This is a genomic window from Shewanella sp. Isolate13 (assembly GCF_022398325.1).
Taxonomy (GTDB): Bacteria; Pseudomonadota; Gammaproteobacteria; order Enterobacterales; family Shewanellaceae; genus Shewanella.
On sequence record NZ_JAKEVD010000015.1, the window covers coordinates 1 to 57,671 of the forward strand.

Annotated in this window: 39 protein-coding genes and 1 pseudogene (1 of these 40 running past the window's edge); 22 read left to right on the forward strand and 18 right to left on the reverse strand. The window is 46.6% G+C overall.

Annotated features, from left to right (window positions below):
* Positions 1-574: 574 nt before the first annotated feature.
* The gene (locus L1D44_RS11240) at positions 575-913 is read left to right on the forward strand and encodes a cytosolic protein (protein WP_239890675.1); all 339 of its coding nucleotides are present in this window, start codon (positions 575-577) and stop codon (positions 911-913) included.
* Between the two features lie 491 nt (positions 914-1,404).
* Here the strand turns inward: L1D44_RS11240 and L1D44_RS11245 are convergent, their stop codons facing one another.
* On the reverse strand, positions 1,405-1,656 hold the full coding sequence (locus L1D44_RS11245) for a hypothetical protein (RefSeq protein WP_239890677.1): 252 nt from the start codon (positions 1,654-1,656) through the stop codon (positions 1,405-1,407).
* Positions 1,657-1,882: 226 nt separating this feature from the next.
* Between L1D44_RS11245 and L1D44_RS11250 the strand changes: the two genes are divergently transcribed.
* Positions 1,883-4,186 (forward strand): penicillin acylase family protein, encoded by a 2,304-nt coding sequence (locus L1D44_RS11250; protein WP_239890678.1) that lies wholly within the window; start codon positions 1,883-1,885, stop codon positions 4,184-4,186.
* A 46-nt stretch (positions 4,187-4,232) separates the two neighbouring features.
* Here L1D44_RS11250 and L1D44_RS11255 read toward each other — a convergent pair whose 3' ends face one another.
* The gene (locus L1D44_RS11255; RefSeq protein WP_239890679.1) at positions 4,233-5,819 is read right to left on the reverse strand and encodes a diguanylate cyclase; all 1,587 of its coding nucleotides are present in this window, start codon (positions 5,817-5,819) and stop codon (positions 4,233-4,235) included.
* 693 nt (positions 5,820-6,512) lie between these two features.
* On the opposite strand from L1D44_RS11255, the gene L1D44_RS11260 reads away from it, so the two are divergent.
* On the forward strand, positions 6,513-7,316 hold the full coding sequence (locus L1D44_RS11260) for a hypothetical protein (protein ID WP_239890681.1): 804 nt from the start codon (positions 6,513-6,515) through the stop codon (positions 7,314-7,316).
* Positions 7,317-7,480: 164 nt separating this feature from the next.
* Here the strand turns inward: L1D44_RS11260 and pfaD are convergent, their stop codons facing one another.
* The 5 genes from pfaD to L1D44_RS11285 all read right to left on the reverse strand — a co-directional run bounded on the left by pfaD (position 7,481) and on the right by L1D44_RS11285 (position 26,693).
* Positions 7,481-9,109 carry an eicosapentaenoate synthase subunit PfaD gene (gene pfaD, locus L1D44_RS11265; RefSeq protein ID WP_239890683.1) on the reverse strand — a complete coding sequence of 543 codons (1,629 nt, stop codon included), beginning with the start codon at positions 9,107-9,109 and terminating at the stop codon, positions 7,481-7,483.
* A 208-nt stretch (positions 9,110-9,317) separates the two neighbouring features.
* The gene (locus L1D44_RS11270; RefSeq protein WP_239890685.1) at positions 9,318-15,215 is read right to left on the reverse strand and encodes a beta-ketoacyl synthase N-terminal-like domain-containing protein; all 5,898 of its coding nucleotides are present in this window, start codon (positions 15,213-15,215) and stop codon (positions 9,318-9,320) included.
* Positions 15,215-17,566, reverse strand: coding sequence for a PfaB family protein (locus L1D44_RS11275; protein WP_239890686.1), 2,352 nt, complete (start codon positions 17,564-17,566; stop codon positions 15,215-15,217). The genes L1D44_RS11270 and L1D44_RS11275 overlap by 1 nt, the downstream gene beginning before the upstream one ends.
* Positions 17,566-25,827, reverse strand: a complete 8,262-nt coding sequence (pfaA, locus tag L1D44_RS11280) for an eicosapentaenoate synthase subunit PfaA (RefSeq protein ID WP_239890688.1) — start codon at positions 25,825-25,827, stop codon at positions 17,566-17,568. Before pfaA ends, L1D44_RS11275 begins: the two co-directional genes overlap by 1 nt.
* A complete protein-coding gene (locus tag L1D44_RS11285; RefSeq protein WP_239890690.1) occupies positions 25,827-26,693 on the reverse strand; it encodes a transcriptional regulator in 867 nt (288 codons plus the stop codon). The genes pfaA and L1D44_RS11285 overlap by 1 nt, the downstream gene beginning before the upstream one ends.
* A gap of 365 nt (positions 26,694-27,058) precedes the next feature.
* On the opposite strand from L1D44_RS11285, the gene fusA reads away from it, so the two are divergent.
* Both fusA and L1D44_RS11295 read left to right on the forward strand, forming a co-directional pair.
* A complete protein-coding gene (fusA, locus tag L1D44_RS11290; RefSeq protein ID WP_239890692.1) occupies positions 27,059-29,086 on the forward strand; it encodes an elongation factor G in 2,028 nt (675 codons plus the stop codon).
* Between the two features lie 112 nt (positions 29,087-29,198).
* Positions 29,199-30,116 (forward strand): 4'-phosphopantetheinyl transferase superfamily protein, encoded by a 918-nt coding sequence (locus L1D44_RS11295; protein WP_275660460.1) that lies wholly within the window; start codon positions 29,199-29,201, stop codon positions 30,114-30,116.
* 79 nt (positions 30,117-30,195) lie between these two features.
* Here the strand turns inward: L1D44_RS11295 and L1D44_RS11300 are convergent, their stop codons facing one another.
* Complete coding sequence (locus tag L1D44_RS11300) at positions 30,196-32,181, reverse strand: alkyl sulfatase dimerization domain-containing protein (RefSeq protein ID WP_239890694.1); 1,986 nt, start codon at positions 32,179-32,181, stop codon at positions 30,196-30,198.
* 214 nt (positions 32,182-32,395) lie between these two features.
* Here L1D44_RS11300 and L1D44_RS11305 point away from each other — a divergent pair, with 214 nt between their 5' ends.
* Entirely contained in the window at positions 32,396-33,319 is a 924-nt protein-coding gene (locus L1D44_RS11305) for a LysR family transcriptional regulator (protein ID WP_239890696.1), read from the forward strand.
* A gap of 63 nt (positions 33,320-33,382) precedes the next feature.
* Here L1D44_RS11305 and queF read toward each other — a convergent pair whose 3' ends face one another.
* Complete coding sequence (gene queF / locus L1D44_RS11310) at positions 33,383-34,240, reverse strand: NADPH-dependent 7-cyano-7-deazaguanine reductase QueF (RefSeq protein ID WP_239890698.1); 858 nt, start codon at positions 34,238-34,240, stop codon at positions 33,383-33,385.
* Between the two features lie 58 nt (positions 34,241-34,298).
* Here queF and syd point away from each other — a divergent pair, with 58 nt between their 5' ends.
* Positions 34,299-34,940 carry a SecY-interacting protein gene (syd, locus tag L1D44_RS11315; protein WP_239890700.1) on the forward strand — a complete coding sequence of 214 codons (642 nt, stop codon included), beginning with the start codon at positions 34,299-34,301 and terminating at the stop codon, positions 34,938-34,940.
* Between the two features lie 104 nt (positions 34,941-35,044).
* Here syd and L1D44_RS11320 read toward each other — a convergent pair whose 3' ends face one another.
* Positions 35,045-35,818 (reverse strand): Zn-ribbon-containing protein, encoded by a 774-nt coding sequence (locus L1D44_RS11320; protein WP_239890702.1) that lies wholly within the window; start codon positions 35,816-35,818, stop codon positions 35,045-35,047.
* A 1-nt stretch (position 35,819) separates the two neighbouring features.
* On the reverse strand, positions 35,820-36,173 hold the full coding sequence (locus tag L1D44_RS11325; RefSeq protein ID WP_239890704.1) for a hypothetical protein: 354 nt from the start codon (positions 36,171-36,173) through the stop codon (positions 35,820-35,822).
* A 138-nt stretch (positions 36,174-36,311) separates the two neighbouring features.
* Between L1D44_RS11325 and L1D44_RS11330 the strand changes: the two genes are divergently transcribed.
* Complete coding sequence (locus tag L1D44_RS11330; RefSeq protein WP_220767336.1) at positions 36,312-36,704, forward strand: DUF3192 domain-containing protein; 393 nt, start codon at positions 36,312-36,314, stop codon at positions 36,702-36,704.
* A 7-nt stretch (positions 36,705-36,711) separates the two neighbouring features.
* On the opposite strand, the gene L1D44_RS11335 is transcribed toward L1D44_RS11330, so the two are convergent.
* The gene (locus L1D44_RS11335; RefSeq protein WP_239890705.1) at positions 36,712-36,945 is read right to left on the reverse strand and encodes a DUF2789 domain-containing protein; all 234 of its coding nucleotides are present in this window, start codon (positions 36,943-36,945) and stop codon (positions 36,712-36,714) included.
* Positions 36,946-37,132: 187 nt separating this feature from the next.
* Here L1D44_RS11335 and L1D44_RS11340 point away from each other — a divergent pair, with 187 nt between their 5' ends.
* Entirely contained in the window at positions 37,133-37,771 is a 639-nt protein-coding gene (locus L1D44_RS11340) for a GNAT family N-acetyltransferase (RefSeq protein WP_239890707.1), read from the forward strand.
* Entirely contained in the window at positions 37,764-38,069 is a 306-nt protein-coding gene (locus L1D44_RS11345; RefSeq protein ID WP_239890709.1) for a DUF962 domain-containing protein, read from the forward strand. The genes L1D44_RS11340 and L1D44_RS11345 overlap by 8 nt, the downstream gene beginning before the upstream one ends.
* A 1,140-nt stretch (positions 38,070-39,209) precedes the next feature.
* Here the strand turns inward: L1D44_RS11345 and L1D44_RS11350 are convergent.
* Both L1D44_RS11350 and L1D44_RS11355 read right to left on the reverse strand, forming a co-directional pair.
* Complete coding sequence (locus L1D44_RS11350; protein ID WP_239890711.1) at positions 39,210-39,605, reverse strand: DUF3301 domain-containing protein; 396 nt, start codon at positions 39,603-39,605, stop codon at positions 39,210-39,212.
* Positions 39,602-40,609, reverse strand: coding sequence for a DUF3549 family protein (locus L1D44_RS11355; protein ID WP_239890713.1), 1,008 nt, complete (start codon positions 40,607-40,609; stop codon positions 39,602-39,604). The genes L1D44_RS11350 and L1D44_RS11355 overlap by 4 nt, the downstream gene beginning before the upstream one ends.
* 133 nt (positions 40,610-40,742) lie before the next feature.
* Here L1D44_RS11355 and L1D44_RS11360 point away from each other — a divergent pair.
* From L1D44_RS11360 to L1D44_RS11370, 3 genes and pseudogenes are all read left to right on the forward strand, one after another.
* Positions 40,743-41,038: pseudogene (locus tag L1D44_RS11360) on the forward strand (YqcC family protein).
* Positions 41,039-41,059: 21 nt separating this feature from the next.
* Positions 41,060-41,887, forward strand: a complete 828-nt coding sequence (gene truC / locus L1D44_RS11365) for a tRNA pseudouridine(65) synthase TruC (RefSeq protein ID WP_239890715.1) — start codon at positions 41,060-41,062, stop codon at positions 41,885-41,887.
* A 343-nt stretch (positions 41,888-42,230) separates the two neighbouring features.
* Positions 42,231-42,695 carry a flavodoxin gene (locus tag L1D44_RS11370; RefSeq protein ID WP_239890717.1) on the forward strand — a complete coding sequence of 155 codons (465 nt, stop codon included), beginning with the start codon at positions 42,231-42,233 and terminating at the stop codon, positions 42,693-42,695.
* 116 nt (positions 42,696-42,811) lie between these two features.
* On the opposite strand, the gene L1D44_RS11375 is transcribed toward L1D44_RS11370, so the two are convergent.
* The 4 genes from L1D44_RS11375 to map all read right to left on the reverse strand — a co-directional run bounded on the left by L1D44_RS11375 (position 42,812) and on the right by map (position 47,788).
* A complete protein-coding gene (locus L1D44_RS11375) occupies positions 42,812-43,162 on the reverse strand; it encodes a DUF3718 domain-containing protein (RefSeq protein ID WP_239890718.1) in 351 nt (116 codons plus the stop codon).
* 207 nt (positions 43,163-43,369) lie between these two features.
* Positions 43,370-44,194 carry a 2,3,4,5-tetrahydropyridine-2,6-dicarboxylate N-succinyltransferase gene (gene dapD / locus L1D44_RS11380; protein WP_220767327.1) on the reverse strand — a complete coding sequence of 275 codons (825 nt, stop codon included), beginning with the start codon at positions 44,192-44,194 and terminating at the stop codon, positions 43,370-43,372.
* Positions 44,195-44,225: 31 nt separating this feature from the next.
* Positions 44,226-46,781, reverse strand: coding sequence for a bifunctional uridylyltransferase/uridylyl-removing protein GlnD (gene glnD, locus L1D44_RS11385; RefSeq protein WP_239890720.1), 2,556 nt, complete (start codon positions 46,779-46,781; stop codon positions 44,226-44,228).
* 206 nt (positions 46,782-46,987) lie between these two features.
* Positions 46,988-47,788 carry a type I methionyl aminopeptidase gene (gene map / locus L1D44_RS11390; protein WP_239890722.1) on the reverse strand — a complete coding sequence of 267 codons (801 nt, stop codon included), beginning with the start codon at positions 47,786-47,788 and terminating at the stop codon, positions 46,988-46,990.
* A gap of 307 nt (positions 47,789-48,095) precedes the next feature.
* On the opposite strand from map, the gene rpsB reads away from it, so the two are divergent.
* The 9 genes from rpsB to bamA form a co-directional block, all read left to right on the forward strand.
* Positions 48,096-48,824: a 30S ribosomal protein S2 gene (gene rpsB / locus L1D44_RS11395; RefSeq protein ID WP_028768063.1), complete on the forward strand. Its 729-nt coding sequence runs from the start codon at positions 48,096-48,098 to the stop codon at positions 48,822-48,824.
* Positions 48,825-48,958: 134 nt separating this feature from the next.
* Entirely contained in the window at positions 48,959-49,810 is an 852-nt protein-coding gene (gene tsf / locus L1D44_RS11400) for a translation elongation factor Ts (protein WP_239890724.1), read from the forward strand.
* Positions 49,811-49,959: 149 nt separating this feature from the next.
* The gene (pyrH, locus tag L1D44_RS11405; protein ID WP_239890726.1) at positions 49,960-50,688 is read left to right on the forward strand and encodes a UMP kinase; all 729 of its coding nucleotides are present in this window, start codon (positions 49,960-49,962) and stop codon (positions 50,686-50,688) included.
* Between the two features lie 175 nt (positions 50,689-50,863).
* Complete coding sequence (gene frr, locus L1D44_RS11410) at positions 50,864-51,421, forward strand: ribosome recycling factor (protein WP_239890728.1); 558 nt, start codon at positions 50,864-50,866, stop codon at positions 51,419-51,421.
* A 252-nt stretch (positions 51,422-51,673) separates the two neighbouring features.
* Positions 51,674-52,474, forward strand: coding sequence for a polyprenyl diphosphate synthase (gene uppS, locus L1D44_RS11415; protein WP_220767320.1), 801 nt, complete (start codon positions 51,674-51,676; stop codon positions 52,472-52,474).
* A gap of 20 nt (positions 52,475-52,494) precedes the next feature.
* Positions 52,495-53,352 carry a phosphatidate cytidylyltransferase gene (locus L1D44_RS11420; protein WP_239890730.1) on the forward strand — a complete coding sequence of 286 codons (858 nt, stop codon included), beginning with the start codon at positions 52,495-52,497 and terminating at the stop codon, positions 53,350-53,352.
* Between the two features lie 4 nt (positions 53,353-53,356).
* Positions 53,357-54,547, forward strand: coding sequence for a 1-deoxy-D-xylulose-5-phosphate reductoisomerase (gene ispC / locus L1D44_RS11425; protein ID WP_239890731.1), 1,191 nt, complete (start codon positions 53,357-53,359; stop codon positions 54,545-54,547).
* A 14-nt stretch (positions 54,548-54,561) separates the two neighbouring features.
* Positions 54,562-55,932, forward strand: coding sequence for a sigma E protease regulator RseP (gene rseP, locus L1D44_RS11430; RefSeq protein ID WP_239890733.1), 1,371 nt, complete (start codon positions 54,562-54,564; stop codon positions 55,930-55,932).
* A gap of 31 nt (positions 55,933-55,963) precedes the next feature.
* Positions 55,964-57,671 carry the 5' portion of an outer membrane protein assembly factor BamA gene (gene bamA / locus L1D44_RS11435; protein ID WP_239890735.1) on the forward strand. 776 nt of this gene lie beyond the right edge of the window, so only the first 1,708 of its 2,484 coding nucleotides appear in the window; it begins with the start codon at positions 55,964-55,966; the stop codon falls past the right edge of the window.

Below are 57,671 nucleotides of genomic sequence, written 5' to 3' on the forward strand. Positions count from 1 at the left end.
TTTATAAGCACTCTACCAGAGTGTTGCTGGATAAACGCGCACAACAATGAGCAAAGTGAGCATTGATATTGAGGTTGAATCGAAAGTGACCAATGACTGCTATTTATTGATTAGTAAAAGTAGGTCAATAGGCTCACACGCATTCAATTTTGCATATCGACTGTAACCAATAAAGGGGCATTTCCGCGTTATACATCAAACAACACCAACCTAAATGTGTACACCAATTATTCGGTGTAGATACGGCTGCGGGCTTCGGTTTCAGGGATGAAACCGCAGAGCGTATAGGGATATATTTACAGCGTCTCGCAGCAGTGTCTGCACATACGCCCGCTGCAGGCGATTGATAACTCTAAAGTGTCAATTGAGAATTAGCAGGTGAGCTGTCACAGATCAGAAAATGTAACCCGCCTTCATTCGAAGGCTAACTCACTTTGGGGCAAAAGTGTGTTTCAAGTTGGCCTAATTAATGCCCGGAAGTGGCACCGAATTACCACGTTTAGTAACTAAATCTCTACTACGTTCAGCCGCTGATAGTGATAGAATCTCCGCATCAGAATTACCGAGAAACACTATGCATATCCATCATGTTAACGGCATCGACTGGCTGGTGATTACAGCTTTTGAAGAACTGAAAACTTTATTTATTGAAGAAGCTGGTGCGATCCCACTTTGCTTCTCTACCGCCAGTGAATTGAGCCTGATTGATCAAGCCAAGCGCAGTTATGAATATTTGCCTACACTCAGCGGCGTAATCACCGATACAGGCACTTTTCAAAGTCAGGATAACGAAGAAGATTTGAACCCACAGCTTGCCTGTCTAGTTGAGGAGCGTGGCCGGGTATTTATCTATCACGGCGGCTTTGTGGCTTTTGTGGATGATGAGCAAACCTTTATTACCCAAATGGGTTGAAAATTATTCAGTGCATAAAAGCATCGAAGTGACTTAGAGACAGATAATTAGCTAGCCTTACAGCCATTACTCCTAATCATCAGAAGAGTGCTTGTCTAACCTAGTGCAGATACGGCTGCGGGCTTCGATGACATGGTGAGAGGTAACAAAGTTATCAAGATTTCGAATGAGAAGCAGGATGCTGAACTGGCCTTTAAACATGGATGTTGTTTGTCATCGCAGAGCTTACAGGGATCCTTCCTTTATAAAGCAGTGCAGCGTCTTGCAGCAGTGTCTGCACATAAGGTCGTTCTTTCACATCTGACCCATAGGGATATGGGAAATGTCATTATGATGTAGGGAACATCATTGACCATGTGATCACGACATTCGGACATCCTGTCCAGCACCCGCTGCAAGCGATTGATAGCGACTAAGTACCAAATCCAAACTCGCTACTCGGTAGCACCAACCCCAAAGAACAATGTAATCAGCCGTCATTCGAAGGTTAGCTACTTCATTGTGACCTTACCACCAATCATCTTAAACGCTGGAGCACCGCGAATAAGTGTGTCGCGGGCGAAGATTTGCTCGCAGTTTGGGCATTGGCAAGGCGTTTGAGTATAGTCATCGACAATACGTTCCTTAAAACACTTAACCAGTGCGCCTTTGCCACCTTTTCGATACTTAAACAGCTGGCTTTTACATTTAGCGCAGGAGATCTCGACCGTTTGTGTTGGCCCTTTCTTATTGGGTTTAGCCATATTACTCCCTAATTCATAGGCCTATCTTGCCATAATAAAATAGCTCGAAAACAGTAGCTATTTTTTACTGAACAGCAGAAAAGTGCTGTTCACTGTCGTTGAGGCAATATCTAGCAGGATGAGCTGTATTTGATAGATATGAGAATAAAACTCGAATGACAGTTTAACATTTTTGTAACCCAGTTTATGATGCATTAGAGTTTTTAGCGCAGGGACTGCAGAAGCGATGCATAAAATAATAAAAATAGCACTGGTTGGGACTTCGTCAGTAGCCACAGCCGTTGCTGGTGGTTTGTACTTATCTTTATCTTTGAGCTTGCCAGCACTGGATCAAGACGTCACAAGTGATAGCGTTAAACAGCAAGTGAGTCTTGAGCGCGATAGGTTAGGTACAGCCATCATTCACGCCAGTGATCGTCAAGATGCCGCATATGGTTTAGGTTACGCCCATGGGCAGGATAGGTTCTTTCAGATGGATCTACTAAGACGAAATTCTGCTGGGGAATTGGCTGAGATCTTCGGCGAAAAAGCATTAGATTTAGACAAGCGTCGCCGTTTTCATCAACTGCGTAAACGTGCAGAACTGATAGTTGCAAAGCTGAATGCCGAGCATTTAGCCGTGCTAACCACCTATGCTCGCGGGGTGAATGATGCACTTGCAGCACAAACACTCTCTTCATTCGAGTATATAGTGACTGGCGCGGAGCCTAAGCCTTGGCAGCCTGCCGATAGTTTACTGGTGATCTACAGCATGTATCTCGATCTGCAAGGCAACACCATCAAGCGTGACTTAACCTTGACTCAAATTCAGACACTATTTGGCAGCGAGATGGTTAATTTTTTAATCCAGCCAAGCCAATATCAGGCGCCGCTCGATGGCAGTCAGCTTGCGTTAACGCCTTTGCCAATCCCTGCGCTGTCAAATAATTTGCTGGCACAGGCTCAACCCTTAGAGATTGCTGAGCCGTTGGATATTGGCAGTAATAACTGGGCGGTTACCGGTGAGTTGACCGAGAACGGTAATGCCATGTTATCCGATGATATGCATCTCTCTTTTGCCGTGCCAATCATCTGGTACCGGGCGCAGCTCAACTATCAAAAAGATGGGGCTGAACGTCAAGTGACCGGGGTGTCGTTACCCGGTGCACCAGCGATTGTGGTGGGCAGTAATGGCGAGGTGGCATGGGGTTTTACTAACGCTTATGTCGACACTGCAGATTGGGTGGCCATTGATGAGAAAACTCCAATCTATTTTGAAAATGAAACCATCGCCTTGCCTGACTCCGAGGTCGTTTATGCGATAGAGATGTCGCCCTATGGCCCGGTAAAGGAGGTTGGCGAACAGAGGTACGCCTTGTCTTGGGTCGCTCACACAGATTATGCAGTGGATATGCAACTGATTGAGCTCGATAGCATCGCCAGTGTTGAGCAAGGCATTGAGATTGCAGAAACCATGGGGATCCCCGTGCAGAACATGTTGCTGGTTGACAGCATGGGCAGCGCGGCATGGAAACCTGCCGGCGCTTATCCATCGAGAACCAACCCAAGCAACGTTGCGATGGCAACTCAGGATTATCAGAGTGTTAATTGGCTGCAAGATCAAGCTAAGCTACCGCAGGTTATTGATCCCGAAAGCAACCGACTGTGGACGGGTAACTCTCGTGTGGTGTCGGTTGACGCGCATAAGGCGTTAGGCGATGGCGGCTATGCGCTAGGGGCACGTAGCATGCAAATAAGAGACAGACTACTCGAGGCAGAGCGTTTCTCTGTAAAGGATTTTTATCAGCTACAGCTGGATAATGAGGCGCGTTTTTTAGTGCCTTGGCAGCAGCTGCTACTCAATCAATTGAGTGCTCAGCCTGAGCGTTTTGCTGAAGATATTGATTATATAAAGTCATGGCAAGCTTGTGCCTGTAGTGACTCTGTGGGCTACACCTTAGTGCGCCACTTTAGGACTCAAGTTATCGATACCACCTTCGCTCCTATCGAAACAGAGCTGGCTAAATACCAGCTTAGTCTCTCTTCGATAAAGCGTTATTTAGAGCCGGGGATCTGGCAGCTTATTAATACGCAAGAGCCAAGTTGGTTGCCTAGAGATGAGCAAAGTTGGTCTAGCCATCTGCTGCAGATGTACCTTAGCGCTAAAGAGGCGAGTTTAGCTAAATACAGTGACAGTAATGAGATGGCCGATCTCGCGTGGGGCAAAGTCAATCAGCTTAAGATCCAGCATCCATTTTCTAAGCAATTACCCATACTCAGTACCTTGCTGGATATGCCTGTCGTTGAGGGCTTTGGCGATAGCTTTATGCCGGCAGTACAGGGAGCGTCATTTGGCGCATCACAGCGTTTTATTGTGCAGCCTGGTGATGAGGCAAATGGAATTATGACTATTCCAGGTGGTCAGTCTGGGCATCCGTTATCAGATTTTTATCGAGCGGGCTTCGATGAGTATGTGAGTCAGCAGAGTACCCCTTTATTGCCGGGAGAGGCTATTCATCGGCTGGCAATCTTGCCTAGCCCTAAAGGTTAGGTTATCAGTAGAGGTATGTTGAGGCTAGACTGTCAGCCCTAAGTTATTAGGGGTGATTACTGGGTGACTCATACTCTAATTGCTCTATTTCATCCACTGAGATGCTTGTTTTAACGTAACGGTTTCGGCCAGCTTTTTTAGCCTGATAAAGGGCTCTATCGGCAGCGAGTGTTGCTTGGCGGCCTATGATGCTAGCAGCGCTTTTAAATTCAAAACCTTCTACAGCCAAGACTTTGCACACGCCTAAGCTGACGGTTACATGTGTCGCGGTAGCCGCACAGGGGTGGGGCAGCGCCAAGTCTTCAAATGCCTGAAGCATGGCATCGAGTTTGTGTTGCAGTGGCGCGTCCGGAATATCACGGTAGAGCATGATAAACTCCTCGCCACCAAAACGAGCACAGAGATCTTCTGCCCGGAAAAATTGCTGGTTTAGGACCTGCGCGATTTTTGTCAGTGTCTTATCACCAGCTAAGTGACCTAGGGTGTCGTTATACTCTTTGAAGTGATCCACATCGGCAATGATTAGGGTAAAACCTATCTGCTGCCGAGCGAGAAGTTGGCAATAGGTCTCAAGCCTTTGCTCAAAGGCGCGGCGATTGGGGATATTGGTCAGCTTATCGATATAAACCTGCTCATTGAGCTGTTTGGTCTGCTCTTGAATCGTGCCCATTAGTGCGTTGAAGTGGGTGGCGACATTTACCAACTCTGAAATGGGGTAGCGGTATCTGAGCTTTTTGATCTCCCGACTCTTATCCATCTCTTCGATATCGATAGCAAGCTTTCTTACTGGTTGTACTAAAAAGTACGAGTATAGGAAGTAGGCTAATAACAGTAGAATCCACATTTCAGCCAGTAGGATATAGATATCGCTACCGAGTACGGAAGGAGACTCTGAATTGGTATGATACAGGGTAAATTTTATTAATGGTCGACCATCAATATTGCGAACCAAGCGTTGAGACGTTGGTGCTAGCTTAGTTAGATCGAAGCCAGAACCTAGATAGGGGATGTGACTGACATCGTCAGAGGCTTTGACTTCGCTAAGTTCAACTCCCGCAGAAGTGAATCTTGAAAGCTCAGTCATAAACTCTTCGTCAATCAGTCGAATAAACACAATATACCCCATTATCGGTCCAGTGCGATTGGACTGTAAAATACTGCTGGAGCTGTAGAGGGCTGGGCCATATTTAGTGGCGATAACCCCTGTTTTACTCGGTACGTTGCTCGGGTTATTAAAAGACAGCTTTTGCGGCGGCAGCGTGTTTTTTTTCAGGGGAGATAGCAGTATATATTCTGGGTGTTTTAAAAAGTCCATCAGCTCAAATTGAAGTTTTTGGTTATCGCTACTATGGCGAAAGCCTTTACTAAAAACCGCATTGTTATTGTTATCGAAGATAAAGATGCCATCGACTTTTAAACTTTTAAAGGTGTCATCAGGGTACTCGTGTTGCTCATAGTAGTGCTTAGCGGCAACACTATTTGACTTCATGTAATTGTAGGTTTGATCCCAAACCGCATAGTCGTAGTTGATGGTATGCAGTGGCATACTCATCTGCTCGAAGGCAAAGTTTAAAGAGACTAGCTCCTGCTCAGAGACTTTTAAGAGTGAGCGCTCTATAGCGGGAACCTGCACCCAGATTCGGTAGGCAAACGCGGCGCTAGCGAATAGGACAAAGATAGCAATAGAAATCTTAAGTTGTAGCTGATTAAAGGTTTGAGGTTTTAATGGAATGATAGTTAGAAACCTTTTAAAACAGAGTATTATTCTAGTAAAGCCTAATAGTTGACGAGTATCCAGATTTTTACAACAGGTCTGCTTACTTTACGGTTAATCATATGGTTTATATCTTTATAGTATGCGCTGTTTGTGTGGTGGGCTTCCGTGATCTGATAACCGATCCTGTAAAGAGATAAGCAATAAAAACCCACTAATGAAGATGAGTAACTATTAGGTTGGTTTGTCTTTTTATCAAAGCCGCTCAAGGCTGACTCTCTACTTTCTACGAGCCGCTCAAGACTGACCTTAAGCCATTCTTTGAGTAGGCTTCCAGCGCAGTAGCAGTGCTGGCAGTTTAACGCCCTGAGCCTTATGTTGTGAAAGGTAGAGTTAATACGGCTTAGATATGCTGCGCCGTACATCAAGTGCTTCTGGGCTTTTCCCTGTTATGAGTTGGCTGGTGAACTTATACTAAATCAATATGGCTATCTTATTTTTCAGTCACTATGCTTTTAATGTTACTCATGGACGAGTAGTTTTGGGTTTTAGGCCGGTATTCCAAAATCCAATAATTATTAACTTATATCATTAAATAAAAAGGAATTTATAATGATTAAGATAACCGCTTTATTACTAACTTTCCCCTGCATTGTTTTTGCTCTAGATTATGCCGAGTACCCCAAGTTTGATAGTGATCAATACTATAAAAGAGGTGACATAGTCTCGTATCAAAACTACATCTGGGTATCCAGACTCCTTAGTGTTAATCAGGTACCTACTAAAAACTCATGGAGGTGGAGTCAAGTTGCTTTATCCAACATAGATGAATGGCATTTCGGCCAATTTTATCCCTTAGGTAATGCCGTAAGTTACCAAGATAAATTCTATTTCGTAAAAAAGCTTGGCTTTGGTAGGCCTGATACGAATAGAAGTAGTTATCAATGGGAAGAGTTTTCCCATCCAGCAATTGGCTATGCACTGCCAGATATTGATTACGATAATGCTAATTTAACCGTAGATGGAATTGACTCAAATTTTAACGGTATCAGGGATGATTATGAAATTTTTGTTGTAATGGAGCACACAGATCCCATGTTACGCCATTTAGGCCTGCAAGCTGCACAACTGTATCGAAAACTATTTGATATTGCGCAGATTGATATCAGTGAAATATCTATTCAGGAGGTGGCACTGCTTACTGACCAGCTTGTTTCTTTACGTGTTTGCAACCGCCAGAACATTAGAAGTTGGCAGGGATTTAATGGATATCAGCATAAATATGTAAATACACAGGAGCGTTTTCAAGAGTTTTTAATGGCTCAAAAGTTGTTATATGAGGTACTTGGCGATAACTATGAGCCCCAAGTACCGAGAGAACCTTGCAAGTTTATTGCAAACATTGGAGGTGAGTGAAATACATCCTGTCTTGATAATAAAAGGGAGTTATCTAAGTTTCAGGAAAATATCACAATAAAAAGCCACTAATGGAGATTAGTGGCTATTTAGGTTGGTTTGCCTTTTTATCAAAGCCGCTCAAGGCTGACTCTCTACTTTCTACGAGCCGCTCAAGGCTGAGCTTAAGCCATTCTTTGAGTAGGCTTCCAGCGCAGCAGCTGTGCTGGCAGTTTAACGCCTTGAGCTGTCAGTGAGTTAATACGGCTTAGATATGCTGCGCCGTACATCAGGTGCTTGGCCACATCGACCGCATTACGGTCTTGGTAGTTATCCAAGTAACTGCCCTTGGCCCACTGGTTAAAGGCGCCTAGTGCCGGACCCGCCCAAATTTGATAATCCATCTCGCGGCCTACTTCACCAGAATTAGACCAGCGGCTAGAAAGGCCCAGATACCAGCGGAAAATCAGTGCCATCTTACGCTTAGGGTTACCTTCGGCGCGCTCAATCTGCTTTGGATCGCGCTCATTAAAGTGGGCGACCGTGCCCGCCCAAATGTCCTCAAGGCTTGAGCGAAATACTTGCTTCTCTAACTTTTCACGCTCATCCGCCGGGATCGCTTCGATTGAATCGTAACGGGTATAGATCTCATATAGCTTGTTAGCACGCATAGGGAAGAGTGTACCGCGCTTAACTACCTGTAACTTAACCCCCATCTCGAACATGTCCGCCGCAGGTGCCATGGTCACATCGGCCATCTCGGTCGTGGCGAGCAGTTTACGGGTATGGTCACTGGCACCAGCTTCGACACAAGCTTGGTTAACCGAGCCGGTTACGATATACGCCGCGCCCATGTTAAAGGTGGCAAGGGCCGCATCCGGCGTACCGACACCACCGCCACAACCCACACGGATAGGCGTCTCATACTGGTACTTGGCCTGGATCTCTTCTTTTAGTGCCAAAATAGTCGGCAGTAGTGTCACCAATGGACGGTTATCTGTGTGCCCCCCTGAGTCAGCCTCTGCGGTAATGTCATCGGCCATAGGTACAAGTAGAGCAAGCTCCATCTGCTCCGGCGTGATAGAGCCGTCATCGACCAGTTTTTGCAGCATCTTGGCGGGTGCTGGCATCATAAACTTCTCGGCGACTTCTGTGCGGCTGACCTTGGCAATAACCTTGTTACCGACAACAACCTTGCCGTTAGCATCGCGGCTTAAGCCCGCTGCGCGGTAGTAGACGATTTGTGGGGTTAGGCCTAAGAATGCCGATGCTTCAACGGTGCGCACTTTATGTTTTAAAAATAGCTCAACGCTACCACGCTCTAAGGCAGGCTCACTTGGGCTATGGATAAGGTTAAACATGTAAGGGCCATTTGGCAGCGCCGCTTGAATGCGGTTGATCGCCTGTTCGACACGGCTCGGAATAAGACCCGCTGCGCCAAACGAGCACAGAACTCCGGCTTTACCTAGGGCGATAACCAGCTCTTCAGATGAAATGCCGTTAGCCATTGCGCCTGCGTAGTAGGCATACTTGACGCCATGTACACGGCGGAAGTTACTGTCGCCTAAGCTTTCGGTGCCAAGTGCTGGTGCGAAGGCACTGACTGGTAAGCCAGTATTGTTGGCCGCCTGCTCTGAAACGATTTCTGCCGATTGAGCGATACCAAATCCTTGCTCGCTGTGATTTACCACGTAACAGCCACGGCTAAAATCTTTTAACTGCTGCTCCATCACTTGCACATCAAAGCTAATGTTTGACTCAGTCACAGCCCATGGCCACGGTGAAAGCATTTCGTTGGTTGTAGTAGGATTCATTATTTGTAGACCCTTAATTATTGAGCTATCAGCTCTTATCTATTTTTTAACTGTTTTTTCTATCTAATTCGTATCATTTCTTTAATGGTTTAGAGCGCAGCTAGTTCGTCTCGAGTCAAGTTGAAGGCGCGCAGCCTATGCTAATAGGTGAGCACCTTCAATGCTGAAGCGTGGCGACAATAGCCAGCTAATCAACCATTAAACAGATTTAAAGAGATTCTTCGATGCAAATGGCGATATCGAAAACCTCGTAAATGCGCAGACCATCTTTACTCAGGCTGGCATTACCGGTGATCACTTTCTTACCGTTCTCATCTTTGACCGAAGTAATGCTGACATCCATCGACATCTGCTTGTTCAGTGGGTTGATCTGACCGCGATACTTCCACTTGATGTTCGATAAAATCTGGCCGAACTTCGGGTTCTTAAATCCTGCGCCTAAGTCTTTGCTGATGGCGTAAGTCTGCATGGTTTCGATAATCGCTTCAACACCTAAGGAGCCCGGCATCACTGGGTCTTGGTGGAAGTGGAACTGGAAGAACCAGTCACTTGGATCGATAGTGCGCTCGGCATACAAATAACCTAAACCTTCGGTGCCGCCATTATCAACAATCTCAACGCTGTCGATAAAGTTCAGCTGACCACCGGCTAAGCGGTAGTGTGGCTTACCCGCTGGCGCATTAAAGTGACGGCAGCTCTTATCGAGTAGGTTCACCTTAGTGGTCGCTGCAACGCCATTAGCCACATGCCAAGGCTGAGTCACCTTACCGTTATCTAGTCCGAGTTGATCTTTAAGTGCTTCGCCCTTGAAGTAACCAAATACTGCGGTGCCACGATAGAAAGGCTCACCATCCGTGCTCAGCTCGAAGCTAAAGCTTTGGATGATGTTGGTACCCGCCATTACAGTCGATAGTAGACGCGAGTCGTTACGAATCGTCTTGCCACGAAGATCCACATCACGCAGCAGTTCACCGCTACCGTCTAAGTTACGGAAGAACAGCTCAAGGCCTGGGAAGCCAAGCGTGGTGCCCATGTAACCCGAGATAAAGCCGTTAGGCTGCAATGAGATCTCCATCAGAATCGAGTAAGGCATTACGGCTTGATGACTGTTTTTGTCGAAATACCAAGCATCAACAGGCACTTCATACTCGGCGATACAGGATGATGGCTTCTTAAAGTCGCCACGTTGACCGTTTACTTCGATAACACGGGTCGTCACCTGCAAGTCACCACAGGGAGTGCGTGGTGGGATCATGCCGCGATAGATTGCGAACTCTGGGCCGAAACATTTTTCGATATCGCCGGTAGCAAACTCAAACATGTGATACGGCGTAAACGGCACGGTATCAGGCACGCGGTTTGGATAATCTGGCGTGATAGGCGCTTCAACGTGTGAGATTGGAATCACCCCCTTGTTTGGTGCTTTCGTCAGATCTGGAATTTGCGCCATTAACGGTGCATTGACCGATGCGGGTTGGTACTGTTTATTACGAGACGCCGCAGGCGCTTTATTAAGTGCTGCTGACGGCTCTTTATTCAGAGACGCTGCAGGCGCTTGAACGTTGGCTATAGAATTGACGTTAGCAAGACTTGGGTAGCGAGTACACTCATCTTCCTCTTTGATCATCACCCCAAGGTTTTGGAAATCCACCACGGCTTTACCGTTAAGTAAGATATCGATATTCGCCTTAGCGTATGGGCGAGGGCTGAAACCAATCTCAGTCACTTCCATGCGGTAGGTTAAGGTGCCTGACTGTGGCAACACCTGGCCGCGACAACGTACCTTCTGTGAGGCATGTTCAAGTGGCTGGAAACGGCCATTCTTGGTTTGGGTATGCATACCAAGATGTAACATAAAGAACTGCAGTAGCTGACCACAGCCTTCCGCCATCAAGGAGCCCGCCATTACTTGGTCGCCCTTAAAGTGACAAGGGAAGTACCAGTGGTTCGGCTCAAGCTGTTTATGGCCTTCGATAAGGCCTAAGCCCCAGGCGCCGCCATTGCGCTCAACTTTACTCACCTGTTCGATCATCAGGAATTTCTCCGACGCGAAACAAAGCGATGGTTGCGCAGGGCCGCTGTGACTCGGGCCAAAGCAGCCTTCAATATCGGCGCTGAGTAGCTTATGGATCTCGCCATAGTTGAAGCTGGTTTTCGGGCAGTCTAGCAGTGGGTTGAAGGTCTTCTTCACTGCTAAGTTACGCGCCTTGATCTCATCTTCGGTGCGGATAACGCCTTTACCATCGGCAAGCTCTTCATCGGTGAAGAAGCCAGCACAGCCACCATCCATCTTAAGGATCATGGTGTCGCCAACGAAGCACTCGTATGAGAAGAAGAACAACAAGGTGTCGCCGTTACGGGCATAGTTGTTGATCTTAATGTCATAGCGCAGAGTATCGCCGCCACGTGGCAGATCGCCCAAGAAGGTGAGGGTACAATCGAGTAGGCGATAGACACGCTCACCCTTGTTCTCAAAGTCGATACCTAAGTAGCTGATCAGCATCAAGTCGCACTGACCAGATTCTACCGCAACAGCCCAAGGGATCTGACCATCGACAAGGTAAGGTGCATCAACGGGAATGTCATACTCAGTGGTCATCGAGCATGGCTTAAACTCATTCATGGTGGCATCGAGCTTAGTGACGCGTGACACCAATAGGTAGTCTGTGGTTGGAAGACGTACGCGGCGAGAGTAGCTGTCGATAACGGCGTAATCGCTGCCAAATACCTTGGCGATATCGCCTTCTGCATACTCGACTAGGTCGGCATAGTTCCAGATACATGGCTTAAGCGCTGGTGTCGGCGCAGTGTAGGGCGGCACGTTAGCGTGATCTGGCTTGAGTACGGTATTGACTGCTGGCGAGGCCATTGCAGGAGCATGAACCGGATTAACAGTCTGGGCTGCTGCGCTTTGGTTTAGGGCAACGGTTTGGCCTTTTGCTTGGGCGATCTCCTGAGCGAGTTGCTGCTTTAATAGGGCATCGGCGACCTTTATACCGGCTGAGCGGCTCTCTAAGAATGCTTGGTGAGCCGCTTGAGTCAGTTGTTGGTTCTGTTGAAATGCGCTCAAGTTGCGTGCAGAAACATCGATAGCAGCGGTTTTAGTCGGCGGCGCTTCAGTTGTAATAGTTTTAGCTTGATTGGTCATAGGGTTACCTAATACTGGTGTAGGGCTAACAGGTGCAGCAGTGCGGGTAATAAGTGGCTTATCTAGCTTGATAACAGAGGACGCCGCGCCTTGAGCGAGCTTGCTCTGAATTGAGGTTAAGCTGGCTAGTGGTGCATCGACGATATGCTGATAGATATCGCGACCGCCTAAGGTGACCTGCTTTAATAGTTGATGCTTAGCATCAGACTTAAGCTCACTGCTTAAGCGTGATGTTAGCGCACGCTGTTGGCTTGCACTTTGGCTAATTAATAGCTGAGAGACTTGGTTTTCACTGCTGTTGACGATCAATGCGCTTTGTGGCGCTGTTCCCTGTTGTTTCTGCAAAGAAAGGTTGAGTAGACCGTGTAGCAGACTCGCCATTCCTGCAGCGGCAAAGCTATGGCCCACACGTTCTTCAGCGCAACTGCTGCTGGCTTGAGGGAACAGATTGCTTAGCGGTGACTTTACAGCGCTTCCTGGTGCAACACTGGTTTCAACAAGTTTGATACAGTTAAAATCTGCGCCAGCTTGAGTCAATAGGTTATCAGTGACGCGCTTCGCCTCTGTCGCCTTACCAAAAGCAAGGGCGCAGACCTGCCCATAAGAGCCTTGGCCATCAGCACCGCTGGAATTGGCATGACTCGGTACCAGAACGATAGCGCCTGCACCTTCACCCACATTCCAACCATTGCCGTTTTGTGTGGCTGTGGCATCGATTGATACCGGCTCGACACTGTTTTTCAATATGATCTGCTCGAAACTACCCGAGAGATCCACGGCAGCGATAACCACAGCGTCCAGCGCTTCGCTCGCCATCATATTCTGGGCAACATCGATACAGCGGCTCACCGATTGCTCGGCGGCAGAGATGGTGAATGCTGGGCCGTTAAAGTCCCATAGCGAGGCGATGCGCGAGGCCATGATATTGCCAATAAAACTGGTGTACTGATTCAGCTTAGCTGCATCGAGTACACTGTCCATGGTGATCGCTTCTAGGGCTTGATACTCATCATCGCTTAAGGTTACGCCCATAGCTGATAGGCTCTCTTGCAGCTGAGTATGCAGGTTCACGCGGCCACGGAACTGATGTAGCTCAAGTTCGGTTTCCATTGCGACTAACACGGCGACTTTCTGCCCGGGGTTTAGCTTGGCATCACGAATAGCCTCATCGGTGACCTTCATCAACATTAGCTGTTGTGAGATCAGGCGATCATCTTCATTTGGCGGCAGCTTAAAGCGCAGGAAATCGAGCTCGAAGCTATCGACATAGGCGCCTTTTGGCGCAGCATTTAGGCCAAACTTCGCCAGCAGTTCGTTATGCTTCTCTAGACCCTTCCAGCGCTGTTTAGGTAGCGGAATGAAACCGTTACTCTTGCTCGATATGGCGTCATTAAGCTGATTGATGCTGCTTAGCGGACCAAAGTGCGAGGCAAGACCTGTGATCTTCATCGACTCAGGTGTAGTTGTTTGCATAGCTTGCTTACTTACAGATTGTAAGCCAGCGCCTGCGGCCTGATCAGCTGAGTAGGACTCCAGTAACAGGTGTGCATTACAGCCACCAAAACCAAATACCGACACGCCAGCATGACGATGTTTTATGCCATCGACATTGTTAGAGCTTTTATCCGGCCAGCCTTGAACCATATTTGGCAGGGTCGGCTTACCAAAAAGCTTTTTGGGTGAAGATATCGCATCGCTGATATTGATACTCGGTGGCAAGAAGCCCTCTTTCATGGCGAAGATCATCTTCATGATCCCCGGCATGCCAGCCGCTGTCAGTAGGTGACCTAGGTTAGACTTTGCCGAGCCAATTAGCGGGGCATCACTGCCGCCAAGCTTATCCTCAAAGAAGGTTTCCATCGAGGTTAGCTCAATCTTGTCGCCCAGCGGAGTACCCGTCGCGTGACATTCAATCACTTCGATATCTTTAGGCTCGATATCACTGGCAGCGTAGGCGCGCTCGAAGGCTTTTACCTGACCTTTAGGGTTCGGGCTAAGGACAAATTGCCCCTTACCATCGTTAGATAGGCCAACACCACTGACGACTGCATAGATTTTATCGCCGTCACGTTCGGCATCTTCAAGACGCTTTAACACTAAAACGCCTGCGCCTTCTCCGGCGAACAGGCCTTTACTGTTGGCATCGAAGGGGACCGATACACCGTGATCTGGGTAGGCGTGAAAGATTGAGAAGCCCATGTTGATAAAGAATGGGTCTGCACCAGAAACCGCGCCCGCTAGCATCACATCGCTTTTGCCTGCGCTTAGGTAATCACAGGCAAGTTTGAGTGAGTAAACCGAGCTTGCACAGGCGGCATCTAGACTTAGCTGCGCGCCGCCTAGGCCTAATGCATCCGCCACAACTTTAGAGGCGTTATGGGCTATCGCACCGTTGGCCGTATCGAGTGTGTTCTCACTTCGGGCTCTTTCACTGCTTGCATTGGTTGGGCTTAGCTTAAATCCTTGATTGCCTAATTTATCTTGCAGCGCTTTCTCAACGGCGCTGTGATAGATAGGCAGAAACAGATCGTTTGAGCGAGTCGTTGGGAACGACAGTGCACCCATGACGATGCCTGTTCGAGATAATGCATCACTGGTTAATGGGATCCCTGCATCATCGAGAGCTTTACGGCTAGTGTCTAGCGCCCATAGAAAGCTGTCATCGAGTCCGGTTAGGCTGTCAGCCGGTAGCTGATAGCCGCTTGGGTCGAAACTGAAGTTCTCAATATAGCCGCCTTTATCGCAATAAAAGCGGTCTGACTGGCCTTGAACGCCTTGATAATCGCTGCTGTTTGCCCCCAATTTTTCATTAGTGAGGGTTGTGCGCGAGTCGCGTTTATCGAGTAAATTCTGCCAAAACTCCTGTGGCGATTTCGCATCAGGATAGAGGGTGGCAAGACCGACAATGGCGATCTTGCGCTGTTTAGCAGCGGGTAATTTTTTATCTGAAGAAGACATTAGGCTTCTCCTTGTAATGTTAGGGTTGTCATCTGCTTAACTTTGACCTGCTTAGTGGTCTCGGCTTGCAGCTGGGTCAGTGCTATCTCACGATTTAATCCATCGATAAGTGGCTTGGCTGTGAGTGGCACTCGATGACTAATGAGTTGGCCTAATGCCTTGAGTAGGGTAGTGATATCATCACCGCCTTTAGCATTGACGGGGACAGTGCAAGCGCCTGCGGCGTCTTTTAGTGGTAAAGAGCTGCTTGTCGCTTTTGCTTGAGACTCCTCAGCCTTCTTAGAAGTTAAGGAGTCATCAGCTGCATCACTATTGGTATTTCTATCTAGTTTCACTATCTTGTCGATAAGGGTGCAGTTTTGTCTGTCAGCCCCTAACTCGACAAATAGCTTAGCACCTTGCTTTTGTGCGCTATGGATAAGCGCGGTAAAGTCTAAGGTGTTGCAGAAAGTATCGGCAATGGAGTTTGCGATAACTTGACTATCGAGACCGCCATGGCTGTTTACAACCTGATTATCACCCGAGGCAGCACTGATAAATTTAATCTCAGTGGGTAATGATTCTTCTAGCGGCTGCTGATAAAACAGGGCGACGTTGCTATGCTCTTCCATCGCTGGAGCTGTGTGCATCGCTGTCACGCGGTTCGCAGCAATGCCTCGCTTGCCTAACTGAGTAAGTAGCTCACGGCATTGAGTCTCACAGCCTGCTATTACGCAGGTATCACCCTGAACAATCGCAAGATAGGTGTGGGGGAACTCAGGTAATAACGCCTTAATCGGCGCTGCGGCTGAACGAACCACAAAGCTGTTCCATACGATATCCGCATCGGCTTCATCCAGCTGCCATGCTTTGCGAACAGCGGTCAGCTTGCCTGAAATTGCGCGAGTAAATAGCGGATCAGTCTTGGTTTTTTCAATCAAGGCGTGTGGGTCTTTCCATACGCCTAGACTTGCCCACATCGAGGCTTCCCCCATGGAGTAACCTAGGGCAAAGTTAGGCGTGATGCCAAAGTTTTTAACCAGTAACTGAGTCAATAGGTAGCTGCTACCCACACCGGCAATCGCCAGTTCGCCAAGTGGCATGGCTGGCGTCACTTTAGGATCTAAATGATAGATAGCCTCGGCTTGGAACATGGATTTTAAGTCGCCTTCACGCTCTAACTGGGAGTAGAGCGATGGGAAGTATCCATGCAGTTCACTGAACATATCGCTATAGACTGTGCCCACGCCAGGATAGACAAAGGCAAGGCCGCCTTGCTCTGTCGTGCCCAGAGGCTGAGCTGTGAAATAACTTCCAGCGGGAGTGCGATACTGACCATTTTCACTCATCACCTTAGGCAGGGCTAGGGTGATTGCATCAAGCTCTTGCAGCATGGCTTCAATCGAGCTAGCTTGCAGTGTGATGGCGTATTGACGCTTAATACTGGCTTCGAAGGCTTGTAAGTTATCACGCATCAAGGTCAGCAGAGAGTCGCTCTGGCTAGGCTCTGATGTCAGCGCATTCAGTTTGACTTGCAGCGCCCCTAGCTCGGCGACAAGCTCCGCTTGGTTATCAGCACAAACAACAAACTGTAATCGCTGCTCATTGATAATCGACTTTGCAGCGATAAAGCCTGTGCCTTGGGAGACGACGAAGCTAATACAGCTAGCTGTTGAGCTACCTTGTGAAGCATTGGTCAGATTGATCGTCAGCACCCGTGATTGATGATGCTCGGTAAACCAGTAGTGACTCGTCGCTTGCTTAGGGCTAATCGATGCCGCATCTCTGTGGTGGGTACGAGAGGCAAGGTCTTTTATCTGCTCACACACAGCATCAAACTGCTCTGTGCTACTAAGCTCTGGCAGGTCGATGCGTTTGCTAACATTCTCTTGTTTACGCTTTGCTTGGTTTAATGCTCTCTCCATACAAGAATCTGCCATACAAGAGCCAGCTACACAAGAATCAGCTATATATGTGTCTGTATGCTCGGAGGCAACTGAACCTGCTTGGATCTGCATTGCGGCAAGCACCCCATGGGGGTGAATGCGATTTTGCGCCGCAGTCAGGGCTGGCATCATCAACAGAGAGCTTGTCTTGGTTGAGATTTGCACTATCTTGCCTTGCTCTATCGACTCGATAGTGGCTGTTAAGTTGGCCTCAAAATCATCGACCTTGATAGAGACCAGCTCAATGGTCTCAAGTAATTTTGAGCGATAGAGTTCGGGCAACAAGTGAGGCAGTGCTTTAGCGGTTGCAGCGCTATTAAGGCTTAGGTCAAGTGGCGTAGGTAGCACCAAGAGTGCGATGCGCAGTGGCATCTCACTCTTGATAACTTGATCACTGACGCTATTGCTAGCTGTCGAGTTAATCATTATGACTTTTCTCCCGAGGCGCTCATGGCTGTTTCATTCAAAAAAGCACTGTTGAGGTTCTTGCTGATTGTGACTTTCGCCCCTTTCATCATCGCGCTAAGCTCACCATTTTCATGATAAAGCGCAACATTAGCCTCAAGTGAACGAGCACTTGTCTTAACGACCTCTAGCTCCAGCATTCCTTTGTCACCAAATGCCAGCGGCTTGTGTGAGATAAACTCGCCAATAGCAGAGGGCAGACTCGCCGCCCCGTACTTAAGCCTTGCCCATACCAGCATCGCCTGTAACAGCAGATCTTCAGCAAACGGCTGACTGCCGCCGATATGCGTTGTTGCCACAAACTGGCCGCAATCACTGTCACTCACCTGTGGTAGTTGACAACTGGCTAGCAGACCTTTGTCATCAAAGTTAAATACTTGCTTTATGCCTTGCAAACGTGGCCCGTGGAATAGGGTACCGTTGCTGTAAAGTTCATTAGCCGATGTGACGGCATCCCCAAGCGCTGCGAACGATTTAGATGCAGCATCAAGGTTGCCCTCAGCACTGACTAGGCTCGCCTTATATTGCGGGCGTCCTTGCTGAGAGATCAGAGCCTGCAACTTTGGAGCGTCACCCGCAGTAGACTCACCATTTACAACTGCCGCTGAGGGCTCGTTCTCTATAGGTGTCAACTCTAGCGTTATCTCTTGAATATCATTGCTATCGAAGATGATCCCTTTAAGTAGCTTGTAATCGAGCACTTTAACTTGGTCGCCTAGCATCTCACTCGCTGCCTCGCGCATCCACTGAATTGCGCATACAGTGGGGAGCACAGGGTTACCGCTAATGCGGTGGTCTTGGATAAAGCCCATCGCATTAGGGTTTAAGGCTCTTGTTAACGTCGTAGAAGTTAACAAGACAGGCGCTAGCGGGCGCGATGCGTTTCGCACCTCACCCGCATTAAGCTTTTTTACAGAAGAGCCTTCAGCTTTGTTTGAGCCTTCAGCGTTATTTGTATCAGCACCGCCTTGCATCGAAGTACCGATCAGCAGCTGCACGCCAGTTTCACTGAGCAGTTGGGTTGCAAATAGCTCAGCCCCAGCCTGTAGTGGGATAACGTATACGCCACGCTCGGTAAACATCTTCTTAAGCGCATCGGTCACCATGCCGCCATCCCAAGGTCCCCAGTTAAAGCTCATCACTTTAGCCTGTGGATTGCGAGCAGTGAACTGCAGTGCTGCCTTGTTAAGGATGTCGTTTGACATGGCGTAATCGCTCTGACCTGTGTTGCCGTAGAAGCCGGCTGCAGATGAGAACATCGCGAGTAGTTTCAATTTGCTTGAGTCGAGTGCTGCAAGTAGAGCCTTAAGGCCGTTAACCTTAGTGCCGTAGACGCGAGCTAACTCTTCTATCGTCTTATCCTGAATATGCTTGTCAGCCAATACGCCAGCACCGTGGATAAGACCTGTTATCTCATTTGAGCGACCATTTAGGGCTGCTGTGATAGCACTCGTGTCGGTCACATCCATGCTGACATATTCAGCACTTGCGCCAACTTGGGCAAAAGCTTCAAGGGCAGTGTTGATCTCGATTGAGCTCTTTACCGTCCAGACTAAGCCTTCAACCTGTTTAGGGGTCGGCTTATTGCCTGTTGAGATGATGTGGGCAATGGCAGCGGGCTTTAGCTCGCTAATTTGCTTGTTTTCAGCCCATGCGGGTATAGCAAGTAGTTCGCTACGGCCTGCTAGGATAAAGTGAGACTGAGTACGCTTGGCTAATGCAAGGGCACATTCGAAAGTCACACCTTTTGCGCCACCGGTCACCAGTATTTTATCTGAACTATTAAGTGACGCTGCAGCATGTTTGTTGCTCGCATCACCTGCAATCAGGGTTGCACGTGCAACATGACCGTTAGTATCGAGTGAGAGACCCACTTCTGGCAGCTGAACATGACTGTCGAACAGTTCGCTTGTGATCGCATCGCTAAGATGGGTTGCATCTAAGTTTGCAGCTGCATCGATTGCACGGCAGAAGACCTGCGGCCACTCATGGCTTAGGGTTTTGGTTAAACCTGCAAGCGCTGCCTGGTTTAGCTCGGCATCTTTAAGCGCATCGGTATTTAGGTAACCAAAGCCACCATCGATACGGCTCACAGTAACAAAGCAGCGGCGAGCATCACTTGCTGCAACCTGCTGTGCTTGTACTAGCTTTGGTTGTAACAGTTTTGCCCATAAAAACGCATGGCTAACATGGGTAAAGCTTTGCGCATTTAGGTTTACAGCTGCCTGCTCAGTGACGCTGACTTCAGGTTGTAGGTGGATGAAGCCGCCAATAGTGCCAACTTGTGTTTCAATTTGAGCGATAACCGCTGTAATACTGGCTTCAAGCTCTGACTCTTTGCTTGATGCAAGCTCAAAGCTGGCAACATCACTTGAAAGTGGCGATTGTGGCTGACCTTCAGCTAGACGCACAACGGCAACTTTTAGACCCTGTTTAATCAGTTTCTCTGCAAGAACGCCAGCGTTATGACCATCGTCATTGATCACAAGCGTGCTATCTGCGGCGAAACAGTTTTCTAGTTTGTCCGCCGCATTAAGCTTTTTTAGCGCTACCTCGCTGTGAGGAGGAAGTGCTAGAGAAGAGGTGATCGTCTCGGCTACTGACTTAACTGCACCTGATACAGCTGTGCTAACATTAAGAGCCGCAGCGCCTGTGGAGAGGTTAGAGCCATCAGCCAGCTTAGAGTTCATATAGCTAACGATCTCACCAAGGGTGCGACACTCAGCAAGATCTTCAGGATTAAGCTCAGGTAGACCCGGTAGCTCATCTTGTACCGTGCCAAGGATTTCTACACGCTTGATAGAGTCGATACCCAAGTCGGCTTCCATATCCATGCTCAGTTCAAGCATTTCAGTTGGGTAACCCGTCTTCTCGGCAACCACTGACATCATAGTCGCTTGGACTTTTTCTGCGCTCAGGGCTGTTTGCGAGCTCAAGGCTGTTTCAGCTGGAGCAGATGAAACAGCAGAGCCTTCAGCGGCACTTGTAGAGAGTTTGCTGTTCATGTACGCCACGATTTCGCCAAGGGTACGGCACTCGGCTAAATCTTCAGGATTAAGCTCAGGTAGACCCGGTAGCTCATCTTGTACCGTGCCAAGAATTTCTACACGCTTGATAGAGTCGATACCCAAGTCGGCTTCCATATCCATGCTTAACTCAAGCATCTCAGTCGGGTAGCCGGTTTTGTCGGCAACCACAGACATCATAGTAGCCTGTACCTTGTCCGCAGAGAGACCATTCTCTGCAGGAGTCACAGCAGCGGTACTTGTAGAGAGTTTGCTGTTCATGTACGCCACGATTTCGCCAAGAGTACGACACTCGGCTAAATCTTCAGGATTAAGCTCAGGTAGGCCCGGAAGCTCATCTTGTACCGTGCCAAGAATTTCTACACGCTTGATAGAATCGATACCTAAATCGGCTTCCATATCCATGCTCAGTTCAAGCATCTCTGTTGGGTACCCCGTCTTTTCGGCAACCACTGACATCATTGTTGCTTGTACTTTTTCTGCGCTCAAGGCTGTTTGCGAGCTCATGGCTGTTTCAGCTGGAGCAGATGAAACAGCAGAGCCTTCAGCGGCACTTGTAGAGAGTTTGCTGTTCATGTACGCCACGATTTCGCCAAGGGTACGACACTCGGCTAAATCTTCAGGATTAAGCTCAGGTAGGCCCGGTAGCTCATCTTGTACCGTGCCAAGAATCTCTACACGCTTGATAGAGTCGATACCTAAGTCGGCTTCCATATCCATCTCAAGCTCAAGCATCTCTGTTGGGTAACCCGTCTTCTCGGCAACCACTGACATCATAGTAGCCTGTACCTTGTCAGCTGAGAGACCATTCGCTACAGGAGTCGTAGTTGCTTGAGGTGCCGCAGCGGCACTTGTATGAGACTGCTTAGAGCCATCAGCTGCTCTTGTATTAGCAGAGCCATCAGCCAGCTTAGAGTTCATGTACGCCACGATTTCGCCAAGGGTACGACACTCGGCTAAATCTTCAGGGCTTAGCTCAGGCAGACCAGGAAGTTCATCTTGTACCGTGCCAAGAATTTCTAAGCGCTTGATGGAATCGATACCCAAGTCGGCTTCCATATCCATCTCAAGCTCAAGCATTTCAGTCGGGTAGCCCGTCTTCTCGGCAACCACAGACATCATAGTAGCCTGTACCTTGTCCGCAGAGAGGCCATTCGCTACAGGAGTCGTAGCGGCTTGAGGCGCCTCGGCGGCAGTTGTAGATAGTTTAGAGTTCATGTAGCTAACGATTTCGCCAAGGGTGCGGCACTCGGCTAGATCTTCTGGGCTTAGCTCTGGCAGACCCGGTAGCTCATCTTGTACTGTGCCAAGAATTTCTACGCGCTTGATAGAGTCGATACCTAGATCGGCTTCCATATCCATCTCAAGCTCAAGCATCTCAGTCGGGTAGCCCGTCTTCTCGGCAACCACTTCTAACATGGTGGCTTGCACCTTTGTCGCGCTCAAGGCTGTTTGCGCGCTCAAGGCTGTCTCTGCTGATAAGCCGCTATTGCTTGTCACGGTTGTAGTTACTGGGGCCACCACTTGGGCTGAAACAGTCGCTTCAACTTTTACAGGTGCAACAGCTGTTTGTGCTGGCGCAGTTTGATGGCTCACTTGAGGCGCTGCTGCTACAGGTGTTGGTTGTACTGGCGCTGCAATAGTTGCAGGCTGTTCAACGGTATCCTTTTGATTCACTTCAGTTTGAATGACTTTATTCTCAATCACAGGCGCATAAGTCGCTTGGCTACCATTGAGTAGGTTTAGCGCTGCTATGTTGCTACCGGCTTGCATCTCAAGGAATTGAGTGTGGCTTTGTAGTGTTTGAGCTTGTAGCTGGTGGAACTGCTCCATTGAGCGTTGTAGGCTCTCTGGGATCGCAATCCCCGAACCTGCCAGCTTAGTTTGCTCTGTCATCAAGGTGGTGAAGGTCTCGCCATATTGCTGCGGGATCTCTAGGAACTGCTGATGAAGCTGGGCAGCTTGCTGTTGAGCGGCAAAGAAGTTGCTCAGTGCATCACTACCAATATTAAGCGCCGCAGATGGCTTGCTGTCTTTAGACACGATTTGACTCTCTATACCTGACTCTATAACTGAATTGGCTTGAACTGAATCAGATTGGACTGGGGTTGCTACCTCAACAATCTTCTCAACTTCAACGACTTTTTCGATAATTTTTTCGACTTCAACAACTTTTTCCACCTCAATGACTTTCTCTTCAACCACTCGCTCAATTTGCGAGGTGATGATGCCTGTCTCTAAGGATTTGGCCATCTTAGCGCGTGTCGCCTTGCTGATATGGTTGACAGCATTAAGCGAGATGCTCATTGGTGACTTTTTCTCAGGTGCAGCGATATCGGCTTGATACGGATCGATATTGTCAAGCTGGATCCCGGCAACGGCTAACTGAACTGCGGCTTGCTTAAGCTGTAGATCGCTATCGCCTTTAGGGCTTGGGTTGATTGAAATAGTGCAAACTTCATTTGTTTTGTCTGCCAGTGTGCCCTGTACCAACTTCTGTAAGATGTTCTTTGGACCGAACTCAACAAAGACTCGCGCCCCCGCGTCATACATAGCTTCAAGCTGCGCCGTAAAGCGTACCGATTGAAGCATATGTTTCTTAAATGAGGCTTTAATCTTCGCGGCAGTGCTTTCATAAAGTGTGCCGGTTGCGTTTGAGTAAAGTGCGCGGCTGGCTTTAGTAAACTTGGCGGCATCGATGGCTTTAGCAAATGGTGCCTGAGCATGACCCACAAGCTCAGTATGGAAGGCGCCTGATACAGGTAGGTTAATTGCCTTGTAACCAAGCTCGCTAAGGGCTTTAGCCGCATCAGCTGTCGTAGCCGTTGGGCCTGCAATGACAGATTGAGTCGGCGCGTTATAGTTAGCCACTTTAACGCCATCAAACTTGGCGATAGTCGCTTCAAGCGCTTCAAGATCGTCTGCTGTTTTAGTAATGATGGCGTACATCGCGCCAGCATCGGCCTCAACACCATCTTTAGCTTCTGCTTTAGTCGCCATGGCATCACCACGGGCGAAGGCGAGCTTGTAGTAATCTTCTGCTGAGATAACGCCTGCTGCGCACAATGCACTCAACTCACCAAAGCTATGTCCCGCTACCATGTCGGCATTAAAACCGGCCGCAGTAAATAGCGCATATTGACCCATAGAGATCGCGCCGATGGCACTCTGGGCGTTGGCGGTATTGGTCAGAATCGCTTCTTGCGCTTTAAGATCGTCTTTATTAAATACCGGCTTTGGGTAAAGCGTCTGTGAAAGCGGCGTCTTATCATTTGCGGCAAAGACCTTGTCTGCCGTTACAAATTGCTGACGCATCTCTGGGTAGTAACAGGCAAGCTCTCGACCCATGTTGAGGTATTGCGAACCTTGACCAGCAAACAGCGCGGCGACTTTGCCCTCAATGGCTGACGCGCGGTAGCTAGTGCCACCCGGTAACTGCCAGTTGGTATCACTCGATTCAAGCTTAGTGATGGCTTGCTTGATTTGGTTGACGAGCTCTTCACTGTTATTTGCTACTAAGCCGATACGTGGCGCATTTGCTTCAAGTTCACGTAGTGGGTAGTTAGTAGCCGCATCTTTTAAGATAAAGTCAGCTTGCGTTGCTGTTGCAGCGAGTGTGTTTAGCTCATTTATTAGCGCAGCTTTATCGCTGGCGCTCACTAAGAAGCTTTGTGCAACTTGACGCTGGCGATACTTAGTTTTTTCACTATCGGTGCGGCTATGTTCGCTGTTGTACTCTTCCAATACGAAATGGAAGTTAGTGCCACCAAAACCAAATGAGCTAATACCTGCACGGCGCGGCGTACCATCGACACGAGGCAGCCATGGGCGTGTTTCAGTATTTAGGTAAAATGGTGAGTTCTCGATATCAAGCTTAGGGCTTGGCTGGCTGACGTTAATGGTCGGCGGCAATACCTTGTGATGCAACGCCAGTGCCGCCTTGATCAAGCCTGCAGTACCCGCAGTCGACTTAGTGTGACCAATTTGCGATTTTACTGAGCCAAGGGCAATGTGTTGCTTAGTGTCGTTCTCGTCACGAAATACTGAGCAAAGGCCGGCAAATTCGGCGGCATCGCCAGCCGCGGTACCTGTACCGTGTGCTTCAATAAGCCCTAGTGTATGCGGTGCAAAACCTGCATCATCATAGGCACGGTTTAGCGCTTTGGCTTGACCTTCTGGTCGTGGCGCATAGATAGACTTGAACTTACCATCTGACGATGCGCCAATGCCTTTAATGACCGAGTAGATACGATCGCCATCACGCTCAGCATCTTCAAGGCGTTTTAGCGCCACCATGCCGATACCTTCACCGATCATCATGCCTTTTGAGTCGATATCAAATGGTTGAATGGTTTCGTTAGTGGTAAAGGCGGGAGTCTTAGAGAAACTCATGTACATAGATGGTGAGTTATCGGTACAGACACCACCTGTGATCATCATCTCAGAGCGGCCTTCGGTCAGTTCGGTCAGTGCCATGCGCATAGCGGCGAGTGAGCCTGCACAGGCGGCATCGACCACACAGTTCATGCCACCGAAATCGAAACGGTTGGCGATACGTCCGGCAATGACGTTACCTAAGGAGCCAGGAAACGAGTTTTCTTCCCAGTGTACGTATTGATCTTGGAACTTCTTGATCAACATTTCACTGTCTTCATCACTAATGCCGCTGTTGGCGAAGACTTTCTTCAGTACAGGGTACTGCAGACGGGCCGTTAGGCTGTGGCTGATTTTTTGACCACCGCCTACACCTAGGGTAATACCAATCTTATCTCTGTCGTAACCTTCAGGCAGGTTAGCATCGGCAAGCACTTCTTTAGCGACAATCAGTGACAGTAGCTGTGATGAGTCGGTTAACTCTAAGATATTTGGCGGCAGACCAAATTCCATTGGGTTGAAGTCAACGTCAGGTAAGAAGCCACCGCGCTTACAGTAACTCTTGTCTGGGGTGCTCTTATCGGCATCGTAATACTCTTCTGGTTGCCAGTGAGTCGATGGCAATTCGGTGATGGCATCGATTTTCTCGCTGATAAGATCCCAAAATTTATTTAAGTAACGAGAGTTAGCAAAGATACTTGCCATGCCAACGATGGCGATGGGCATATCTTTAAGGCGTTTATTTAAGCGTGAATCAGCTTGTGAGTCTTGTGCTTGCTCAGTCGTTTTAGCTGACTTTGTAGGTTTAGAGGTCTGGCTCATTATGAGTCTCCGCTGGGTGCCTGAGTGTCAGGCGTCTTGTTGTTTGTTTTAGGCACTTCTTTTGAGGTGTGGCGATTTGGCGTCGCACCAGGAAAGCGCTGTAAGAAAGTGTGATAGTTACGCACGAGTAACTTTCGTAGATGGAACGGCCCATGTTTAAGCACATAGGCCATGTAACGATTGGTCGCTTGGGTGTTACCGTCTTGATAGATGTCGAGATAGATCCAATCACTATGGGGATCGATTCCGAGCAAAATTGAACTGGGTGTTTCTTCGGTCAGTTTTGGGGGAATGGTGAGTGAAACCACCTGAACCACATTGTCGCCGTCATTGTTAGGCAGGGCTAAAGTTTTAGCCAGTGTCTCATAGTGCAAGGTGTAGGTTTGTACATCGCTGCCTTGGGTGACGGGGATCTGATTAAAATAGCGCATCGGTACATGGGGGCTTTCAATATCGCTAATCCTTGAAACCCCGTAACGCTTCAAACACCTTGCGAGTCCAGAGCGGGACACATTCGGATTAATAAATTGTTGTGTGGCTTTTAACAGCTTATCTAAAGGCATCTTTAGCTGATAACGCAGTCCAACCACCACGTACTCTTGCAGGGGGGTCAACGTGGTATTGAGGTGGTGGGGCGTATTGGGGCAGTTTTCGACAGAGTCGCGTTTGCGCCATTTGCGAACGGTAGCTTCACTGATATTCAGTATCTTTGATAATTGACTGACACTGAGCTCCGACTCTTGGATGAATCGGCGCATCTCTGGGGTCGTAGTGGCATTGCTATGCCTAGCTTCCGTCTCAGTTTGCGTACACTCATTCGGGTTGTTGTTTGCTTCCCCTAAGTGTCGACTGCTTGTTTTTACCATCAGTTTAGCGGCTACCCGTTAATAATCTGTTGGGACTCATTGGCGACGGCGCTTGTGCTCACTGCACCTTAGGTCTCTGCCTATCTCAATAAAGTCGCTGTTTTTTGGCTAGTGGCTGAGCAGACTACCTGAGCCTGTGTGGCAATACAATCACCTGGGACTTATTAATTACTGATATGACCAGATTGGGTGAACACTTGTAAGCTAAGATGTTGTTTTGAGGCTTACTTTTAGCTGTTAATTAAAAGAGTGATCTAGCTCAAATATTACCAGTTTACAGAGGTCTATACTGATTAGAATTCGCTCAATGAAGATTGCAAATTGAAAATGGATTGACTAAATAATGTAAAAAAAAGGAGGCCAAGATGGCTGAATTTACTACTGAGCAAATCCGAAACTTGGCTGTGCTCGGACACACTGGATCTGGAAAATCCTCTCTGTTAGAGGCGCTTCTTTTTCGTGCAGAGGCGATAACACTAAAAGGCAGGGTCGATAAAGGCACAAATCACGCTGACTTTACCGCCCAAGAAAAAYCCCACCGCCATAGTTTAGAACCTTCATTCCTCAATCTCGATTACGCCAACCACCATATCAATATAATAGACACTCCCGGATTACCGGATTTTTTTGGTCGAGCCTTGTTACCGCTGCCTGGTGTCGAGTCCGTTGTACTAGTGATCCACGCAGGTGTTGGCATAGAGGCGATAACCAAAAGAGCCTTTGAGGCCGCCCGCAGTCAAGGTAAAGCAGTGCTCATCGTTATTAATCATATTGATGGCAATGAGTCGGCGTTAGCGCCTTTGCTACAAGAGATTCAAGCACAGTTTGGGCAGCGATGTTTACCGGTTAACCTGCCAAATGTTGCGGGTGATGGTGTGGTAGATTGCTATTTACATTGTGACCCCCAAGCTCAAACTGCTTTTATTGGCGCTGAAGCTGCGCGAGATCAGTTAGTCGATACCGTGCTTGAAGAAGATGAGCAACTAATGGAGCTCTATCTTGAGCAGGGTGAATCGTTAACCCCAGAGCAGCTTCATGCCCCGCTCGAAACGGCTTTGCGTTTAGGCCACTTAGTCCCAGTTTGCTTTACCAGCGCCGAAAAAGAGATCGGGATCAGTTCACTGTTAGAGATCCTTGTTAAGTTAATGCCCAACCCTCTAGAGGCGAACCCACCGAAATTTGTAAAAGGTTTTGGCGACAGCGCTAAAGCTGTCACAGTCAATCAGAGTCCTAACGAGCATGTACTCGCCCACGTATTTAGGGTCGCAGTGGACCCATTTTTTGGACGAATGGGCGTATTTCGCTTATATCAAGGCACGATTGATGTGGGAATGAAGCTGTATATCGGCCAAGGACGTAAACCATTTAAAGTGGCTCATTTGATTAAATTGCAAGGTGAGAAGCAGATTGATGTGGCTCAAGCGATACCGGGAGATATCTATGCAATTGCGAAAGTCGATGAATTAGAGATAGGCGCTGTGCTGCACGATAGCCATGATGAAGATGATTTTCATATGCCAGAGAACGCGCTACCTCAGCCTATTTTTGGCCTAGCGGTTTCACCTAAACGCCGTGGAGACGAACAAAAGCTATCTGAGGTATTAAATAAGCTGGTGGCTGAAGATCCCAGTTTACACGTGACTCGAGGCGAAGTGCAGGGACAAACGCTGCTTCAAGGACAGGGAGATCTACATCTGCAAATTGCGCTAGAAAAGGCCCAAACTGTGTTTAATGTGGATATGGAAACCGAAATTCCTGCCGTGCCATATCGAGAAACGATTATGGCTGAGGCGAAGTCCCGTTATCGTCATAAGAAGCAATCTGGAGGCTCTGGGCAATTTGGTGAAGTCGAATTGATGGTTGAGCCGTTGGCTCGTGGCCAAGGTTTTGAGTTTGTCAGTAAAGTAGTTGGCGGTTCTGTGCCAAGCCAGTATATCCCAGCGGTAGAGAAAGGCGTGCGTGAGGCCATGTTAGCAGGTGGCTTGGGTGGCTTCCCAATGCAGGATATTAAAGTCACGGTATTAGACGGTAAGCACCATAGTGTCGACTCGAAGGAGATAGCATTTGTCATGGCGGGCAAGCGAGCCTTTATGGAGGCTGTTACTTCGGCACAACCTGTGATCCTTGAGCCTGTTGTCGATATGCAAATATGCGTAGAGCAGGGCTATGTAGGGGAGATCACTGGTGATATCAGTGCGTCTAGAGGCATGGTGTGTGGTACTCAGGCGCAAACCAACGGCATGGTTGAGGTAACTGTAGAAGCGCCGCTTGCGAATGTTGCTGACTACTCGACTCGGCTAAAATCGATGACGGGAGGAGAGGGCCAGTTCTCGATGAGCTTTAGTCGTTATGACGTGGTTCCCGATAGAGTACAGGCTACATTGATGAGTTAATAGAAAGGTTTTGTTATTGAGCTATTGTGGTGCCATTTGAGTTTGTGGCTGTTGTTTTTAATTAAAACAGGCCACAATAGCTCCTATACCTAAATGCATATTTGAGCTTGTCTTGTCTGAATTTACTGCAATAAAACTCTATTTTTGCCCGTTAAACATTGCTGATCTTGATAGTGAGTCTGCAGCCTTAATCCGCACTTGGCTTCCTCAGGGTGAAATCGATAAAGTTAACCGCTACATCAAGCCAGAAGCTAAAGAGCAAGCCTTGATGGTGAGAGGTTACTTGCGAGCACTCTTGTCTTTGCATGGCGCTATTCATCCAAGTGAGTGGTGCTTCGAGTATGGTGACAAAGGTAAGCCTAGATTAAGCGAAGCGCAATTTTTGCAAACCGGGATCCACTTTAATATAAGCCATAGCGGTGGTTGGCTGGTTGTTGGGATCTGCAAACAGCGTTCTAGTCATGGCAATATCGATTTCTGCGTTGACGCAAACGAGTTAGAGCTTGGTGTCGACGTTGAGCGTTGCCGTGAGAGTACCAATATTCACTCGATTCTTAGCCATTACTTCTCTGAGCCAGAGAAAGCGGCGTTACTGGCATTGCCAACTGAGTTGCAGCGAGAACGTTTCTTCGATCTATGGGCGTTAAAAGAGTCCTACATTAAAGCTAAGGGGTTGGGCTTAGCGCTATCGCTTAAATCTTTTGCCTTTGACTTCTCTTCTTTAATTGAGACTTCGCTCGAGCTTGATGTTATTCAAAGTGTTACTCCCTCAGCTGATTCCATCACGAGTGAGCTAGGTACCTCTCCTATACGCCTTAAGCAAAACATTGGCCTCTTTACACTGCAAGAGAATAGGGAGCAAGTTGCGGGCGAACAGCTCTTGGCGCAGATGAAAGGTGCTGTAAATTGGCACTGCTGGCTCGGGCACTTGGATGATAATTACCGGTTTGCGATCAGTGTAGGCCAGTGCCAGCAAGCAAGGATCAAGGCGATGAAGGTCGACTTGAAAATACTATTAGAAAGGATTTAATAACCGTTAATGCTTAATCGCGAATAATAAAACGGGGCGCATTAAGCGCCCCGTTTTGTTTGTGAAGAGAATTAGAGTGCTATTTCACCGGCGTTGGCACTATCTCAAAGGCAGGGTTGAACTCCACCATGCTATCGGCAATTTTGCCAAAGGCTTCTTTATCTCCAGTTAGCTTAGCATCGCCGCTTGCTAATAAGGCTTTAAGCGTAGTTTGCCCAAGCAAAATACGATTCACATCGGCCTTGTTGACGATGAGGTTGGCATCCGCTTTCTGCTCCTTATTGACCACTGCATTACTTAAGTTGCCGTTACTTAGCTCAATATAGAGAATATCTTTGGTGTCAGGAGTGATGATATTCATCTTAACGAATCCTTGTTTGGCGGCGACTTGGCTGTCGATTTTTACCGCAAGGAAATCGAACAGTGTTGGCATATCCATTTCACTAATCACATCTGCCGATGCGGTTTTAGGCGCGCCAGCTTGAATTCCGACCCTTAACTCTTGAGCGCCAGTAAGATAGATGTTTCTCCAACCCGCGCCTTCAGATTGATACCCGAGTTGCTCGTAAGTGTCGGCCAGCAGTTGGCGCGCCTCATCATTTTCAGGCTCGGCCATTACCACCTTGTTCAATGCCGTTGCCACGAAGCGATATTCACCTTGAGCGTAGTCATCTTTAGCGCGTTTTACCGCCGCATCTGCGCCGCCCATATATTCGACAAACTTTACGGATTCTTGCTTGGTTGGCAGCGGGTTTAGGTTGGCTGGATTCATGTCGAAGTAACCTAGGTACTTGTTATACACCGCCTTAGCGTTATGGCTATAGGTACCGTGATAACCATTAGTGTGCCAGGTCTTATAGATAGACTCTGGAATCGTGTCTTGAATCGCATCGCCGATATCCTGAATACCGACACCATCGTTAGCCAGTCTTAGTGTTTGGTTGTGAACTAAACCGTAGTTATCACGCTGTAAGCGCAGGAACTCATTGATATCTTGATTGCCCCAGACAGGCGCCGAGTGGGATGCAAACAGTACTTCAACATCGTCACCAAAGGCATTAATCATCTCGTTAATGTCTTTCGACCACTTAAGTGCATCACGCACTTTTGCACCGCGCAGAGTGTAGATGTTATGCATACCCTGATAGGTGAGCTCTCCAGTCCAAAGCGCTTTTTTCGATGGAATATAGGTGATCATCTCAGACTCAGCTTCGGTGCCTGATGCATCCATAAACACCATCTCTAGGCCATCTATGGTGAGGGTTTCCCACTTGCCTTCACCGTTTAAGGTGTAGTCCGGCGCCACATAGGTGATCTCACCTTTCGATAAGCCCTTACCTAATGCGGCATCGACAATACCGTGATCATGTTTGCCCAAAGTTGCACCATATTGGTAGGCAGCGCGGCGACTCATGGCGTTACCGGCGAGCACGTTTTCATCGACAATCTCTTTGGTGATGTTATCTGAGCCGTAGACTTTGACGTTAGGGAACATCTCTTGTACGCCGCGAGCGCCACCAAAGTGGTCGGCGTGGCTATGGGAGTAGATCATGGCAACCACAGGTAAGTCGCCATCTTTAGGCAGATTCTTTAGGGCAAACTGTAGCGATGCTTTGGCCGCCTCTTTAGTGAGCAGCACATCATAGGCAATCCAGCCGTTATCACTGCGAATAAGGGTTAAGTTAGACAAGTCTGTACCGCGAACCTGATAGATCCCATCGCTGACCTTATATAGGCCATTAGGCACCATATTAAGCTGAGCCTGACGATAGAGTGATGGGTTCACAGAGTCAGGTGTCTTGTCGCTGATAAAGGCAAACTCGGCTCTTAGAATATCCGCTGTTGCCTTATCAAACTTAGCGATAAGGTTCTTGGAGGATTGCTCGAAAGCTCGCGTATCGGCAAAGTTAAGGGTAGCCGCTACGGCTTGGTTATGGGCAATGGTGTGCTCGGTGGCATCTTTACCTTGGTAATGCACAGTGATGTGATCATGTTCATGCTGGGCTGCAGCGGCATTAAACGAGAAAATTGACACGATTGAGATGGCAAGTAGAGTCTGCTTCATGAGTTTTCCTTAGTAAATTAAGTCGGTTCAAAGCATTACGTCTCAGAATTCGCCGATAAATTAATGCTAATAGGCGTCTTTTTCTGAATGCTGCTCGATTGAATGTGGCCAGTATAGCGAGGGGAACTCGATTAATAATTAGCGTAGACTTTACTTTTAATATTTATAATATGAATATTATAGTGGCCATTATTAGCAGTAAGCGGAATTATTTATGTCACAGCAAAAGTCATTCGATCTTAATCTGTTCCGCATTTTTACTGCGGTATATCGTACCTCGTCATTTAGCCGCGCGGCCGAGGAATTAGACCTGACTCAGTCATCGGTGAGCAACGCTATTGCACGCCTTAAGCTATCGGTGGGAGAGGAGCTGTTTATTCGTGTTGGCAGAGGCGTTAAGCCAACGGCGAGTGCGATGAACTTGTATCAGCAGTTAGCGAGTCCGGTATCTGAAATCGAACAGGTTGCTTCGAGCTTTGAGGTATTTGAAGCCAGCACCAGTGAACGTACCTTCTATGTGTATGCCAGTGAATCGGCGATTCTCTTATTACAGGGAGTCGTTGAGCACTTACTCGAGACGTTGTCGATTAGTATCGTGTTTCGCGAGCCACCATTAATTGAAGAGGAGTTGCAGATGGATCTGCAACTTGAAAAAGTCGACTTAGCACTGGATATTTGGTTGCCTGAATCGAGCTCTTTTAAGAGTGAAAAGGTGATGAAAGATAAACTGGTGTGTGTGGCCAGAAAAAACCATCCGCGTATAAAAGGCGCTATCACACAAGAGCAGTACTTTAATGAGAAACACATCATTTTTAAGATGCGCCGGGGTAATTTAAGCGTCGCCGACCTATTAACCAAGCAGGTATTACCGGCGCGTAAGATGCATAGCGAGCAATCGTCAATTTTAAGTATGATGGCCTTGGCCTCTAAAAGTGATGCCTTGGCTATTGCGTCTAAGTCTTATTCCGATGAGTATGCACAGATGTTTGGCTTACAGGTATTTGAGCTGCCTTTTGCAGTCGAGCCTATCGAATATCATATGGTATGGAGTCATAAGCTACAGCAGAATCCAGCTAATCTTTGGCTAAGGAAGTTGCTCAATCAAGCGATAGCACTGCGGAGTAACCCAAGGTTTTAGTCTTGAATGCGAGCTAAAAAAATACCTGTAATGCAGAGCGCTACAGGTATTTTTGCGGCTTGGTTACTGCCTAGCGAGACGTTGATTCTCGGCTGGGTGTTCAAAGTCGCTACGATATGGGTTGATATCTAAACCGCCGCGGCGGGTATAACGGGCATAAACTGTAAGTTTGGCACATTGGCAGAAACGTTTAAGGTCAACGAAAATCCGCTCAACACACTGCTCGTGGAACTCGTTATGCTGTCTAAATGAGATGAGATATCTGAGTAACTTTTCACGATCAATCTTAGGACCCTGATAGCGGATCATTACCGTGCCCCAATCGGGCTGTGAGGTGATCAAGCAGTTTGACTTTAGCAAGTTAGATGTCAGCGTCTCAGCGACAATCGCTTTATTATCGACGCTATCTACTAAGTAGTCCGGATTGAAACTATAGTCATCAATCTCAATATCCAGATCATCGATGCAAGTCCCTGGGAGCTCAACAATTCGCTGGTGGTGGAACTGCTTTGGCTCGATGACTTTTACGGTTACTTCACCATCGGCGCAGGCACTTAAGTCTTGGGTCAGTCTTTCTTGTACCGCTTGCGCACTATCGAATCGAGTCTGATTGTAGCTGTTTAAATACAGCTTGAATGACTTAGACTCAATCAGGTTTTTACTATCAAAACTTAGGCTGAACTCGGCAATAGCCACCATAGGTTTGCCTTTGGCATTGAGCCAAGAGAGCTCGTATCCAGTCCAGATATCACAGCCATGAAACGGCAACTCGTGAGTCAGGCCTATTGCATCACGGTTTAATTTACGCGGTACGCCTTGAAGTAAAGATGCATCATACTGCTCTTGATAACCAGTCGACTTTCCTAATGTTAATTCAGAAAGTTCGGGGGCGTTACTATAGGGATCATGATGTTGTGTCATCAATACGGTTTCCATGTCAAAATAGACCCCTATTATAACTGATTTGGAACTGTCTTCAGTGTCTTCTTTACCCGCTTTAGATCTTTTTTTATCTAAATATCAACAAGCCTACGTGGATAAACTTGGCGAGCAGCCACGATATTATGCCCAAGAGCAAGAGTCTGACTGTGTTGTAGGCAAAATGGATAGTGATGGAGCCGTGTTTTGGCAAGCGGTCGTTCGTCAAACACCGGGTCAGTTTGATAACGTCGAAACGGCGCTTGAATTGACCCTTTCACCTGAGATCAATGTTTTTTATGGTCGTCACTTTTCTGCACCACTATTCTTTGACTCAGAGTGGGGGAGCGGTGAACTTATCCAAGTGTGGAACCAAACCGATTTTGAGTACCTGCAGCAAAATATCATCGGCCATTTGATGATGAAGAAAAAGCTTAAGCAGGAGCCAACCTGGTTTATCGGTGTTTTAGATGATGAAGATAAGATGCTAACCGTGAATAATGCCGATGGCAGTGTTTGGGTTGAGATCCCAGGCGAGGTTCAAAGCACTAAGCTTGCTGAATCGCTAGATGAATTTATTGGTTTACTCACGCCAAGAGTCACGCCGCCAGTTAAACCGATAGAGGAGTCTATGCCTGAGCTAGATCACCCAGGTATTTGGCAGCGAATGAAGTTGATGTGGCGCAATTTGCGTGGCAAATAATTGATGCGTTAGATGTAATAAAAAAATGGCTCAATATTGATTGAGCCATTTTTTATGAGGACGTTATTGTGTGGGAAGGCGTTATATAAGGAAACTATAGAGTCTTATAGATGATCCCATGAGATATTCGACACTATGCGGCAAGTCTCGCAGCGAAAGTGAAACATATCTAATAAGGGCTCGTCCAGAAGCCACTCTTTGCTGCCGCATTTAGGGCAGGGACGCTGCTTTTCCGCCGCAAGGCTCTCACCACCAACACGGTATAGGTAATAGTAGGTCGGGATCTTCGTTAAATACTCGACTCTTCCGCGCAGATCCCAGCCGCGTCTGAATAGATCACTCTGGTGACTGGTTAGCTCCTCTAGCGCGGCAAACTCTGCTTTTGTGGCGGCAGCCATCTGTAGTTCATCACAGGCCTGCCATTCTGTTTGCCAGCGGATTAAACGCTTATGATCGCCATTGGCGGTCGGCGGAATGTGATACAGAGGTATGGGCTGCAAAGTATCGCCGTTTCGCAGAGGCGAGCACATATGGACATAACTGGTATATAGTAGCTGCCAGCTCGGGGTGTCTTGACTCGAGACCTCTGAGTTGATGTCTTGACCAATATATTTTTCGCGTGGCGCCAGTAATTTTGCATCGGTGAGCTCATTTAGCGCGGTATCAACCCAAGGGCTATTGAAACGTTTTGAGAGACTGCTCTTTTCTGGCATTAGCAACCTGACTCTAAATTCACCTTCATTGAATGCTACGGCAAACTCACGTCCTAGGACTTGGCCGTTGGCGCGATAGGCCTCAAGCAACCCATTAATGGCTTTCTCTGCGGCGCTAATGGTGGTGTTATCAAAACACTCGAATCTTAACTCAACCACATGCATTCTATTTATGTCCTTCGGTGTCGCAACACTGTTTTTCCAATTTGTTTAGCTGCTTTTTCAGCAAGTTGAATTCAGCTTTTAATTCGGCAAGCTCCTGTTCGAGCCTAGTAATTTTATCTGCCTGATTCGCGGCGATAGATTGTTCGGCTGCATCCTCTGCAGGTTGAACGGAACAATCTGCCGATAGTGTTTTAATATCATCGACACTCATGGATTTAAACTGTTGTAATCCTTGGATCAGTATCGGCATGGGGATGTTACTGCCAAGTTTGCTCTTAACGAGTGCGAGGGTCGGTGTTCTACCTTCATCACTGATCTTCTTAGCTGCGCTGAGTACTTGTTCTAATGGACTCATGGTTAGTCAAATTCCTCACTCGTTAGTCTTTTTGTTAATCACAGTATAATACCCAAGGTCTACTCTAAAATAAATTCAAACAAAAACAGTAGCTTGATGCTTGGCATGTTAATTGCTTTTTAAGTAAAACTAAAAACAATGTTAATACAGGAAGTTAAAGTGAAAACAAAATTATTAGGTTTAGCGTTTTTTGGGATTGCAAGCTTAGGGCTAACGGGCTGCGTGGTCAATGTTGGAGATGGGGAATCTGGATGGGACAGTAATGCCGCATGGGAAAAGACCCAAGAGAAGAACCGTAATAACCTAGCAAAAATATCCTTAGGCATGTCTAAAGATCAAGTGACCACCTTAATGGGGACTGCCGACTTCAATGAAGCTTATATCCAACAAGATAAAGAAGTTTATGTATTGTTCTATCGCACCCAGCGTACCCATGGGGACGGTAAAACCACTAAAGATGAATGTACGCCTGTGGTGATCCGTAACAATGCGGTCGTTGGTTGGGGGCAAATGGCCTACAGTAAGATCTAATCACTCTCTAAGGCTTTCTTAATAGGGTGTCCAGATGGTCGATTACTTCTGACCACTGGGCATCTTGCGCTAATGATTCTACGAGAAAATGCTTTTGTGCTGTATTCCAAAACGGAGCCTCATGTAGCTGCATTTTACTCGGTAGCGAATGCTCCATTATAAAGGTTTCAATAGCGCTTTGTTCGCTTTCTAGCCCTAGCTGTAAAAACAGATGAGCCAAATCATTTGTTGTTGTGTCCACTTTGGTACCTATCGTTTCTGCGACTCTATCCTTTAATTATGGCTTATATATTCTTGCTGTCTGCAATATTTCTAATACCAGTATGGCTGATTAAGCGTTGCTATTAAGGCTTTAAATTGATTATTAATTGCACTTTTTTATAAGCTTGTTACATTGATAGAGTGTGAGCTAGATCAAGGAATGTGAAATGGAGAATCAAGCTATGGAAGAGTGCCGCGCTGTTTATCTAACAGCGGAAGACCTACGAATTGCCGCTTCTATTCTATATAACGCTTATCATGATGACCCATTCTTTTTAGAAACGCTTTTTACCGGTGACCAAGCGCAATATGAGCAAAAATTGCGCGGGGCAATCCGTGAGGAGTTGAATGAACTGTGGCAACAGGAGCAAGCGTTAATCGGTATGTTTGTTGGGGAGCGTCTAGTGGGGGTCGCTTGTATCGTCACCCAACAAGTGCCATTAGGGGAGGCGAGATACTGGCATTGGCGCTTAAAAATGTTGCTCAGCACTGGTTGGCAGTCAACTCAAGCAATTATTAATAAAGAAAACCAGATCATCGACAATTTACCCAGTAATCAGTGCGGTATTTTGCAATTCATCGCTATCGCTAACAATGAACAGGGCAAGGGCTATGGCGGACGACTGGTTAATGCAGTACTGAGTTGGTGTGATGAACAACCACATCTCGATGGTGTAGGGGTTTTTGCCAATCATCCGGCTCATATTACGCTATTTACTCATCACGGCTTCGAGAAGATTGAGCAGCTTAGCATCGGTAAGGTTAGCGGAGAACTCTTGTTCTATAGAGGCTTAGTCAATGAATAAATACTATTCCTCTTTTGCTGAGTTTTATCCATTTTACTTATCACAACATCAAGATAAGACTTGCCGAGTCTTACATTACATCGGGAGTGTTTTGGTGTTTTTCGTACTTTTCTATAGCTTGCTGACGGCCCGATGGGGGATGTTATTGGCCTTGCCAATTATCGGTTATGGTTTTGCCTGGGTTGGCCATTTCGTTTTTGAAAAAAATCGCCCTGCAACGTTTAAGTACCCTCTATACAGTTTTATGGCTGATTGGCTCATGTTGTATCAAGCCTTAACTCGAAGAAAACACTTATAAATTCATTTTGAGATAACTTTTTTGTGCGAGATCTCTCACCTTGTTGTGGGAGATAAATTGAGAAAGATACGGATATTGTTTACACATTGATTTTAAGTCGTTTAATTACAATTGGTTATAGCCTTGTGCGCGTGTTAATCATAGGTTGCGGGTTTGTGTTTTAACCTTGGGTGCAGATAAAAAGTTAGCTGTCGTTGTAAGCTTATAAGTATAAAGAGATTGAAGCTAGGATGGCGTTCACCTCTTTTGTTAGAGAGATTATTTTTTAGTTAAAACCTGCAGAGATAGCGAGTTTTAGCCGAATATAATGGTTTTGCAGGATGCAATAAGGACAACCTCAGGAAGAGGAATTTAGCTTAGGATTAGCTAATAAAGGGAGTTGGTACGTTTGGTACAGGGATAAAAAGGGATTTTCAAGGAAGATGCAGGATGCAGGTTAACCAAGGATGATGCAGGGAACGCATATATATAGCGGGAAAGCTAAAATGAAGTTGTGCTAGGGCGCGCCGAATGGTGCGCCCTTTCTTCGTTTAAGGTCATAGTTAAGATTATCGGCTTAGTTGGTGTGCGAGATCTCTTACAAATGTGTGAGAAATCAGTCCTAAATTTAGTTGTTAAAACACATTTTTCCCTTTAGGTACAAAGGCTTACTGTGAAATGGTGGGCGCTTTATTGTTAAGGGGTATGTTAAGTAAATGTTTAAGCTGATGTTTAAGCTAGCTTTTGAATTATTATTTAGGTGTACAAGGAAGTATGTTACAGGGAAGGTAAGGATAATCTGGTGTTGATGGATTGATGCCTTAAGGATATTACCAAGGAGCGGATAAACACTCTAGGATGGAAGGTTTACTACCTAGGAAGGTAGAGTGCGAAGGAAAGCCGTTGAATGGATTCTCAAGGATGACATCGGACACGCTCAGGAAAGAGCAAGCTTGGTAAATGGATAACCAAGGTTATATGGAGATGTACCTTTAGGTACAGGGATATAAAGGTTCATGGAAGATGCAGGAGCAAAGTTACGCATGGACGGTGCAGGGAGCACTCGCATAGCAGGATGAGCTTACACAACCACAGAAAAGGCACGTCCCCTCAGGGGCCGTGCCTTTACTTTTTATGGTTTCTACTCGTTGAGATCTTAGCTTATTTACAGCGTCCTGAGTTGCATCCGCCGCGAGAGCGCCCACCACAGCCGCCTCCTAGTGAGCCTTTAGCTTCTGGCGCTTCATGCCATTCAGGCTCGGGGAAGATCGGCCATTGTATTTTTTGTATTTTCTTTCCGTGCATCCATAAGCTGCCACGGTACTGATTGATGCCATCTGTGCTAAATTCAAACAGGTATTTTACTTTCCAAGTCAATCCACTGCTGCCACCTAGGCTAGGTTTAGCTGACTCCTGGGCAATAGCTAGCAGCTGAACTTTTTGTTTTTGGCACTCTTTATTAGTAAAAACTCTGCTTATTTCAGCCATTTGCCTTAATTGCCAAAAAAATGCAGCGACCATAATCACTGCGGCAATAATTAAAAAATCTGTCATCATCCTTTAGTTACCTTAAACAAACCGCCAATTGCAGTTGCAAGCTCAGTACTACGATTTGGATTACGAAGTTGAGCGAGAAGCTGAGTGCGTATTAATGGAATAGCCACAATATCAGCAAAAATCTGGTTAAAGAAGTGCTGTTGCTGTTTTGCTAAGGCTTCCAAGTAGATAGTGAGAGTTTGCTCATCTTTTAATGCCGACCAGTTTCTTGCGGCAATGGTAATGAGCATATCGGCAGATAAAGCTCCATGGTCATTGAGTTGAGCAATGGCTTGTTGACCAAGTTTTGGGTGAGATGCAAGGGCGCGTAAGAAATAGCCTTTATCTTCTGCGGTATCGAGTTTCGCGAGTATTTTTTTCGCGAGCGCGTCATCAATGCTCAAGTGCTCTAAGCACTGACATACGGCGATCTGTACCTCTAAAACCCAATTATCAAAGCCATTTGTCAGGTGAGTCTGATGGTCGAGCTCACTGGCTCTAACGCAAACATCGGCAATACCCTGTAAGCCGATACTTTGCCAGTTTTCTGCAGGATGTTGCCCCGATAGGTATTGGTAAGCAAATTCATATTGAGGTGAGGCCTTGCCACCGAGCTGCTTACGCACTAATGCGTTAAATACCGCTAACTTCTCTTGAGTGGGCTTAAAGTTAAATGGGTGGTTGGCTAACTGATCTTGCTGTTGCTCTGTTAATGGTTGGGTTGGATCTCGACCAAGGGCCTCAATAATCATCTTGATAAATTGCATTCTCGGGGCAGGAGATAAGAGCCCACGCTCATCGAGAGGTAACTTGATAAACCAAATATAATGCTGTTGGCTCGCATCCCAAAAAACAATCGCAAATTGGGCATGACCTTGAATGGGGGCGGGATAAGGTGAGTTAAGTTCTTCAATCTGATGAAATGCCATCATATCGATATGTTGTACTCGACGGCCCATGTCATAAACTTGGAATTGAGTGTTAGCTGTTTTTAAAAATTGGCTGAGGGTCGTTATTTCTGTCATATCGTTATCGAGTGTAGGTTAATTAGCGCATATTATAGGGATAAGTCTCGCTAGATGGTATCATCGCGGGCCAAATTTCCTATGGGGTAGAACAGCCGGAGTGTGATCCTTGATTGAAATTAAAACAAGAGAAATGCTGGTTGCTTTAGAGGCAGAGTTGGCACAGCAAGGGTTATTGAGTCTGCAGCCACCGAGTGCTGAAGCATTGGCGAGTACAGCGCCTTTTGCATGTGATTTGATGCCATTCGAGCAGTGGCTACAATTTTTTTTTTACCCAAGTTGCATTATCTGCTTGATGAACAGCTGCCGCTACCTAGCAAGATAGCCGTTGCTCCCATGGCGCAGCATGTTTGGGGAGAAGACGCTAAGCATCAGCATTTAATCCGTATTCTAATGGATTTAGATGCGCTATTGAGTCAGCCCGATTAATGCGGGTGAGAGAGAGTAAAAATGAGTGACGAGACAGTAATGACAGATAATGACTTGCTTGAAGGGCAAGAGGCCGAACAAGAGATTGCGCCGCATATTGAAGTATTATTTGAAGATGATGATGTGGTTGTGATCCATAAGCCTGCTGGTCTTTTGGTCCATCGTAGCTACTTGGCAAGGCGTGAACGCTTTTTTGCTATGCAGCTGACCCGAGATAAGGTTGGCTGTCATGTCTTTCCGGTGCACCGTTTAGACAGGCCCACATCTGGGATCTTACTGTTCGCAAAAAGCAGTGAAATGGCCAATGTCTTGTGCGAGCAGTTTGCTGCCCATACCGTCGATAAGGAGTATTTGGCTATCGTTCGTGGCAACATGAATGAGGCGGGGACGCTCGACTACGCGCTAAAAGAGGAACTTGATGAGCTAGGAGATAAGGATGTCGATCCTAATAAAGCAGCCCAAGATGCTGTAACCAGCTATAAGCCTCTGCTAAATAGTGAGATCCCTTACTCTTCGGGTCGTTATGCAACTAGTCGTTACGCTTTGGTGCAGCTTTCTCCACATACTGGACGTAAACACCAATTAAGGCGTCATATGGCGCATTTACGTCACCCGATCCTTGGAGATACTACCCATGGTGACGGTAAACAAAATAAATTTTTCCGTGCGCATTTTGGGATTAATCGATTATGGTTGATTGCTAAAAAACTCAGTTTTAATCACCCACGAACCGGTGAGCGTATCAGTGTTGAGACCGAGCTTGAGGCCGAATGGTTTAGTGTGTTTGAGGGCTTAGGTTGGGATGAACAAACGCTTAGTTTAGACGCGGAGCCTCTGAACATCGCTTGATGACTGCTACTGCCGCCGCAAACAGACTCTAGCGCAGCACTTGAGTGTCTAACTAAAAGCGAGCAGTTTAACACTCAGATTTAGTTTCATTTTTTTCTTTAGTGAGGTTGAACTGAAGGAGAGGGGTCATACTTAATTTGAAGCATTGTACAGTGTGGAAATAGCACATCCTGCGAATGTGGGCACTGCGTTGAAGATGCTTACGGTGCTTTTTTCTGCAAGAGTGCCTCATCGCGGGAGATCCTTGTTAGTCTTACTTCATTGTTGCAACAGAGCTTGCGGCAACATCTATCTGTAAAGTATGTTAAGGATATAACTAAATAGCTTTTAGGCGAAGTAAAACATGAAAAAAGTGAATCTAGTTTTTGGAACAGTTTACGGTGGTGCTCAGTACGTTGCTGAGACGCTTGATCAGGCCTTGCTCGAATTAGGCCGAGAGACCCAGCTGTATCAACCAGAGCAGCTTGTTGGTTTTGTCCCTCCTGAGGACGAGTTACTCTTGATTATCTGCTCGACAACAGGCCAAGGCGATCTTCCCGACGATATTCAACCTTGGTTTAATGAGATGAAGTCAAAGGCTCCCTACCTGCCAGAGCTTAGATTTGGCCTGATTGCGCTGGGTGACTCAAGTTATGAGACCTACTGCGGCGCAGGTGAACAGCTTTTGAGCCTATTTGAGGAACTCGGTGCGAAACAAATTGGAGAGTTTTTAAAGATTGACGCGGGTGAAACAATGGAGCCAGAAGTCGAGGCATTAGCTTGGTTACCTCATTGGAATACACTTATTGATACCGAGATTGCTGCTTAAGGCCGGACATTTAACACTTAAACCTAGAAGCTTAAACCTAGAAGAGAGTGTTGCCATCATTAGACCAAATAAAAGAGGCGAAAGCCTCTTCTATTGTTCCTGTTAATTTCGAAAGCTTATTCGTAGTTGACCACATAAAGCTCGGCATCAGACTCTGTCATGGCGATGTCTTTAATCGTTACAGTTCCCTGTCCTCGAGTATATGGGGCAATTTTCTTGGCTGTTTTATCTGCGCCTGCGCTTACCGTGAAGTCATAGAAACTCTCACCATTACAGACTAAGCGTGGAAAAACTCGTCTCTTATTAATACGGTTGTCTTTCATTGTCCTGTTGAATTGGAAAACACTGTTGCTAGCGCCAGCTTTGCAAACGGCGATTAGCGTGTCCTCTAATTGAGGTGACATAGCCGCCGAAGCGCCAAGTGACATCGCTAGCGCGGCTCCTGCTAAAACGTACGTTTTAATCATGTCCTGCTCCTTCCACATTGGGGTTCAAACTTGAGTAAAGCTTATTGATTCTTATTCACCTAAATAACTGTGGAAGAGTTGTATCAAGATGTTGAGGAGCGCACAGAGTGTGTCTACTGATTTCAAAGTGTGTCAATTGTGAAAAGATAAGAAAAATCCCGCTTGTAGCGGGATTTTGTCGTTGATTGAACGGTTAGCAATTAATGTCTAGTCGACGATACGGAGTAACTCGTTGATCCCAACTTTACCGCGAGTTTTCTCATCGACTTTCTTCACGATGATGGCGGCGTATAAGCTGTAGGTACCACATTTAGACGGCAAGTTGCCTGCAACGACTACAGAGCCAGCTGGTACGCGTCCGTAATGGATTTCGCCGGTTTCACGGTCATAAATGCGTGTGCTTTGGCCGATATACACGCCCATAGAGATCACACTACCTTCTTCAACGATAACGCCTTCAACTACCTCAGAGCGTGCGCCGATGAAGCAGTTATCTTCAATAATGGTTGGGCCAGCTTGTAGAGGTTCTAAAACCCCGCCAATACCGACGCCGCCAGACAGGTGAACGTTCTTACCAATTTGAGCACATGAGCCAACCGTTGCCCAAGTGTCTACCATAGTCCCTTCGTCTACATAGGCACCTAGGTTAACGTAAGATGGCATGAGTACTGTGTTCTTGGCGATGAACGAGCCCTTGCGAACCGCTGCAGGTGGTACCACACGGATCGCTTCTTTACGGAAACGCTCTTCGTCATAATCGGCAAACTTCATTGGTACTTTGTCGAAGTATTTGGTTTCTGCGCCATCGATAACTTGGTTATCGAAAATACGGAATGAAAGTAGTACGGCTTTTTTTAACCACTGATGAACATGCCATTGGCCGTCAATTTTCTCAGCGACTCTGGCTTCGCCAGTGTCTAGCATGGCAATCGCTTTTTCAACATCGGCACGAACACTAGGCTCAACGGTTGTTGGTGTGATCTCTGCGCGTGCTTCAAAAGCCGCCTCAATACGTTGGCGTAAAGCCTCCATTAACTTCTCCCAATATTTTGTTTAAAAAAATCTATAAAGCACTTGTGAGTGCTTCACGCAATTTTGCTTGTTGCGTGTCATCGAGTTGTTGCCCGTCGGCGGTTTGCAACAAAAAGAAATCTTCTGCTCGCTCACCGATGGTGGTGATCTTTGCTGCAAGCAGGGTTATTTCGCAGCGATATAAAATTTCGCCGACTCTTGCGAGCAACCCTGGTGAGTCAAGTGCGATGAGCTCCATCATACTTTTACCATGGCTTCGGGTCGCAGGGAAACTGACTTGGGTTGCAACTTTAAAAGGTTTCATCTTTCTTGAAAGATTTCTAAACTTCGGCAACTTAGGCGTTTCATTACTTAACGCTTTTATTAACGTTTTTTTGATCCCTTGAATACGGGAAAGCTGCGACACCGGCTCGCCATCTTGTTCCAAAATCACGAAAGAGTCCAGCGCATAGTTATCTTTGGACGTCATGATGCTGGCGTCATGAACGGTAATATTCTTATTGTCTAATATGGCCATCACAGTGGCAAACAATTTAGGCTTGTCTTTGCCGTAGACAAATAGCTCTGTACCACCACGTGTCATGTGTTTTGAGATCACCACTAAGGTCTCATCTTGTTTGTGTTTGATGATAGCCTCAGCATGCCAAGCGATTTGGTTAGGCTGGTTACGAAGAAAGTAATCGGCTTTAAAACGTTGCCATAGTGCATCTAAGTCTTTCTCTTTTATGCCGCGACGGAGTAACTCTTTCTTAGCTTTGGCTTGATGTTCGCGAACTCGGGCTCGGATATCGATGGGTTTCTCTTTACCACGGGCGAGCACCCGCTGAGTGGAGAAATAGAGATCTCGTAGCAGCGATCCTTTCCAGTTATTCCAGGTTCTCTCATTGGTGGCACAGATATCAGCAACGGTAAGGCAGTAGAGATAACTTAAGTGCACCGCATCACGCACATGCTCGGCAAAGTCGGCAACCACATCGGGGTCTGAGATATCGCGGCGCTGGGCCGTTACCGACATCACTAAATGGTTTTCGACTAGCCAACTGACCAAACGACCATCATGATCGTTCATGCCATGTAACTTGCAAAACTCTAGCGCGTCGGTAGCGCCAAGCTTACTGTGGTCGCCACCGCGCCCCTTGGCGATATCATGGAAGATTGCTGCTAATACCAATAAGCCTTTCTTTGGCAGTTGGTTAATCAGCACCGAGCCTAAAGGAAACTCCTCTTTCTGCTCCGGCTGAGCGAAGCTCTCGATGTTAAGCAGTAATCTATGGGTGTGTTCATCCACGGTATAGGCGTGGAAGAGGTCGAACTGCATCTGGCCTTCAATGGCGCGCCATGCGGGGAGATATGCGGATAGCACGCCATGTTTGTGCATCAGTGAAAGCGCAGCGATACCACGTGGGTGACGCAATATTTTCATAAACAGTTTACGGCAGGACTCATGATACATCAGTGCCTGAGGTTGGGCGCGTCGAGCGCGGCGCAAACTGCGTAACGTCACCGCATAGATAGCTTGAATATTTGAGTTTTTAGCGACCCACAAAAATAGGTTTAAGATATTTTCTGGGTTATCAAATAGCTCGCTGCTTAGGCTCTCAATGAATTTGCCACGTCGCTGGAAATTATCATCAATAGGCACGACTTCCAGTGCTTTTATATGGCCTAAAGTGGCGCGTTTGAATAGCTGAAGCAGCATCTGATTAAGCTCCATTACTCGCCTAACCGTGCGGTAATAGTTCTTCATCATCTGCTCAACGGCTAATTGTGTACTATCTTCATAGCCCATTAGCTTGGCGACTTGAGGTTGTAGATCAAACAATAGTCGGTTTTCATCGCGTCCTGAGACTAAGTGCAGTGAACAGCGCAGCCGCCATAAAAAGTCTTGTGCCTCTAATAGTTCATCGAGCTCTACTGAGTCTAAAAAGCCGTGGTAGACCAGCTCTTCAAGCTTTTCGGCATTAAAGTGGCGCATGGCTACCCAAGCGACAGTCTGAATATCCCTAAGACCACCCGGACAGCTTTTAAGGTTCGGCTCTAAATCAAAGGCGTTGGCGCGACTATGGCGGGCTGCTTGCTCATCGCGTTTGGCCACATAAAACTCACTGCTAGGCCAAAAATCATCTTGACGAATATTGCGGTAAAGTAGAGTGAATAGGGCCTGTGGACCACACAAAAGACGTGATTCGAGTAAGTTGGTGGCGACAGTAATATCGGTGCGTCCTTGCTCAAGCGTTTGCTCAATGCTGCGAACACTATGACCAACCTCTAGCCCTGCGTCCCAGATAAAAGCGATAAAAGCGCTTAATGCTTGCTCGGCATCTTGGGATAATTCACCTTCGGTGAGGAACAGTAGATCGACATCAGACTGTGGATGTAGTTCTCCTCGTCCATAGCCACCAACGGCGATTAAAGCGATAGGGAATTGTTCCAGTTTATGGGCGCTCCATTGCTGCTGAAGTAGCCTATCGACGTGTTGACAGCGAGTGCTGACGATTGAACGAATATCTGATTTTGCGTTAAAGCTATCCAGAATCGTTTGGTTTAAGTCGATTAACGCATTTTTGGCAGTTTGAGCACTATTCATCAAATCTCTTCTTCGAGAACGGATCCGTTATGCAACGATTATCTATGCAAAAATCGCTAATTTAAAGGGCTTTATCATCGACTGACGATATATCGTTAAACTTGCTTTATTTTGGTGCGAAAAATGGTGGAGTGAGGTGTTAGACGGGAAAAATAACAAAAGGCGTGTTAACACACGCCTTTTCGGTGGGGGAAGCGAAAAATCTATTAGTGATTAATCACTCTCGATAGTTCTTTTTCTTCCTCTCTTAGTGTGAGTACTTCAACACCTGTGTTCGTGACAAGAAGCGTGTGTTCCCACTGAGCTGAATTTTTGCCATCAGAGGTGGTAACCGTCCAGTTGTCTTTTTTATCTAACACGCTGGTGTGACGGCCTGCGTTGATCATAGGTTCGATAGTGAAGCACATACCTGCACGCAATACCGTTTTGTCATTATTTTTGTAATGCATTACCTGTGGCTCTTCATGGAAGCCTGCACCAATGCCGTGGCCACAGTAATCTGTGACGATGCTGTATTTTTCAAGTCCTGTTTTCTTAGACTTGATGAATTTTTCAATCAAGGTACCTATTTCACCAAGCTTCATGCCAGGTTTCACTTTCTTGATACTGACATAAAGTGCTTCTTGGGCAATGCGGCAAAGGCGCGCGTTCTTAGGGCTAACATCGCCAATAAGGAACATTTTTGAAGTATCGCCGTGATAGCCATCTTTGATCACTGTTATGTCAATATTGACGATGTCACCGTCAACGAGTGCTCGGTCGCTTGGGATCCCGTGACAGATAACTTCATTAATTGACGTACAGATCGATTTTGGAAAACCGTGATAATCGAGTGGAGCAGAAATGGCTCCTTGTTCCTCGGTATATTTAGCACAGATGTCGTTAAGCTCGTTGGTGGTGACACCAGCCTTAACATGTGGGGCGATCATTTCGAGCACTTGAGCGGCCAATTTACCCGCGGCACGCATCTTTTCAATTTCTTCTGCAGTCTTAATTACTATACTCATTCTAATGTCTCTATAAATGTCTTTCGATGTCTAAATTTGTCGTCTTTTAATATGACTACTTTGCCCAAAAAACGACGTAAATATTTGTGCTTTTTTTCAAATTATGGTATAAAGCGCGCCGTTATGTTTGACTCTTGCAGTTTCCACCTTAAGGTGGTTCGCCTGAGTTAAGATGGCGGCCATTATACATGGCTATTGATAAATACTAAATCACACACATATCGACACGTTCTTCGGGGTGCCCTTATCGGGTCGAAGATATGGGATATGTGGAGGTCTAACCCCTAATTTATTTAAGGTAAATAAAATGACTACAGTTTCAATGCGCGACATGCTACAAGCCGGTGTTCACTTCGGTCACCAGACTCGTTACTGGAACCCAAAGATGAAGCCATTCATCTTCGGCGCTCGTAACGGTGTACACATCATCAACCTAGAGCACACTGTACCAATGTTCAACGAAGCACTTGCTTTCATCAGCAACGTTGCATCTAAGAAAGGTAAGGTTCTTTTTGTTGGTACTAAGCGTGCTGCAAGCGAAGCTATCAAAGAAGCTGCTGTTTCTTGTGACCAGTACTATGTTGATCACCGTTGGTTAGGTGGTATGTTGACTAACTGGAAAACAGTTCGTCAATCAATCAAGCGTCTAAAAGACCTTGAAAGCCAGTCTGTAGACGGTACTTTCGACAAGCTGACTAAGAAAGAAGCGCTAATGCGTACTCGTGAACTTGAGAAGCTAGAGAAGTCTCTAGGTGGTATCAAGAACATGGCTGGTCTACCAGACGTGATTTTCGTAATCGGTGCTGACCACGAGCATATCGCTATTAAAGAAGCTAACAACCTAGGTATTCCTGTTGTTGCTGTTGTTGATACAAACTCTTCTCCAGACGGTATCAACTACATCATTCCTGGTAATGATGATGCTATGCGTTCTATCCGTCTTTACACTCAGTCTGTTGCTGCTGCTGCTAAAGCTGGCCGTGGTCAAGACCTAGCTGTTCAAGCTGAACAAGACGGTTTCGTAGAAGCTGAATAATAAGGTTAGATGATTTTCATCTCCCTTATTAACCAAGATGCATGATTGGTAAACAGGGGCGCTCTCATCAAAAGTGACTAGCCCCTGTTTTACTATCTATTGAATTTGAAGAATTATCTGTAGAGGATTTAGCAATGGCAATTACTGCTGCCCAAGTTAAAGAACTTCGTGACCGCACTGGCGCTGGCATGATGGACTGTAAAAAAGCACTGACTGAAACTAACGGTGACATCGAACTAGCGATTGATAACATGCGTAAGAGCGGTGCTGCTAAGGCTGCTAAGAAAGCAGGTAACATCGCTGCTGAAGGCACAATCCTAATCAAGAAAGGCGAAGGTTACGCTGCTCTTGTTGAAGTTAACTGTCAAACAGACTTCGTTGCAAAAGATTCTAACTTCCTAGCATTTGCTAACGAAGTACTAGACGTTGCTGCAGCATCAAAAGTTTCTATCGATGACTTGAAAGCACAGTTCGAAGAGACTCGTGTTGCTCTAGTTGCTAAAATCGGTGAAAACATCAACGTTCGTCGCGTTGAGTACATCGACGGTGCAAACCTAGCTGAATACCGCCACGGCGACCGTATCGGTGTTGTTGTAACTGGTGAAGCTGACGAAGAAACTCTAAAGCACGTTGCTATGCACGTTGCTGCTTCTAAGCCTGAGTTCGTTAACCCAGAAGACGTTCCAGCTGAACTTGTTGAGAAAGAAAAAGCAGTTCAAATCGAAATCGCTATGAACGAAGGCAAGCCTCAAGAAATCGCTGAGAAGATGGTTTCTGGTCGTATGAAGAAGTTCACTGGTGAAATCTCTCTTACTGGTCAAGCGTTCATCATGGAACCAAAGAAAACTGTTGGCGAAATTCTTAAAGAGAAAGGCGCTACAGTAACTAACTTCATCCGTTTAGAAGTTGGTGAAGGTATCGAAAGAAAAGAAGAAGATTTTGCTGCTGAAGTAGCTGCACAAATCGCTGCTACTAACAAAGGTTAATTTCCTTTAAGTAGTTAAACATAAGACCGTAGCAATCGCTGCGGTCTTATCGTATATACTCAAACAGATTTTATGAGACTCAGCTAACTAGCCCGTTAAATCTGTTTAAGTATAGTACCCCTCTATCGCCATAATCAGGACTAATAAATATGAGTACCAATCCTAAACCTGCATTTCGTCGTGTTCTTTTAAAATTAAGTGGTGAAGCCCTAATGGGTGAAGAAGGCTTCGGCATCGATCCTAAAGTGCTTGATCGTATGGGGCAGGAGATCAAAGAGCTTGTTGAGCTAGGTATTCAGGTGGGTGTTGTCATTGGCGGTGGTAACTTGTTCCGTGGTGAAGGTCTAGCGAACGCGGGAATGAACCGTGTCGTTGGTGACCACATGGGCATGTTAGCAACAGTGATGAACGGCTTAGCGATGCGCGACTCTCTGCACCGTGCATATGTTAATGCACGTTTGATGTCTGCGATTCCGCTAAAAGGCGTGTGTGACGATTACAACTGGGCTGAAGCAATTAGTTTGCTAAAATCTGGCCGTGTTGTTATTTTTGCTGCGGGTACCGGTAACCCATTCTGTACGACTGACTCTGCTGCGTGTCTACGCGGTATTGAGATTGAAGCAGAAGTTGTGATTAAAGGCACAAAAGTTGATGGTGTTTATTCAGATGATCCATTTAAGAATCCTGAAGCCGTCAAGTATGATGTTATGGGGTACAATGAAGTACTCGACAAAGAATTGAAAGTAATGGATTTGGCTGCATTCACTTTGGCCAGAGACCATAATATGCCATTGCTCGTATTTAACATGAATAAGCCTGGCGCATTGCGCCGCGTTATCATGGGCGAGCAAGAAGGCACACTGATTAAAGCTGGTTAATCAAACGAGAGCCGCTGCTCTTTCGAGCAGAACTTAGGTTTAAGTTTAATGTGTGTCGCAGCGTGATGAACGACTATGCTTAACGAATTGAGTGAAGAGTTCAGCTCGCTGCTAAAAGCTCATTGAAACGAACCGGAAGAGCCGCAGCACCTAGTGACTTAAAAGGACATATAAAGTGATAAACGAAATCAAAAGCGATGCACAAGCACGCATGGCCAAGTGTGTAGAGTCGACTAAAACTCAAATGGCTAAAGTTCGTACTGGCCGTGCACACCCAAGTCTTCTTGATACTATTCAAGTACCATATTACGGTTCACTTACACCGCTTAAGCAAGTGGCGAGTGTTTCTGTTGGTGACGCACGTACGTTAACGGTATCTGTTTTCGACCGTACTATGATTGCAGCTGTTGAAAAAGCAATCATGAGTTCTGACCTTGGTCTAAACCCAATGTCAGCGGGTGCGACAATTCGTATTCCATTGCCAGCACTAACCGAAGAGCGTCGTAAAGACCTAATCAAGGTTGTTCGCGCTGAAGCCGAGAACGGTCGTATCGCGATTCGTAACGTACGCCGTGACGCTAACTCAAGTGTTAAAGAGTTAGAGAAAGAAAAAGAATGTACTGAAGATGATGTTCGTCGTAGTGAAGACGATGTGCAGAAGCTTACTGATGCACATATCAAGCTAATCGATGAGATTCTGGCTGCTAAAGAAAAGGAACTGATGGAGTTCTAAATATCACTCCTCAGTAGGGGGATGGTAACTGTTTGGTTTGATTTTTAACCTGGCCACTTGAGTGAAGCTCGCTTTTTTAGTGAGAGATAACGAACTTTTCGTCTCATTCATTTGGCTTCATAGCTCACGCCTTGTAACAAAAGCGCTGAGCTTGAACAAAAATTAAACTTGAATGGCCAACATGCCCTAGAGTTCAGACGCCGTGTAGAGGTATACTACACGGCGTTTGTCTATTTTTAAGGGTTGTAATAGATGTCAATCGATTCCCAGTCTGGCACTGAAGTGACAGAGACCTTACCGAGCGAAATATCCGCCTTGGTAAAGCAGTCGATCCCCAAGCATGTTGCTATCATTATGGATGGCAATGGGCGCTGGGCACAGGCTCAGGGAAAGCCTCGAGTTGTCGGCCATAAAGCTGGTGTCAAGGCCGTTAGACGAGCTGTCAGTACGGCCCGTAGTTTAGGGGTCGAATCATTAACATTGTTTGCGTTTTCAAGTGAAAACTGGCGCAGACCTGACAAAGAAGTCAGCTTGTTAATGGAACTATTTTTTACCGTGTTGCAACGTGAGCTGAAGTTGCTGCACAACAATGGGGTTCGCCTCAATATTATCGGTGATATCAGTCGATTTTCTCCGCGTTTGCAAAAGCAAATTGCAGCGGCAGAAGAGAAAACTGCTGACAATAAAGATTTAGTGCTTAATGTGGCAGCGAACTATGGTGGACGCTGGGACATTTTGCAGGCGGCACAAAAATTGGCAGCTAAGGTTGAATCTGGTGAAATGAGCAGCACTCAGTTTACCGAAGAGGCCCTAAGTGAGCATTTGTGCATGCAAAATCAAGCCGAAGTTGATTTAATGATCCGTACCGGTGGTGATTACCGCATAAGTAACTTTGTCCTGTGGCAAGCCGCTTATGCAGAGTTAGTCTTTACTGACACCTTGTGGCCGGATTTTGATGAGGATGCGTTTAAAGATGCGATTGCTATTTTTGCTAATCGCCAGCGTCGATTCGGTTTGACAGGAACTCAAATCGATACCATCCGCTCTTTGTAATAATTAATGAGGGAAGTTTTTTGCTAAAACAACGAATAATAACAGCAATATGGTTAATCCCCTTAGTTTTTGGTGCCATTTTCGGTTTACCGACTGAGTATTTTTCTTGGGCACTAGTGGGAGTATTTTTGATCGCCGCTAAGGAATGGGGGCGAATTATCGATAGCCGTTGTGAAATGACCCAATGGAGCTTTACTGTGACCATTGGTGTTTTATTAGCTGCACTGAATATCTTGGTGCCAACCGATGAAATTTGGCTACGTGGCATGATGCATCCGATATTTTTAGGCGTCATACTCATCGGTGGTTTCTGGTGGTTTATCTCCTTTATCATGGTGTTATCTTTCCCTAAAAGTGCGCGCTTTTGGGAGAAGAGTCATATGCTCAAATCTATGTTTGGCCAGTTGACGCTGATCCCATGCTTCGTTTCGCTCGTTTCGCTTAAGGCATTGAGTACCCAAGCTTCACCTTATTATGGTGGCATCTTAGTCCTGCTCGTGATGCTCGTCGTCTGGGCGACAGATTCAGGCGCTTATTTTGTCGGTAAACGATTTGGCAAGCGTAAGTTAATGCCAAATGTGAGTCCTGCAAAAACTATCGAAGGTCTTCTCGGTGGCTTATTAACCACCATGATAGTGGTTGCTGGCGTGATGTATTTCTCACCTGAGCAAGAGCTTGGATTGGTCATAGGTGTGACACTGTTTATCGCCTTAGCCTCGGCGGTTGGTGATCTATCTGAGAGTATGTTTAAGCGCGTCGCAAAAATTAAGGATTCTGGCACTATTCTTCCAGGTCACGGCGGCGTATTAGATAGAATCGATAGCTTAACTGCGGCTCTACCAGTATTCACATTAATCTATATAGCCTTTTGGATGTAACTAAATGCAAAACCTGGTGATTTTAGGTGCGACAGGCTCCATTGGATCCAGCACTTTGAGTGTGGTGGCGTGTAATTCACAGCAATACAAGGTATTTGCATTGGTGGCAAATACTAATGTCAGCAAGATGCTAGAGATCTGTACTACGCATCAGCCTAAGATTGCCCATATGGTGGATGCTAAAGCGGCTTTTGAGCTTAAGCAGCAGTTGCCAAGTCATTTAAATATCCAAGTAACAACCGGTGAAGATGAACTCTTGTCTCTGGTGAGCAGCAGCCAAGTTGACACCGTTATGGCGGCGATTGTTGGTGCCGCAGGTTTACCTTCGACATTGGCCGCCGTTAAAGCGGGTAAGCGTGTCTTACTGGCCAATAAAGAATCTTTGGTGATGTCGGGTAAGCTGTTTATCGAAGCGATGCAAGAATCTGGTGCGCAAGTATTACCGGTTGATAGTGAACACAATGCTATTTTTCAGTGTTTGTCAGAGCGTTCACAACTTGAGATTGGTCGCTGCGACTTAGCTGGAGCCGGTGTATCTCATATTTTGCTTACTGGCTCAGGCGGACCCTTCTTAACGTCAGAGCTATCATCGCTATCGAGTATGACACCTGAGCAGGCTTGTAAACACCCTAACTGGTCAATGGGCCGCAAGATCTCCGTCGATTCTGCGACTATGATGAATAAGGGCCTCGAGTATATCGAGGCGCGTTGGTTATTTAACGCAAGCTCCGAGCAATTAAAGGTCGTTATTCACCCGCAAAGTGTGATTCACTCCATGGTACAGTATCGAGATGGCTCGGTATTAGCGCAGCTGGGGAACCCCGATATGCGTACACCAATTGCTCATTGTATGTCTTTTCCCGAGAGAATTAGCTCTGGAGTTGAACCTTTGGACTTTTTCAAAGTCGGACAGTTAAGCTTCTTAGAACCTGATTTTAATCGATTCCCCTGTTTAGCATTGGCAATTGAAGCCTGTAAACAAGGACAGGAAGCGACTACGGTATTAAATGCTGCTAACGAAATTTCAGTACAGGCATTTTTAGACGGTAAGATTCGCTTTACCGATATTGCAAGAATAAACGAACAGAGCTTAATGAATACGGCAACGCATCCATTAAACAATATTGATGATATCTTGGCGTTAGATACGCAGAGCCGTCGATATACATTAGAAGCCATTAGCAAGCTCAATTAGTTCAGAGGAAAGGGATGATAGACTTTTTATGGAACTTAGGTTCCTTTATTGTTGCTTTAGGGATTTTAATTGCTGCCCATGAATATGGACACTTTTGGGTGGCTCGCCGCTGTGGGGTAAAGGTCGAGCGATTCTCTATCGGCTTTGGTAAAGCCATTTGGCGTAAAATTGGGCAAGACGGCACCGAATACGTGGTTGCCGCTATTCCACTGGGTGGTTACGTTAAGATGCTCGATGAGCGTGTTGATGAGGTCCCTGAAGAGTTAAAAGAGCAAGCCTTCAACCGCAAGTCGGTTTGGCAGCGGATTGCGATTGTTAGCGCAGGTCCCATTGCAAACTTCCTGTTTGCGATTGTTGCACTCTACGCCATGTATCTTATTGGTGTTCCAGCCATAAAACCTGTTATTGATTCAACTCTCGCTGGCACGCCTGCTGCGCAAATCGTTGTTAAAGAGCCGATGCAAGTGATGGCTGTAGGCAGCCAAAAGGTTAGAGACTGGGAAGAAGTTAACCTTGCCTTAGCAGGTCACATCGGAGATAGCAAGGTCGATATTACGCTTGCGCCACTGTCTCGCCTAGAAGGCTCATCGGGTGATGAGCAGACCTACTCGCTAAATACCCAAGATTGGAAATTTGATCCTGAGAAGCAGTTGCCGATCACTGCAATTGGTCTTGGTATGTATCGTCCAGCTATTCTGCCTACGCTAGCCTTAGTCAGTGACGATGGCGCTGCTGGACTCGCTGGTATTAAGGTGGGTGATACCTTAGTCGCCATTGATGGCGAAACTTATAAAGATTGGCCACGCTTTGTGGAGATCATCCAGGGTTCAGCCAATAAGACGGTTACCATTACTGTGCGTCGTGATGGTGAGCAGTTAGCGATTAAGGTCACGCCAAAGTCTCGTGAGAATACCGAAGGTAAACTTGAGGGGGTTATTGGTGTCGCGCCAACCTCAGAGCCTTGGCCTGAGAATATGAAAGTGCAATTGGAATATGGATTCTTAGAGTCTTTTCCTGTTGCAGTAGATAAAACATGGCAACTTGTCTCTGTCAGCATTAAGATGATTGGCAAGTTACTTACCGGTGACGTTTCAGTTAAAAACTTGAGTGGTCCTATTTCTATCGCACAAGGTGCGGGAAATAGCGCTGACGTTGGGCTGGTATATTTTTTAGGTTTTCTTGCATTGATAAGCGTGAACTTAGGCATTATTAACTTATTGCCTTTGCCAGTGTTAGATGGGGGACACCTTTTGTATTACTTCGTTGAGGTAATTACAGGCAGGCCTGTACCGGAGAAGGTACAGGAAATTGGATTCAGAATTGGGGCAGCATTGCTGCTGATGTTGATGAGTGTCGCGCTTTTCAATGACTTTTCCCGACTCTGAGCAAGGACAGACAAATAATTAGAAGTGCTCTATGAGATTGAATAAACTTTTTGCCTCGATGTTATTAGTCGGAGCGTCTTTTTCAGGGAACGGTTGGGCAGAGACATTCCAACCTTTTGAAGTAGCTGATATCCAAGTTGAAGGTTTACAGCGGGTTGCACTCGGTGCGGCTTTGCTTAACTTACCTGTGAAGGTAGGGGATACTGTTGATCAATTAAAATTGCAGCAAGCGATTAAGAGCTTGTACGCATCAACTAACTTCGAAAAAATTGAAGTGCTGCGAGACGGTAATGTGCTCGTGGTTAAAGTTACCGAGCGTCCAACCATTAGCTCAGTGACCTTCGAAGGTAACAAAGACATTAAAGATGAGCAGTTGCAGGAAAGTCTTGATGGCTCCGGCGTTAAAGTCGGTGAGTCACTGGACCGTACCATGCTCTCTGGTATTGAAAAAGGCTTACAGGACTTTTACTACGGTGTAGGTAAATACGGCGCTAAAGTAAAAGCCGAAATTATCAACTTACCTCGTAACCGAGTTGAGCTTAAGTTTACCTTTACCGAAGGCCTCGCAGCTGAAATTCGCCAGATTAATATCGTGGGTAACACCGAGTTTAGCGATGCTGAGCTGATCGGTATGCTAGAGCTTAAAGATTATGTGGCTTGGTGGGATCTATTTGGTGAGCGTCGCTATCAGAAGCAAAAGCTGCAAGCAGACTTAGAAACCATCAAGACCTACTATCAAAACCGTGGCTATATTCGTTTTGATGTGACCTCTACTCAGGTGGCGATGACCCCTGATCGTAAAGGGCTTTATATCACCATCAACGTCGATGAAGGTGAGCAGTATAAAGTTAAAGACGTTAACTTAACGGGCGACTTAATGGGTAAGGAAGAGGTGTTAGAAGCCATCTTGCCATTAAAGTCTGGTGATATGTATAACGGCGGCGATGTGACCTTTACCGAAGAGATGTACGGTAAGTACCTTGGTCGATTCGGTTACGCTTATCCAGAAGTTAAGACCTACCCAGAAATCGATGATGAGACTAAAGAAGTTAATCTTAATATCAACATCAATCCGGGTAAGCGCGTTTATGTACGCAATATTAGCTTCAGTGGCAACACCGTCACTAAAGACGAGGTGATGCGTCGTCAGTTACGTCAGATGGAAGGTGCATGGCTTAACTCGGCGCAAGTCGAGCTGTCAAAATCTAACCTTAACCGTCTTGGCTACTTCGAAACCGTAGATACTGAAACGGTACAGGTGCCTGGCACCGATGATCTGGTCGATGTGGCATTTAACGTTAAAGAGCAGCCATCGGGATCATTTAACGCCGGTGTGGGTTACGGTACTGAATCGGGTCTTAGCTTACAGTTTGGTGTGCAGCAGAGTAACTTCCTCGGTACGGGTAACCAAGCGGGTGTTAACTTAAACACCAACAAGTACTCGAAGAACGTCAATATTAACTATACCGATCCTTACTTCACTAAAGATGGCGTGAGCCTTGGTGGTAGTATCTATTGGAGTGAGTTTGATGCGGACGAGGCAAACTTGGAAGCCTATAAGAACAGTTCTTATGGTATCTCGCTGAACTCTGGCTTCCCGATTAACGAATATAACCGTATTAACGGCGGTATCGGCTATCGCCATAACGAAATTTCTGAAATTTCAGCCTATGAGCAGGCGATTCGTTTTTACGATATCTATCGTGACAGTGACGATCCAAATGCCGGCTTAAGTTTCG

What these genes read in the sequence shown, in the direction of transcription:
- L1D44_RS11240 (WP_239890675.1), top strand. Translation starts at nt 575, where the DNA reads ATGCATATCCATCATGTTAACGGCATCGACTGGCTGGTGATTACAGCT.
- L1D44_RS11245 (WP_239890677.1), bottom strand. Translation starts at nt 1,656, where the DNA reads ATGGCTAAACCCAATAAGAAAGGGCCAACACAAACGGTCGAGATCTCC.
- L1D44_RS11250 (WP_239890678.1), top strand. Translation starts at nt 1,883, where the DNA reads ATGCATAAAATAATAAAAATAGCACTGGTTGGGACTTCGTCAGTAGCC.
- L1D44_RS11260 (WP_239890681.1), top strand. Translation starts at nt 6,513, where the DNA reads ATGATTAAGATAACCGCTTTATTACTAACTTTCCCCTGCATTGTTTTT.
- pfaD (WP_239890683.1), bottom strand. Translation starts at nt 9,109, where the DNA reads ATGAATCCTACTACAACCAACGAAATGCTTTCACCGTGGCCATGGGCT.
- L1D44_RS11270 (WP_239890685.1), bottom strand. Translation starts at nt 15,215, where the DNA reads ATGTCTTCTTCAGATAAAAAATTACCCGCTGCTAAACAGCGCAAGATC.
- L1D44_RS11275 (WP_239890686.1), bottom strand. Translation starts at nt 17,566, where the DNA reads ATGATTAACTCGACAGCTAGCAATAGCGTCAGTGATCAAGTTATCAAG.
- pfaA (WP_239890688.1), bottom strand. Translation starts at nt 25,827, where the DNA reads ATGAGCCAGACCTCTAAACCTACAAAGTCAGCTAAAACGACTGAGCAA.
- L1D44_RS11285 (WP_239890690.1), bottom strand. Translation starts at nt 26,693, where the DNA reads ATGGTAAAAACAAGCAGTCGACACTTAGGGGAAGCAAACAACAACCCG.
- L1D44_RS11300 (WP_239890694.1), bottom strand. Translation starts at nt 32,181, where the DNA reads ATGAAGCAGACTCTACTTGCCATCTCAATCGTGTCAATTTTCTCGTTT.
- L1D44_RS11305 (WP_239890696.1), top strand. Translation starts at nt 32,396, where the DNA reads ATGTCACAGCAAAAGTCATTCGATCTTAATCTGTTCCGCATTTTTACT.
- queF (WP_239890698.1), bottom strand. Translation starts at nt 34,240, where the DNA reads ATGACACAACATCATGATCCCTATAGTAACGCCCCCGAACTTTCTGAA.
- L1D44_RS11320 (WP_239890702.1), bottom strand. Translation starts at nt 35,818, where the DNA reads ATGCATGTGGTTGAGTTAAGATTCGAGTGTTTTGATAACACCACCATT.
- L1D44_RS11325 (WP_239890704.1), bottom strand. Translation starts at nt 36,173, where the DNA reads ATGAGTCCATTAGAACAAGTACTCAGCGCAGCTAAGAAGATCAGTGAT.
- L1D44_RS11330 (WP_220767336.1), top strand. Translation starts at nt 36,312, where the DNA reads ATGTTAATACAGGAAGTTAAAGTGAAAACAAAATTATTAGGTTTAGCG.
- L1D44_RS11340 (WP_239890707.1), top strand. Translation starts at nt 37,133, where the DNA reads ATGGAGAATCAAGCTATGGAAGAGTGCCGCGCTGTTTATCTAACAGCG.
- L1D44_RS11345 (WP_239890709.1), top strand. Translation starts at nt 37,764, where the DNA reads ATGAATAAATACTATTCCTCTTTTGCTGAGTTTTATCCATTTTACTTA.
- L1D44_RS11350 (WP_239890711.1), bottom strand. Translation starts at nt 39,605, where the DNA reads ATGATGACAGATTTTTTAATTATTGCCGCAGTGATTATGGTCGCTGCA.
- L1D44_RS11355 (WP_239890713.1), bottom strand. Translation starts at nt 40,609, where the DNA reads ATGACAGAAATAACGACCCTCAGCCAATTTTTAAAAACAGCTAACACT.
- truC (WP_239890715.1), top strand. Translation starts at nt 41,060, where the DNA reads ATGAGTGACGAGACAGTAATGACAGATAATGACTTGCTTGAAGGGCAA.
- L1D44_RS11370 (WP_239890717.1), top strand. Translation starts at nt 42,231, where the DNA reads ATGAAAAAAGTGAATCTAGTTTTTGGAACAGTTTACGGTGGTGCTCAG.
- L1D44_RS11375 (WP_239890718.1), bottom strand. Translation starts at nt 43,162, where the DNA reads ATGATTAAAACGTACGTTTTAGCAGGAGCCGCGCTAGCGATGTCACTT.
- dapD (WP_220767327.1), bottom strand. Translation starts at nt 44,194, where the DNA reads ATGGAGGCTTTACGCCAACGTATTGAGGCGGCTTTTGAAGCACGCGCA.
- glnD (WP_239890720.1), bottom strand. Translation starts at nt 46,781, where the DNA reads ATGAATAGTGCTCAAACTGCCAAAAATGCGTTAATCGACTTAAACCAA.
- map (WP_239890722.1), bottom strand. Translation starts at nt 47,788, where the DNA reads ATGAGTATAGTAATTAAGACTGCAGAAGAAATTGAAAAGATGCGTGCC.
- rpsB (WP_028768063.1), top strand. Translation starts at nt 48,096, where the DNA reads ATGACTACAGTTTCAATGCGCGACATGCTACAAGCCGGTGTTCACTTC.
- tsf (WP_239890724.1), top strand. Translation starts at nt 48,959, where the DNA reads ATGGCAATTACTGCTGCCCAAGTTAAAGAACTTCGTGACCGCACTGGC.
- pyrH (WP_239890726.1), top strand. Translation starts at nt 49,960, where the DNA reads ATGAGTACCAATCCTAAACCTGCATTTCGTCGTGTTCTTTTAAAATTA.
- uppS (WP_220767320.1), top strand. Translation starts at nt 51,674, where the DNA reads ATGTCAATCGATTCCCAGTCTGGCACTGAAGTGACAGAGACCTTACCG.
- ispC (WP_239890731.1), top strand. Translation starts at nt 53,357, where the DNA reads ATGCAAAACCTGGTGATTTTAGGTGCGACAGGCTCCATTGGATCCAGC.
- rseP (WP_239890733.1), top strand. Translation starts at nt 54,562, where the DNA reads ATGATAGACTTTTTATGGAACTTAGGTTCCTTTATTGTTGCTTTAGGG.